Consider the following 55206-nt stretch of genomic DNA (forward strand, 5'->3'; position numbering starts at 1 on the left):
GCGGTGACCGTGACGGCGACGACCGCGAGGACGACGGGGAAGAGCCACACGGGCAGCCGCTCGTGGCGGGTGACCAACTGGAACCCGGCCGCGGTGAGCGCGATCGTCACCACCCAGCTCCAGATGCCGTTGGAGGGCGCGATGGCGGACGCGCCCAGCATCACCGCGTAGAAGGCGCCCACGGAGCGCTCCAGCGACCCCTCGCAGGCGATGGCCAGGCCCGCCGCCAGGCCGCACAGGGCGATCGAGTTCCCGGCTCCCGGGTCGTTGAACAGGTATCCGCCCGCCTGCCCGGCCACGGCGCCCGCCACGTACAGGATGAGCCAGCGGGCGGGCCCGAGCGAGCGCTCGGCGAGGTAACCGAGCACCGCAAGGAACGCCAGGTTGAACAGGGTGCCGAACACGCCGCTGTCCTGGACGACGAGGGAGGTCCCCAGTCGCCACCATTCCCCGGCACGGATGGCCGCGGGGTCGCGCATGAGTGCGGGCTCCAGGCCGGGAAGGAAGAACTGGAGGACACTCGGCACGGCGGTCACGACGAGGATCGAGGCGGTGACGACTGGTTTGACCATGGGCTCAGCCTCACACTGATCTGCGGATCGGGGCAGTGCAGAATGTAAGCCACTGAACCAGGACAAATGTCACAGGGTCAGGCGGTGGCGAGTTCGGGCTCCCTGACGGCCGGACCGACGGTGACCGCCGCGGGCTCCTCGCGCGGCAGGAAGCGGGCGGCCACCGCGATCGCCACGCCCAGCACCACCGCGATCCCGAGCGCGACACGCAGCGACGTGGCGTCCGTCAGGAAGCCGATCACCACCGGGCCGAGCAGCAGCCCCGCGTAGCCCATGGCCCCCGCCTGGGCGATCGCCGGGCCGGGGGTGTCGGTGGCGGTCCCGGCCAGCGAGAGCGTCATCGGCGAGATCGTCGCCACGCCGAGGCCGACGAAGAACATCGCCAGCACCGCCACCAGCGGCGCGGGCGCGACCAGGACGACCGTGAAGAAGCCCGCCGTGGCCACGCCGGAGGCCGTCATGATGCCGCGTACCCCGAACCGGGTCCGCAGCCTGTCGCCGGTGAGCCTGGCGACCAGCATGCCCACCTCGAAGACCGGGTAGCCGAGCGCGGCCAGCGCCTCCGGGGCGCCCAGGGTGTCGCGCATGAACAGCCCGTTCCAGTCGGCGACCGTGCCCTCCACCATGAACGCGAAGAACATCAGAGCGCCGAGCAGGTAGACGATCGGGGGCAGGCGGCGGCCGGCCTTGGTGGTTGTCGCCACGGCCGGGGCCTCGGGCAGGTACGTACGGCCCAGCAGGACCGTCACCGGCAGCGAGACCAGGCCGACCAGGGCCACGTTCGCGGTGAACGACAGCCCCAGGGCGATCGACAGGCTGCCCAGGGCGCCCGCCGAGATCGCGCCCACGCACCAGCCCGCGTGCATGCCGTTCAGCAGCGGGCGCCCGTAGGCCCGCTCGACCGTGGACCCCTGGGCGTTCATCGCGATGTCCACCATGCCGAACGCCATGCCGAAGAACGTGGCCGCGACCAGCAGCAGCGGGAGGTTCGGCGCGAAGGCCACGCCCACCAGGCCGAGCGCCGTCAGCGGGCCGCCGATCCGCAGGACGGTCTTGCTGCCCGCCCGGCTCATGACCCGGCGCATGGACTGCATGGTGATCAGCGCGCCCACACCCCACGCCAGCAGGATCAGGCCGACCGCCGACTCGGACAGGCCGAGCTTGTCGGTCAACGCCGGGATGCGCACGGTCATCGTGCCCACCAGGAGCCCGGCCAGGACGAAAGTAAGAACCGCCCCGAAACGGGCGATCCTCAAGTCGCGGATCATTAGTACATACCTCGCAAATCACTCATTAACTGGCATGCGGCGCGGCCCGGCGCTCGTGACGCGAGCGCGGGCGGCGAACGGTTTGGGCTTGGGGGGGTTGGGGGCTTTGAGGCGCGCGTCAGAGGTTGAGAAGCGCGTCAGGTTCAGCGGGACATTCAGGGTTTGAGGAGGGCGCGACAGCGGGCCTCCAGGGCGCGCAGGTCGCTCTCGGCGTGCAGGTCGGGATCGTGGCTGGCCACGTCCCACAGTCCTTCGCACGCCAGCCGGACGATCTGGGACGCCACCCGGTCGGGCTCGTCGTCCAGCCCTTCGCGGTGCCAGCGGGCCATGGCCTCGCGGATCGGCGCGAGCAGGAAGAGGTTGCCCGACGCCCCGGTGACCACGGCCCATCGTCGCAGCCGGTTGGAGCGCACGGCCTCAAGCGTCGCCGCGAGGTAGCGCTCGGTGTAGGTGGGGTCGCCCTGGGCGGCCATCAGCTCGTCGAAGTCGTCGATCAGCCGCTCCACCATGCCCTTGATCAGGGCTTCCTTGGAGGAGAAGTGATAGAGGAGGCCGCCCTTGCTCACGCCGGCCCGATCGGCCACCGCGGACAGGGTCAGCGCGGTCGAGCCCTGGTCGCAGAGGAGATCCTCTGCCGCGTCCAGTAGCTCGTCCCTTCTCATGCCTCTACTGTACCGTCCGGACGGTACAGTGGCAAAGGGGATACGATTTCCTGGTGAGCAGACCGTCGGCCTACCTTGATCACGCGGCGACCACGCCCATGCTTCCCGAGGCGATCGAGGCCATGACGGAGCAACTCGGCCTGGTCGGCAACGCGTCCTCGCTGCACGCGACCGGCCGCCGAGTGCGCAGAGTGGTCGAGGAGGCGCGCGAGACCATCGCCGACACGCTCGGCGCCAGGCCGAGCGAGGTGGTGTTCACCTCGGGCGGCACCGAGGCCGACAACCTCGCCGTCAAGGGCCTCTACTGGGCGCGCCGGCCGAGGAAGCGGGTGCTGGTCAGCTCGGTCGAGCACCACGCCACCCTCGATCCGGCCCAATGGCTGGCCGACAGCCAGGGCGCGCGCGTCGAGCTGCTGGAGGTCGACGAGCTCGGCCGGGTGCATCCCGACACGCTGCGCGCCGCCATCGCCCGCGACCCCGACGACGTCGCCATGATCAGCGTCATGTGGGCCAACAACGAGGTGGGCACGGTCCAGCCGGTGCACACGCTGGCCGCCATCGCCCACGACAGCGGCATCCCCTTCCACACCGACGCCGTGCAGGCGGTCGGGCAGCTGCCGGTGTCGTTCGCCGACTCCGGCGCCGACGCGCTGACGGTGACAGGCCACAAGGTCGGCGGCCCGATGGGCGTCGGCGCGCTGCTGCTGGCGCGCGGAATGACCCCGGTCTCGGTCATGCACGGCGGCGGCCAGGAGCGGGACGTACGCTCAGGCACGCTCGACGCGCCCGCCATCGCCGGCCTCGCCACCGCCATCCGGGTCGCGGTCGAGGAGCAGGAGTCGCTGAGCCGCCGCCTGACCGCGCTGCGGGACGAGCTGATCCAGCGCGTACGGCAGGCGGTCCCCGACGTGCTGCTCAACGGCGACCCGACGGACCGGCTGCCGGGAAACGCTCACTTCTCCTTCCCCGGCTGCGAGGGCGACGCCCTGCTCATGCTGCTCGACGCCAAGGGCGTGGAGTGCTCGACCGGCTCCGCCTGCTCGGCCGGGGTGGCCCAGCCCTCCCACGTACTCCTGGCGATGGGCGCCGACTCGGCGGCGGCCAGGGGCTCGCTCAGGTTCTCCCTCGGCCACACCTCGACCCACGATGACGTCGACCGGCTGATCGAGGTGCTCCCGGCAGCGGTCGAACGCGCCCGCCGCGCCGGCCTGAGCTAGCTGTACTGACCACGGACGTTCGCCTGTCCCCCGGAGGGATCCCTTCTCAGGAACCCCGACACGACGGACCGCCTTCGTACCCTCCCCGGAGGGGGTCCAAGGTCCCCAACCACGATGGACCGTCCTCGTTCCCTCCCCAGGGTCCCCAGCCACGACGGACTGTCACAAGGGCCGAGACGGTCGCGTGACGAACCAAATCAGTTGATAAAAGCCACCACCGCACTCCACGCCGGGTCGGTCGCCACATCGACCCGTGGCTCCCCTTCCTCCCACCCCACGATCAGCTCCTTGGCGTGGATCGCCGCGTCCCCGGTCGGGTCGGCGTAGATGTGGATCACCCGATGGCTCTCCGCACTCAGATGCGCCACCAGCACGGCGTCATCGTGGAGCTTGAGCAGCCGAGCCGCCAGCCGTTCTTCGAAGTCGCGCAGCGCCGTCAGCGACTCCCCGACGGGCAGCCCGTTCTCGTCGCGGTGCGCGTACGGGAGCGTGATCGCGATGTGCTGGTCGAAGAGCGGATAGTCGACCGGCCGCAGCGGATAGCGGGCGGTGGCGACCAGTGGCGCGCCGGCCGCCGTCTGGCCCTCCAGCAGCGCCCACTGCTCCTGTTCGTAGCCGGAGGCCAGGTCGGCGACCACGGCGGGCAGGTGCACGGCGGCGACCGAGTCGATCGGCTGGAACGTCGCCGGGGTGATCTCGCCCACCCAGCGGGCCACGTCGTCCTCACCGAGCAGCCAGTCGAGGGCCAGCAGCGTGGTCTCCAGCCGGGTGTCCTCGTCGAGCTGGCCGAAGATCGGGTGGTAGGCGGCCACGTCGACGCGCGGCGAGTTGGGCGGCACCCGCAGCCCCAGCATCAGCTTGTCGAAGGCGAACTCGAAGCCGCCCACGTCGATCGTCAGCTCCAGCGCCTGCGGGTTGACCTGGCGCGACGGATGGAACTCCCACAGCAGGTCGGCGGGCGGCGCCCCCTTGACCAGGCGGTGCGCCAGCGAGCGCAGCTCGGCGTCGCCGGCGGCGGTCACGACCAGCGCGTGCGCCGCGTCCCTGCCGGGAGCCACCTCCCAGACCAGGCCGGGATGCACCGCGGCGACGGCCGGGGCGATCTTCTCCCACAGCCCCTCGGCCTCACCGGAGGCCACCAGCGAGTCGAGCTGCGGCCTGGTCTCCTCCCACCACGCCCAGAACGGCGCGATGCCGTCACTCGGCTCGATGGGCTCTTCGTCGTCGTCCTTGCGCCCGAACAGTCGCATGGCCTGAATACTCCCAGACGCGGAGCCTGGTTGTGCAGATGGCCGAGCAGGCTTGGCGGGACAGTACGCTGGAATGGTCATGGGATTGCGTGTGCTTGCCGCCATGTCGGGCGGCGTCGACTCCGCCGTGGCCGCCGCCCGGATCGCCGAGGCCGGTCACGACGTCACTGGTGTGCATCTGGCCTTGTCGGCCAACCCCCAATCCCACCGCACGGGGGCCAGGGGCTGCTGTACGGTCGAGGACTCCCGCGACGCGCGGCGCGCCGCCGACGTGATCGGCATCCCGTTCTACATCTGGGACATGGCCGAGCGCTTCCAGCGCGACGTGGTCGAGGACTTCGTGGCCGAATACGCGGCGGGCCGCACGCCCAACCCGTGCCTGCGGTGCAACGAGAAGATCAAGTTCTCGGCGGTGCTCGACCGGGCGCTCGCGCTGGGCTTCGACGCGGTCGCCACCGGCCACCACGCCAGGCTGGTCGACGGCGTGCTGTCCAGGAGCGCCGACCAGGGCAAGGACCAGTCCTACGTGCTGGGCGTGCTCACCCGCGAGCAGCTCGGCCACGCGATCTTCCCGCTGGGCGACTCGACCAAGGCCGAGGTGCGCGAGGAGGCCGCCAGGCGCGGCCTAACGGTCGCCGACAAGCCCGACAGCCACGACATCTGCTTCATCGCCGACGGTGACACCCGCGGCTTCCTGGCCAAGCGGCTCGGCTCGGCCGAAGGGCCGATCGTCGACCAGGAGGGCGAGGTCGTCGGCAACCACCACGGTGCCCACGGCTTCACGATCGGCCAGCGCAAGGGCCTGCACATCGACCGGCCCGCCGCCGACGGCAGGCCGCGCTACGTGCTGTCGATCGAGCCCGTGTCCAACACGGTCACGGTGGGGCCGCGTTCGGCGCTGGAGGTCACCTCGATCACCTGCGGCCGGCCGGTCTGGAACGGGCCGGGAGAGCCGGGCGGGCCGAGCGGTTCGGGGCAGCCGGTCGCGTCGGCCTCGCCGGGTGAGCTGAGGGTGCAGCTGCGGGCCCACGGCGAGGTCTACGGGTGCCACTTCGAGGAGGTCGGCGACGGGCTGCGCATCACGCTCGACCGCCCCGCCACGGGGGTCGCGGCGGGGCAGGCGGCAGTGCTCTATTCGGGCGAGACCGTGATCGGCTCGGCCACCATCGCCTCGGCCGGCTGATCTAAAAGCAGCTCAGCTGATCTCAGGGCAGGTCGACCGACTCGCCGACCTTGAGCCGCCGCATGTCGGCGTGCTGCTTGTCGGACTCCAGCTTCAGGTAGTTGTCGATCAAGCTGAGGCCGATGTCGTTGAGCAGCCCGTCATGCGTGGAGAACGCCCTGGCCGGACGGATCGTCCGCAGGTAGTCGACCATCTCCAGGAGCTTCAGCCAAGGGGCGTTCGTCGGCACCAGGAGGGTGGGCACGTCGACGCCCGGCACGGTCAGCGCGTCACCGGGGTAGAAGACCTCGTCGTCGAGCATGAAGCCGACATTCTGCGCGATCGGCACGTCAGGGTGGTTCTTCGCATGCCACTCGCCGAACACCTTCACCTCGAACCCCGCCGCGGTGAAGTCGTCGCCATGCCGTACGACCTGAACCTTCCCCGGAACCTCCGTCAACTGGGCGGCGACCGCCTCGCAGGTCCAGATCTCCAGGTCGGAAGAGGCGGCCTTGAGCCGCTCGACGTCGACGTGGTCCATGTGCTCGTGGGTGATGAGCACCGCGTCGGCACCGTCGAGGACGGGGCCCTCGGTGAAGGCGCCAGGGTCGACGACGAGGACGTTGCCATCCTTCTCCAGCTGTACGCACGCGTGGCCGTATTTGGTCAGCTTCATGCTCCAGAGCCTACGCTTGGCCCATGTCGATGTTCGAAGCCACCGGGGTTGGGTCGCATCCGGGTGAGGATCATTTCGAGGCCCTCCGAGTGGTGTTCGGTGAGTTGCCCGGCCTGCCGTACCTGCCCGAGTTGCCGGGCCGAGGCGTGGGCGCCGACCTGGTGGGGCGGACGGCGGCGCTGCTCGTGGACCTGCCGGTCGAGGTGCAGCCAAGCGGTTGGCGGTTGTCCGATCGTCCCGGGCGCGACCACCAGCGGGCGGTCGACCATCTCAGACGCGATCTCGACGGCCTGGAGGAGGTCGGATACGACTACGCGGGGCCGCTCAAGCTGCAGGTCTGCGGGCCGTGGACGATGGCGGGCGCCATCGAGCTCAAGTACGGCGACAAGATGCTCTCCGACGCCGGAGCCGTACGCGACCTGATCGCCTCGCTCGCTCAGGGCGTCGCCGACCACGTCGCGGAGGTGCGGAGGCGCCTGCCCGGAGTCACCGAGATCGTCCTGCAACTCGACGAGCCCGGCCTGCCCGGTGTGCTCGCGGGCACCGTGCCGACCGCCTCGGGCTTCGGGCGGCTGGCCGCCGTGGAGGGTCCGCGGGTGGCGGAGTCGCTGCGCCTGTTCGGCGATCCGATCGTGCACTGCTGCGCGCCGTCGGTGCCGCTCCGCCTCCTCCGTACGGCCGGCGTCCGCGGCGTCTCGGTGGACGCCTCCCTGCTCAGCCGCAGGGACGACGACGCCGTGGGGGAGGCGCTGGAGGCGGGGCTGCTGCTGTTCCTCGGGGTGGTGCCGGGGACCGACACCCGGTTGCCCGACACCGGTGTCGTCGCCAGGCCGGCGGTGGATCTGTGGCGGCGGCTCGGGTTCCCGCCCGACAAGCTGGCCGGGCAGGTCGTGCTGACCCCGGCCTGCGGGCTCGCCGGAGCCTCCCCCCGCTACGCGCGGGCCGCCCTGGCCGCCTGCCGCAAGGGCGCCCAGGTGCTGCGCGACGATCCGGCAAGCGGGCTGCAAGCCGGGTGAGTAGCCTCACTTTCATGATTTTTCGCACCGTGGCGGTCGGCGTCACGCTCCTGATCGCGTCCGCGTCGATCGCCGCTCCGGCCGCGGCCGCCGCCAACCCGGAGATCTGGAACTGGGGCTCCATCTACTCCTCCGACAAGGCGGGCAAGGCCAAGGGCAAGGTCGTCCTCGACCGGCCCGGGTTCGTGGTGAGCGGCAAGCTCTACGACTTCCCCGGGCGGAGCGGGTGCTCGTGGCTGAAGTTCCGGTGGGTCAAGGATGACGGGGGCAGGGGCGCCAAGACGTTCCGCAATTGCTCGGGGACCAAGCCGCTGGCGTTCTCCTTCCCGACCGGTTACATGCTCTCGATCGAGGGCCGGGTCTGCCGCGGCACCGCCGTGAAGGTCACCGGCAAGTGCTCGGGCTGGGACGGCGTCTGGTCCCAGGGCGGCTGACCCCTCCACGCCGCTGATCCCAGCGCGACCTGCTCGGCCGGGCGTCGTGGAAGGTGCCTGTTGTCGGCGCTCGGCGATAGCGTTTGCCTTGGGTGTTGGACGGAAGGAGACCCAGGTGAGCGAGCCAAGCGTCGATGGCGTGCCCGTGGCCGCGCGTGAGCGCCACGCCGAGGTGAGCGAGCTGGTGGAGGAAGCCCGCTATCGCTATTACGTGCTCGACCGGCCCACGGTCAGCGACGCTCAGTTCGACGAGTGGTTCAACGAACTGCTCGCCCTGGAGGCGGCGCATCCGGGTCTCCAGACCCCCGACTCGCCGACGCAGAAGGTCGGCGCGCCGGTGGCCGGCGACTTCGCCAAGGTCGATCACCTGGCGCCGATGGAGAGCCTCGACAACGCCTTCGACCCGGCCGGGATGGCCGCGTGGCAGGCGCGGGCCGAGCGGCTGGCCGAGGGGGAGCCCGGCCCGTACCTCTGCGAGCTCAAGATCGACGGGCTGGCCATCGCGCTGGTCTACCGCGACGGGCGGCTGGAGCGCGGCGCGACCAGGGGCGACGGCAGGACGGGCGACGACGTGACGCCCAACGTACGCACCATCGAGGGCGTGCCCCACCGGCTCAAGGGAGCCGACGTCCCCAGCCTGATCGAGGTCCGGGGCGAGGTCTACATGCCGGTCGCGGAGTTCGGGCGGCTCAACGAGCAGCTGGTCGCGCAGGGGATCGACCCCTTCGCCAACCCGCGCAACGCCTCGGCCGGCTCGCTGCGCCAGAAGGATCCGCGGATCACCGCCCAGCGCCCGATGCGCATGATCGTGCACGGTGTCGGCGTCTGGGAGGGCGCGGCCGAGCCCAAGGCGCAGTCCGAGGTCTACGAGCGGCTGCGCGAGTTCGGTCTGCCGGTCAGCGACCTCTACCAGGTGGTCGACGGCCCCGCCGAGGTCGACGCCTTCATCGAGCACTACCGCGTACACCGCCACGACCCGCCCTACGAGATCGACGGCGTGGTGGTCAAGGTCGACGACTTCCGCACCCAGCGCGAGCTCGGCTCCACCTCGCGGGCGCCGCGCTGGGCGATCGCCTTCAAATACCCGCCAGAAGAGGTCAACACCAAGCTGCTCGACATCCAGGTGGGCGTCGGCCGCACCGGCCGCGTCACGCCGTTCGGTGTGATGGAGCCGATCAGCGTCGCCGGTTCCACGGTCGAGCGCGCCACGCTGCACAACGCCGCGGTGGTGGCCGCCAAGGGCGTGCTCATCGGCGACACCGTCGTGCTGCGCAAGGCGGGCGACGTCATCCCCGAGATCCTCAGCCCGGTCACCGACCTGCGTGACGGGTCCGAGCGCCCGTTCGTCATGCCGACCCACTGCCCCGAGTGCGGTACGGAGCTGGCCTACGAGCAGGAGGGCGACGCCGACCTGCGCTGCCCCAACGCCCGTGGCTGTCCCGCGCAGATCCGCGAGCGGTTGTTCTTCGCGGCCAGGCGCAGCGCGTTCGACATCGACGGGCTCGGCTACGTCGCGGCGACCGCGCTCAGCCAGCCGTTGGCACCGCAGGAGCCGGTCGTACGCACGGAGGCCGACCTGTTCGACCTGACGCTCGACCGGCTGATCCCGATCAGGTCCGTGGTTCGCGACAAGGACAGCGGCCTGCCCAAGATCGATCCGAAGACGGGCGAGCAGAAGGTCGTCTCGTTCTTCTCCAACATCAACGGCGAGCCCAGCCAGAACGCCCACAAGCTCATCGAGGAGCTGGCGCGGGCCAAGCAGGCGCCGCTGGCCAATGTCCTGGTCGCGCTGTCCATCCGCCATGTCGGGCCGCCCACGGCCCGCGACCTGGCCGTCGCCCTGCGCTCGATCGACGCTGTCATGGCGGCCTCGGAGGAGGAGCTGGCGGCCGTCAAGGGCATCGGGCCGCGGGTGGCCGCCACGATCCGCGCCTGGTTCGAGGTCGACTGGCATCGCGAGATCATCACCCGCTGGCGGGCCGCGGGCGTCCGCATGGAGGACGAGCCCGCTCCCGAGAAGGGGCCGCAGACGCTCGAGGGCCTGACCTTCGTGGTGACGGGCACGCTGCCGGGCTTCACCCGCGACTCCGCCGCCGAGGCGCTCAGCGACCGGGGCGGCAAGGTGGCGAGTTCGGTGTCGAAGAAGACCTCGTTCCTGGTGGCGGGTGACAACGCCGGGTCCAAGTACGACAAGGCGGTCAGCCTGGGCGTGCCGATCCTCGACGGCGAAGGCTTCGGGGTGCTCCTCGCCGATGGGCCGGAGGCGGCTTCACAAGTGGCCGTCACTCCCCAGCCGTAGTGGCTGTCATTTTCCAACCGTAGATCATATACGCGCTGTTGATGGCGGGTATACTAAGAGTGATTTCGGGGTATATGTCCGAAGGATAAGTGACGGAACGTACGCGGTTGGTTTCGCGAAGTGGGGTAAAGGTCGTACCCTCCCATAGTGACCTAATGGGGGTTCTGTTACTGATGGCTGACCCAACCGACACCCGCGACACAGGGCCACGCGCCGGGACGCCTCTGTGGGCGTTCCTCGTTGGCATCACCGTGATCGGCTCCACCGCGCTGGCCGTGGCCATGCTCAGACTCGACCCGGCCGGCCTGGCGGAGCTCGCCCGTACGCCCTTGTTCTGGGTGCTGACCGCGCTCGTCGTGCTGGGTGAGCTCAGGCCCGTCATGGTGTCCTCGGCGACCGCCGTCGGCGGCACGTACCCCTCCACCATGTTCACCTTCGCCGTGCTCCTGCACTTCGGCCTGCCCGTGGCGGTGCTGATGCAGGCGGTGGCCGTGGTCATGAACGGCGTCGTCACCCGCAAGGCGTGGCATCGGGTGATGTTCAACATCGCCCAGTCGACGCTCGCGCTGACCTCGGCCGCCGTGGTGCTCGGCCTGTTCGGCATCGTGCCGAGCCCGGCCGCGCCGTGGGTGCCCAGGGGCGCCGACCTGCTGGCGATCTTCCTGGCCGGCATCGCCTACTTCACCGTCAGGGCCGCGCTGGTGAGCGGCGCGGTGGCGCTGCACGAGCGCCGGTCGATCACCCGCGTGCTGAAGGCCAGCCTCGGCCCGCAGAGTCTCGTGTACGCCGCGCTGCTCGGCCTGGCGCCCCTGGTCGTCGTCGTGATGACCCATTCGCCTACCCTCGTACCGCTGTTCGTGGCGCCCCTGGCGGCGGTCTACTTCACCGCCACCCTGTCGATGCGCCGCGACCACCAGGCCATGCACGACGAGCTGACCGGCCTGCCCAACCGCAAGATGCTGATCGTGAGCACCGAGGAGGCGCTCGCCGAGGCCCGCCACGACGAGCGGGTCGGCCTGTTCCTGCTCGACCTCGACCGGTTCAAAGAGGTCAACGACACGATGGGCCACCCGGTCGGTGACCGGCTGCTGCAGATGGTCGCCCACCGGCTCACCCATTCCGTACGCCCCGGCGACGTCGTGGCCCGGCTGGGCGGTGACGAGTTCGCCGTACTCCTGCCCTCGATCAGGGACGCCCACGCGGCGCGCGAAGTGGCCGCCCGGCTGCGCGCGGCGCTCACCGAGCCGGTACGCCTGGAGGGCATGTCGTTCGACCTGGACGGCTCGGTCGGCATCGCGCTCTACCCCGACCACGCCCCTGACTTCGAGCTGCTGCTCCAGCGCGCCGACGTGGCCATGTACCTCGCCAAAGAGGGACGCACCGGCGTGGAGCTCTACCAGCCCGACAAGGACCGCAACTCGCCCGAACGGCTCAACCTCCTCGGCGACCTGCGGCGGGCCGTGGACAACCGCGAGCTCAGGTTGCACTACCAGCCCAAGGTCGGCATGGCCACCGGTGCCGTACACGGCATGGAGGCCCTGCTGCGCTGGCACCACCCGGTGCACGGCCAGATCCCGCCGTCGGAGTTCATTCCGCTGGCCGAGCAGTCCTACCTCATGCGCCAGCTCACCGAATACGTCATCGAGGCGGCCCTGGAGCAGGCCGCCCGCTGGTGGCACAGCGGCCTGCGGGTGCAGGTCTCGGTCAACATCTCCGCCCGCGACCTGCTCGACTCGGCCCTGCCCGAGCAACTGGAGGCAGGGCTGGCCAAGCTCCGGCTGCCGCCGTCGGCGATCCAGCTGGAGGTCACCGAGCGCATCCTGATGGGCGACCAGGCCTACACGCACGAGACGATCAAGGCGCTGGCCGTGCTCGGCGTGCCGCTGTCCCTCGACGACTTCGGCACCGGCTACTCCTCGCTGATCAGGCTGCAGCGGCTCGCGGTCTCGGAGGTCAAGATCGACGCGTCGTTCGTGCGGCGCATCGCCGAGTCCGACGACGACTACCGCATCGTGCGCTCCATCGTCGACCTGGTCCGCTCGCTCGGCCTGAGCTCGGTCGCCGAGGGCGTCGAATCCGACGACGTGGCCATCCGGCTCACCGAGATGGGCTGCGACATGGGTCAGGGCTGGCTGTTCCACAAGCCCATGCCGCCCGCCGAGGCCACGGTCTGGCTGCGCGAACACATCGAGACCCAGCCGGAGATCGAGTACGGCTACCGCTCCGGGGTCACCCAGACCGCGTGACGCGTGGAACCCCTGTGGCGAGGGTTAATGGGTTCGGTCCCGCTCCGCCAGGGCCCCTAGGATGACAGTGTCCCAACTCCATCCACGAAACGGGTTACACGACTCATGTCCGCCATAACCCGCGACGAGGTCGCACACCTGGCCCGGTTGTCCAGGCTGGCCCTCACCGACGACGAACTCGACCACTACGCCACGCAGCTCGATGCCATCATCGAGTCGGTCGCGAAGGTGGCAGAGGTCGCCGCCGAGGACGTTCCGCCTTCGTCGCACGCGCTTCCGCTGACCAATGTCTTCCGCGCCGACGAGGTGCGACAGTCCCTGACGCCCGAGCAAGCGCTGTCCGGCGCGCCGGCCGTCGAGGACGACCGCTTCCGGGTGCCGCGCATCCTTGGGGAGGAGGCATGAGCCTGATCCACAAGACCGCCGCCGAGCTGGGCGCTTTGATCGCCGGTGGTGAGGTCACGGCCGTCGAGGTGGCCGAGGCGCATCTCGACCGCATGGCCGAGGTCGAGCCCAAGGTCAACGCCTTCCTGCACGTCGATCGCGAGACCACCGTCGAGCAGGCCAGGGCCGTCGACGCCCGGCTGGTCGCCGGTGAGCGGCTCGGCCCGCTGGCCGGGGTGCCGATCGCGCACAAGGACATCTTCGCCACCGCCGACATGCCGACGACGGCCGCGTCCAAGATCCTCGAAGGCTGGCGCCCGCCGTACGACGCGACCGTCACGAGCCGCCTGCGCGCGGCCGGCCTGGTCATCCTCGGCAAGACGAACCTCGACGAGTTCGCCATGGGCTCCTCCACGGAGAACTCCGCCTACGGCCCCACGCGCAACCCGTGGGACCTGTCCAGGATCCCCGGCGGGTCGTCCGGTGGTTCCAGCGCCGCCGTCGCCGCGTACGAGGCGCCGCTGTCCACGGGCACCGACACCGGCGGCTCGATCCGGCAGCCCGCGTCCGTGACCGGCATCGTGGGCATGAAGCCCACCTACGGCGGTTCGTCGCGTTACGGCCTGATCGCGTTCGCCAGCTCGCTCGACACGCCGGGCCCGTTCGCCCGCAACGTGCTCGACGCGGCGCTGCTGCACGAGGCGTTCTCCGGGCACGACCCGATGGACTCCACCTCGATCGACGCGCCCGTGCCGTCCGTGGTCGAGGCCGCCCGGCAGGCCGACATCTCCGGCATGCGCATCGGCGTGGTGAAGGAGTTCGGCGGCGACGGCTACCAGCCCGGCGTGCTGGCCCGCTTCCACGAGGCCGTCGAGCTGCTCGAATCGCTCGGCGCCAAGGTCGTCGAGGTCTCCTGCCCGTCGTTCTCGACCGCGCTGCCCGCTTACTACCTGATCGCGCCGTCGGAGTGCTCCTCCAACCTGGCGCGCTTCGACGCCATGCGCTACGGCCTGCGCGTCGGCGACGACGGCACCCGCAGCGCCGAGGAGGTCATGGCGCTGACCAGGGCCGCCGGGTTCGGCCCCGAGGTCAAGCGGCGCATCATGCTCGGCACCTACGCGCTGTCGAGCGGCTACTACGACGCCTACTACGGCCAGGCGCAGAAGGTGCGCACGGTCATCTCGCGCGAGTTCGAGGCCGCCTACCACCAGGTGGACGTGCTGGTGTCGCCGACGACGCCGACGACGGCCTTCCCGATCGGCGAGCGCGCCGACGACCCGATGGCCATGTACCTCGCCGACCTGTGCACGATCCCGTCCAACCTGTCGGGCAACGCGGCCATCTCGGTCCCGTGCGGCCTGGCCGACGAGGACGCTCTGCCGGTCGGCCTGCAGATCATGGCCCCGGTGCTGGGCGACGACCGCTGCTACCGGGTCGGCGCTGCCGTTGAACAGGCACTGGAAAGCCGTTGGGGCGGCAGCCTGCTGTCCAAGGCTCCGGCGCTGTAGGGAAACGTTGTAGGAGAGGGGACGGCGGCGTGCTCACGCGCATCGAGATCGACGGGTTCAAGTCCTTCTTGGACTTCGAGCTCGCCGTGTCGCCGTTCCTGGCTCTGGTCGGTCCGAATTCGAGTGGTAAGTCCAACCTGCTGGATGCGTTGGGCTTCGCTCGCGCGGCACTTCTGGCACGCGGGCCAGGACTGAGTGCGTCGAATGACCCGCTGCTGGAAGCGCGCCGTGGCAAGCCGCAGGAGCTGTTTCACCGGCCGGTGGGGTCCGATTCCGTCTCCAGGTTCACGATTGGCGTGGAAGCGGATATGCGGGCGTCGGATGGGCGAGATAAGGCATATGCCAGTGTCACGGCGAGCAGGGAGCCCGCTGACTGGGCTTTGACGGCGGTGCCTGGGTGGTCGGACAAGATCTGGCCGCAGGAAGCAAGATCTTGGCACTTCCATCGGCCTGACTTGGCGGCTATCCGGAAGCCGGTTACGGCGCTCGACCGTCGGCCACTGGCGGAGGATTGCGCAAATCTGGCCGCTGTGCTGGGTCGGATGTCCCTCACCGGTGAGCTCGGCGACCTGATGGTCGACCTGGTAGCGCTTCTGCCTGATGTGACGGGCGTCCGCCCGGTGCTCGACGAGCGGCAGCAGGAGTGGTCCTTCGAGATCCTCGTGGACCGCGAGCCGATGCCTGTCGGGCACGCGTCAGACGGCACACTCAGGGTGCTCGCCCTGCTCGTGGCCCTCTACGACCGGACCTTTTCAGGTCCGCTGATGGTGGAGGAGATCGAGAATGGCCTCTATCCGAGCAGGCTCGGGGAGCTTTTGAGGAGGATCGCTCAGCGAGTCGGTGCCATTGGGAGCCCCTGGCAGCAAGTGATCCTTACCAGCCATTCGCCCGTGGTCGTCTCCACCTTGTACCGGACAGCCCCGGAATCGCTTGTCTTCCTGGAGGCGGCTTGGCGTGCCGGAGGCGGTAAGCCGCGATCTCGGGTGACCCTCGCCAAGCCTGTTCGTGCTGAGGGTGAGCCGGGTACCTTCACATCTCCTCGCCAAGTTCGCTCCTATCTGAGCGCGGTAGGGCAGGCAGCATGAGCTACCTGGGCTCGTCGCGGCAGGCGACATCGGCGAGCAAATGCGACCACTGAGGCGCTGGGGAGCCGTGGATTCCTCTGAGCGCCTGATTGATAGCGTGAAATGCGACGATCTGAACTAAGGACTTCATCATGACTGTCGGTACGCACATGCCGTACGACGAAGCCCTCGCGCGGTTCGAGCCGGTGCTCGGGCTGGAGACGCACGTCGAGCTCGGCACCGCGTCGAAGATGTTCTGCGGGTGCAAGACGACCTTCGGCGCCCCGCCCAACACCCAGGTCTGCCCGACCTGCCTGGCGTTTCCCGGCTCGCTGCCGACGGCCAACGCCGTCGCGATCGAGTCGACGATCCGCATCGGCCTGGCGCTGAACTGCTCGATCGCCGAGTGGTGCAGGTTCGCCCGGAAGAACTACTTCTATCCGGACATGCCGAAGAACTACCAGATCTCCCAGTACGACGAGCCGCTCTGCTTCGACGGCTACCTGGACGTCGAGGTCGACGGCCGGACCGTACGCGTCGAGATCGAGCGGGTGCACCTGGAGGAGGACACCGGCAAGTCCACCCACGTGGGCGGGGCGACCGGTCGCATCCAGGGCGCCGACTACTCGATCGTCGACTACAACCGCGCCGGCATCCCGCTGGTGGAGATCGTCACCAAGCCGATCGAGGGCACCGACAGCATGGCGCCCGAGGTGGCCAAGGCGTACGCGACCGAGCTGCGCGAGATCATGCGCTCCCTGGGCGTCTCCGACGTGCGCATGGAGGAGGGCTCGATGCGCTGCGACGTCAACGTCTCGCTCATGCCCCGTGGCTCGTCCGAGTGGGGCACCCGTACCGAGACCAAGAACGTCAACTCGCTGCGCAGCGTCGAGCGTTCCGTGCGGAGCGAGATCGAGCGGCAGGCGGCGATCCTCGCCGAGGGCGGCCGGATCCACCAGGAGACCAGGCACTTCCACGAGGACACCGGCGCCACCACACCCGGCAGGTCCAAGGAGGAGGCGCAGGACTACCGCTACTTCCCCGAGCCCGACCTGGTGCCGATCGCGCCCGACCCGGCCTGGGTGGCCACGCTCAAGGAGGCGCTGCCCGAGCTGCCGTCGGTCCGGCGCAAGCGGCTGCAGGCCGAGTGGGGGGTGTCCGACCTCGACATGCAGGCCATGCACAACGCCGACGCGTTCGACCTGGTCGAGGCCACGGTCGCGGCGGGCGCGCCGGCCGCCGACGCGCGCAAGTGGTGGATGGGCGAGCTGGCGCGGCGCGCCAACGAGTCCGCTGTGGCCCTGGCGGACCTGCCCATCACGCCCGCGCAGATCGCTCGCGTCACCGAGCTGGTGGCCTCCGGCGCGCTCAACGACAAGCTGGCGCGTGAGGTGCTCGAAGGCGTGCTGGCCGGAGAGGGCTCGCCCGACGAGGTGGTCGAGCGGCGCGGGTTGAAGATCGTCAACGACGAGGGCGAGCTGTCGGCGATTGTCGACCAGGTCCTCGCCGCCAACGCCGACGCGGCCGAGAAGGTCCGCTCCGGGAAGATCGCCGCAGCCGGTGCGCTGGTGGGCGGCGTGATGAAGGCCAGCCGTGGCAAGGCCGACGCCGCTCGGGCCCGTGCGCTGATCCTGGAGAAGCTGGGCGTCTCCGAGTAAGGCGATCGATCGACTCAGGCCCCGTCACCGAGTGAGGTGGCGGGGCCTCTGTGTTGCCTCTGAGGTGGTCGTCACCAGGGCGAGCAGGCGGTCGATGAGGCCTTCGTCGTCGGGGGACTGCTCACTGGCCCAGCCGATCGCGTTGGCCAGCCGGAGCAGGTCCGTGATGTCCAACCCCTCGGGTGCGGAGCCGGTGCGGCGGGCGTGGTCGAGCAGCGCGGCGCCGGTGGCGGTGATCTCCTCGTGGCAGGCCGCCAGGGCACCGTCTGCGGGCCAGGAGGCCAGCTGCGTCGCCACCAGTCCGCGCATGGCCGTCGCGTGTACGGCCACCGCCCGTAGCCACGCCCTCAACGCCCCGTCCGCCGAGGCCCTGGACTGCGCTGAGGCCCCGGACGGTGCCGACGCCCCGGACGATGTCGATGTCTCGGGAAGCGCGGACGCCTCGGCGAGCAGTGCCTGCCCCTGCGCGCAGAGCGCCGCCACGTCGTCTCTGATCACTGCCACCAGCAGGTCCTGCAGTGTCGGGAAGTGCCGGTAGAGGGTGCCCGGTCCTACCTCGGCCTGCTGCGCCACCTGGTTGAGCGAGGCGTCGGGGCCGTGCTCGGTGAAGACGGCCCTGGCCACTCGTACGATCCGCTCGCGGTTGCGCAGCGCGTCGGCCCGCATCATCAGTCGGCTCCCTGATTGCTAAGTGGAGAGGTTCTCCTTATTGTATCGAACCGGAGAAGCTCTCCGTTAATGAGGAGTTGAACACGTGAAGATCGGAATCGCCGTCGGCGACGTACGGGGCCCCGCGACGCTGGAGGAGCTGACCGAGCAGGTCAGGACCGCCGCCGAGCTCGGCTACAGCACCGCCTGGGCAAGCCAGGCGCTCGGCTGGGACGCGCTCACCGCGCTGACCGCCGTGGGCGGGCGGGTGCCGGGCATCCCGCTCGGTACGGCCGTCGTCCCGGTGCCGCAACGCCATCCGCTCGTGCTGGCCGGTCAGGCGCTCAGCGTTCAGGCCGCTACGGGCAACCGCCTCACGCTCGGGATCGGCGCGGGGATCGCGATGATGGTCGAGTCGATGTACGGTCTGCCCGCCGACAAGCCCGTACGGCGGATGCGCGAATACCTGTCGGTGCTGAGACCCCTCCTGCGGGGCGAAACCGTGGCGCACCATGGCGAACTGCTCACCGCCTCGGGTACGGCCGCCGTGCCCGGCGCGGAGCCGCCTCAGGTGCTGCTGGCAGCTATGGGTCCGGCCATGCTGTCCCTGGCGGGAGAGCTCGCCGATGGCGTGGTGACGTGGATGACCGGCCCGCGGACGCTGGCCGGGCACATCGTGCCGTCCGTCACCAAGGCGGCCGAGTCGGCCGGACGCCCCGCGCCCCGGGTGATCGCCGGGCTGGTGGTGTGCGTGACGGACGACGAGGCCGGGGTGCGCGGGCGCGTCGCGGAGCAGTTCGGGCTGGCGGGTCAGGTGCCGGAATATCGCGCCATGCTCGACCGCGAGGGCGTGGCCGGACCGCAGGACGTGGTCATCGTGGGCGACGAGGCGGCGGTGGCCGAGGGGATCGGCAGGCTGGCGGACGCGGGCGTCACGGAGTATCTGGCCGCTCCGTTCGGCACTCCCGAGGAGCAGCACCGCACCATCGAGGCGGTCGCTGCCCTCGCCACGGGGGCCTAGGACGACCGCCCGGCCGAGGCCAAGACGGCGCAGCCCCATGGGACCTGCTCGCCATGTCTCGTCACCGTGCGCCCTCGTTGTGCCCTGCCCAAAGCTACGATGCGGGAGCGAGACGACGGGCGGCGTAGTCGTCGAACTCCCGGGCGGTTGTCGAGGGGCCGCGTGCGGCCAGCTCCGCGCGGAACGTCCGGAGCAGCCTCATGCCACGGTCGGTGTCCGCCTGGTCTGCGAGCAGGTCGACCACGGTTCGTGCGGTCGCGCACCCTTCATCCATCCGCCCGCGTCGAAGTTGGGCTGTGGCCACCCGGCCGAGCCATGTCGCCCGGTCGCGCGGGTAACGATCCCCGCATGAGGTGGCGGCGGCGACCAGCTCGCGCTCGCTGCCCGCGTAGTCCCCCAGGTCGTACAGCGCGCGGCCGAGCTGGGCCGTGATACGCGCCTCGTCCAGCCAGTACGCCCACGGCGGAGCGTCCCCCGACACCGCGCGGTTGAGCAGGGCACCGGCGCGGGTCAGCGCGACCCGCGCGGTCGCCGGGTCGTCGACCTTCGCGTACGCCCGGCCGAGCCGGGCCCAGGTCATCGCCTGCACGACCTCCGGAATCCGGGCCGGCTCCGCTGCGGCGGTGTCCATGAGTTTGGTCGCGTCGGTGAGGCGTCCGGTTGCGTACGCCTGGATAGCCATGAATCCGACGATGTTCACGCCGAGTGCCCGGTCACCGATCGCAGACGCGGAGCGGAGCGCGGCGAGGTAGTACGCCTGGGCGGCGGCGTGCTGGCCCGAGTCGAACGCGGCCCACCCGGCTAGGCGGGCTATCTCCGCGGCCGTGCCGTACAGGCCACGGCCGACGTCCGCCGAGTAGGTGCCGTTCTTCAGCAGCCCGGTGACGAACTGGAAGTCGGCGTGCAGCGCGTCGAGCAGCACCGCCCCGCCGTGCTCGTCGTCCATCCGCCGGCGGGCGGCGATGAGCTGTTGAAGCTCGGTGACGAGGGCGGAGCCGACGTGGCGACCGCGTTGCTGAGCGGCGATCCACGGCTCGGGGTTGATCCGCCATTCGTAGACGGGGAGCAGCAGTTCGGCTCCGGTGAGGATGAGGAACTCTCGGCGATCCACGAGCGCCCCTTTCGCGACGTCGTCGAGTGCGTTGACCGTGCCTTGCTGATCCCATGTCTCTGTCGCGCACGCTGCGGCCCCGGTGGGAAGCCAGTGCGGCCAGCTCGCGCGTACGTCGTGGGCGACCTCGAACAGGTCGCGTAGCGCCCGCTGGGCGGCAGCGTCGGGAGTCACGCCCCGCTCCCATCGGGTAACGGTCTTGCGGGTGGTGCCCAGTCCTTTGCCGCGTAGCAGTGCGGCCAAGGTCTCCTGAGACCACCCGCGCTGCTGTCTGGCGTCGGCGAGCCGATGCCGTGCTGGTGGAGCGAGATCGGCCATGAGACCCCTCCTGACCCCTGTCTGCCCCCGGGTGCCTCCAGAGGGACACCCGGGCCTCTCCTGAAGACCCCTGCCGACGTCTTTGATCACCTCTGCGCCTCGGCTTCCATGGGGAGTGTGAAAACGCGAGGTGTTGCCGTACTACCTGGTCGAATCCGCTGTGCGCCCGGTCCGTTGAGCCCACGCCAGGATCTGGTCTTCCCACCAGTAGTCCATGTTGGCCACCTTGCCGGCGGCCGGCGGGAAGGGCTCCACCTGCTTGGCCCCGGCCGCGCGCTTGCGCCAGGCGTTGACGGTGTTGACGCTCACGCTGAGCAGGGTGGCGACGTCGCTCATAGCGAGCGGTCGAGGGCGCGCAGTGAGGTCGGACACGAACGTCAGTGTATGCGCGTTCGGCGTGCGCTGAAAGGAGGTGCACCTGACTTCGGGGCAGTGAGGAGTGTACGACCAGCTCAACCCAAGTCGGGCCTGCGCGGTGCTGGAATACCGAAGCAGGCCCTTGATCCCCGATCCGACCTGGTGGGCGGTGCTCGATGAAGAGCTATCCCATTCGCCGCTGCCCAACCTGGTGCGAGATGCTGGTGCACCGCGGTCCAGAGGCCATCGAGCAGCACCAGTGCCACATCGCCGACTTGATCCAGGACGGGAGCTACATGTCCGTGTTCCTGGAGCAGCCGAACGTGGAGTGGATGGACGAGCCGCCCGTGATCCGCATTGACGCATTCGGCATCTTCGATTGTGCGTTCGACACTGATCTCGTGCTCACGCCCGATCTGGCCGCCGAGATCGTCGAGCTGCTCGACGGCGTCGACGGCCAAGAGAACCTCCGCGAGGCTCTCGCCGAGGCGGTCGCGCTGTCCCGGCTTCGCCCGTCGACCGGCATGTACCTCGCGATGACGGGGCAGCACTGATGGTCGGCCTTCGTTCGCCTAGCTGATGCAGAACTCGTTGCCCTCCGGGTCGAACAGGGTGATCGCGTAGTAGTCGGGCAGGCCCTCCACCACGAGCACCTTCGCCAGCGTCGCCCCCAGCCCGACCAGCCGCTCGGCCTCGGCGTCGAGCTGGGCCCGGCGGACCTCCACCGGCCGGTCCCCGGAGGTGACAGACAGGTCGAGATGGAGGCGATTTTTGACCACCTTGCCCTCGGGCACCTTCTGGAACCACAGCCGCGGGCCCACCCCGGCCGGATCGATGACCGAGTCGTAGCCGCCGTCGCCGGTCAGCTCCTCCTCGGGCAGCCCCCGGGCGCGCCAGTAGTCCTGCCAGGTGGCGAAGCCCTGCGGGGGCTCTTCCAGCCGGTAGCGCAGCGCCTCGGCCCAGAAGCGGGCCAGCTTGTCGGGGTCGGCGCAGTCGAACGACACCTGTATCTTCACGGCCATGCCTGCCATGATGCCCGGCTGGCACGACATAAACGGGGCTCCACCGGTTCGGACAGGCCGGTGAAGCCCCCCGCCGCCTAGTCCTCCTCCCGGGACGCGGGCGTGGCCGGTTCGATGTGGCGCCGTTCCATCAGCTTCCTGAACAGCGGCGCGGTCAGCGCGGCCAGGGAGAGCAGCAGCAGGATCACCGCGATGGGGCTGCTCACCAGCACCGTCACGTCGCCCGCGCCGATGGCCAGGGCCCGGCGCAGCTGGATCTCCGCCATCGGTCCCAGGATCAGGCCGATGACCGCCGGGGCGACCGGCAGGCCGAAGCGCCGCATCGCGTACCCCAGCAGGCCGAGCAGGAAGAGCACGACCAGGTCCACCACCGAGCCGTTCAGCGCGTACACGCCGAGCGCGGCGAACAGCACGATCCCCGCATAAAGGTACGGCCGGGGGATGCGCAGCACACGAGCCCACAGCGGCGCCAGTGGCAGGTTCAGCACGAGGAGCATCGTGTTGCCGATGAACAGCGACGCGATCATGCCCCACACCAGGGCCGGGTTGTGGTCGAACAGCTGCGGTCCGGGCTGCAGGCCGTACTGCTGGAAGGCGGCCAGCAGGATCGCGGCCGTCGCGGACGTGGGCAGGCCCAGCGTCAGCAGCGGCACCAGGGTCCCGGCGGCCGAGGCGTTGTTGGCCGCCTCGGGGCCGGCGACGCCCTCGATGGCGCCCTTGCCGAACTCCTCCTTGGCCACGCCGCGCGCCAGTCGCTTCTCGGCCGCGTACGACAGGAAGGTCGGGATCTCCGCGCCGCCGCCGGGCAGCGCGCCGAACGGGAAGCCGAACGCGGTGCCGCGCAGCCAGGGCAGCCACGAGCGGCGCCAGTCGGTACGCCCCATCCAGGCTCGCCCGACCGGTACCACTTCGGGCAGCGAGTGGCGCAGCCGCGAGGCCACGTACAGGGCCTCGCCCAGCGCGAACAGTCCGACGGCCACGACCACCACGTCCACGCCGTCGAGCAGCTGGTCCAGGCCGAGCGTGAGCCGTGCCTGGCCGGTCTGCTGGTCGATGCCGATCAGCCCGATCACCAGGCCGAACCCGAGCGAGGCCAGCCCGCGCACGACCGAGCGCGACAGCACCGACGACACCGCGGTGAAGGCCAGGATCGCCAGCGCGAAGTAGTCCTCGGGCCCGAACGAGATGGCGAAGCTCACCACGGCGGGGGCCGCCACGACCAGCAGGGCGGTCGCGATCGTGCCCGCCACGAACGAGCCGATGGCCGCCGTGGCCAGCGCCTGTGCCGCCCGGCCGCGCCGGGCCATTTTGTTGCCCTCCAGCGCGGTGATCATCGAGGACGACTCGCCGGGGGTGTTGAGCAGGATGGAGGTGGTCGAGCCGCCGTACATGCCGCCGTAGTAGATCCCGGCGAACATGATGAACGCGCTGGTCGGCGGCACGGTGAAGGTGATGGGCAGGAGCAGCGCCACGGTCATGGCGGGGCCGATGCCGGGCAGTACGCCGACGAGGGTGCCGAGGGTGACGCCGATGAGCGCGTACATGAGGTTGATCGGCGTCAGCGCCCCGGCGAAGCCGTCGAGCAGCAGCTGGAACGATTCCACCTAGATCACCCCCCGCAGCAGCCCGCCCGGCAGCGACACGCCCAGGCCCTTGACGAACAGCAGGTACGTGGCGATCCCCAGGACCACCCCGACGCCCGCCGCGCGCAGCTTGTGCTCCGCGCCGAGCACCACCGAGAGGCCGAAGAACAGCAGGCTCGCGGCGATGATCCAGCCGAGCACGTTCAGTACCGCGGTGAATGCCAGGAAGATCCCGCTCACCAGCCCGACGCTGCGCCAGTCGGCGGGGGCGTCCACGTCGACGTCCTCGCTCTCCTCGGGGTCGCCGCTGCCGCCCCTGAGCACGTCGGCCACGTAGAACAGGCCGATGGCGATCATGGAGCAGCCCACCAGCATCGGGAAGAACCGCGGCCCGATGCCGAGCTGCGAGGCGGCGGCGGACACGTCGAGCGTCCCGAGCACGACGAACACGCCGAGTGCCAGCACGATGACGGCCAACCCCAGCTCGGGCCGCCATCGCCAGCGCTGCTTCTGGCCAGTGTTGTCAGCGGACATCAGGAGACGACACCCAGCTCGGAGATGATGGCCTTGACCTTGGTCTGCTCGGCGTTGAGGTAGTCGGCGAACTGCTGACCGGTCTGGAAGGAGTCGATCCAGCCGTTCTTGGCCACCGCGTCCTTCCACGCCGGCGAGTCGTGCATCTTGGTCACCTGGTCGGTCAGCGACTTCTTGGCCGCCTCGTCGAGCCCGCCGGGCGCCACGAAGCCGCGCCAGTTGGTCAGCTCCACGTCCAGGCCGGACTCCTTGAGCGTGGGCGCGTCGAGGTCGGGCAGCCGCTGGGCCGAGGTCACGGCCAGCGCGCGCAGCTTGCCGGACTTCACGTGCTCGGCGAACTCACCGACGCCCGAGATGCCCGCGCTCACCTTGTTGCCGAGCAGCTCGTTCAGGGCCTCGCCGCCGCCGGAGTGGGCGATGTAGTTGACCTGCTTCGGGTCCACGCCCGCGGCCTTGGCCATCAGCCCGGCCGCGATGTGGTCGGTGCCGCCGGCCGAGCCGCCGGAGATGGACACCTTCTTCGGGTCGGCCTTCCAGGCGGCGACCAGGTCGGCCACCGACTTGAACGGGGAGGCCGCCGGGACCACGATGATCTCGTACTCCTCGGTCAGCTTGGCGATCGGCGTCGTCTGGGCCAGCGTGACCTTGGACTTGTTCTGCTCGATGGCGCCCACCATGACCAGGCCCATGGTCATCAGCAGGTTGCCGTTGCCCTTCTCGCCCGCCAGCTGGGCCAGGCCGATCGTGCCGCCGGCGCCGGGCACGTTGAACACCTCGACCTTGCGCTTCGGGTCGACGGACTTGAGCGCCTGCTCGGCCGTACGGGAGGTCTGGTCCCAGCCGCCGCCCGGTGAGGCGGGAGCCATGATGCGCAGCGCGTTCGTGCCTCCGCCATCGGAACCGGAGCCGGCGCCGCAACCGGATACCGCGGCGACGGAGAGCGCCGCGACGGCGGCGAGTATGCGGAGACGCATGATCACTCCAAAGGGGGGATTTCACGTTACGGAATACTGGATGGTGAAGTCCGTTGCCGATGGAGTCGACCCTTTTCACGATAGCCGTCATATAGGTCGTATTGGTCGCAACCCCCCTCGCAACCCCCCCCGTGACCTCGGCATGTTTCCATGGTGCGGTGAGACGGGTACGTGACGCCTCCCTCGGAACCCAGCTGTTCGTGCTCCAGATGGTCATCGTGCTGCTAGCCGTCGGAGGCACTGGAGGCGTGTGGGCCGAGCACACGCGCGCGCAACTGGACTCGCTGCACCAGCAGCGAGCGCTGGCGATCGCCCAGTCCGTGGCGGGCCTGCCTCAGGTCCGGGCCGCGTTCAACGTCAAGGATCCGCAAAATGTGCTGCAGCCGCTCGCGCTGAGCGTGCAGCAGTCGACCGGCGCCGACTATGTGGTCATCGCCAACCGCGAGCAGACGCGCTACGCCCACCCCAACGCCGCGCTGATCGGCAAGCGGCTGTCCACCGACGGCACCACGGTGCTGAACACCGGCAAGAGCTGGGTCGGCACCGAGACCGGCACGATCGGCACCACGGTCAGAGGCAAGGCGCCGATCTTCGACGAGTACGGCGACGTCATCGGCCTGGTCTCCGTCGGCGTGCTCCAGACCACGGTCACCGGCCAGCTCGCGGGCGCGCTGCCGCCCCTGATATGGACCGCGCTCGCCGTGCTGCTCTCCGGGCTCGCGGCCGCGGCGCTGATCACCGCGCGGGTGCGCCGGCAGACGTTCGGCCTGGAGCCACGCGAGATCGCCGCGCTGCTGGAGCAGCGCGAGGGCGTGTTGCACGGGGTCAAGGAGGGCGTGCTGGCGCTCGACCTCGCGGGCCGGGTGACGCTGGTCAACGACTCCGCCCGCGAACTGCTCGGCGAGGTGGGCGAGGACCTCACCCAGATGCCGGTCTCCGAGCGGATGCGCGACGTGCTCGGCGGCGCCGACCCGGGGGAGGACCGGATCGTGCTGCACGGCGAGCGGGTGCTGGTACTCAACCGCACGCCTGTCTCCGTACGCGGCCAGCACCGCGGCTGGGTGGTCACCCTCAGGGATCGCACCGAGCTGGTCCGGCTGGCGCGCGAGCTGGACGACACCAGCAGTGCCACCGGGGCGCTCAGGGCGCAGGCGCACGAGTTCGCCAACCGCATGCACACCGTCGTCGGCCTGCTCGAACTGGGCGAGCACGAGGCCGCGATCGGTTTCATCACCAGCACCACCCGCGGCACGTACATCACCGACCTGCGCGAGCGCGTCCAATGCCCGACGCTGGCCGCGTTGCTGCTGGCCAAGTCGGCGGAGGCGGCCGAGCGTGGTGTCCTGCTGGTCCTGTCCGAGGACTCCGCCGTGGAGAAGGGCGCGCTCGGCGATCCACAGGACGCGGTCCTGGTGGTCGGCAACCTGGTGGCCAACGCGATCGACGCGCTCGACGGGGCCACGGGCACGATCGAGGTGTCGGTGCTGACCGACGCCGACGGGCTGCACGTCCGGGTCGGGGACTCCGGTCCCGGTATCGCTCCGGACCTGGTCGAAGAGGTGTTCAGGGAGGGGTTCACCACCAAGGCCGCCCATTCGGGGCCACGCGGGCTCGGCCTGGCGCTGACCCGGCAGGCGTGCCTTCGCAGGGGCGGCTGGGTGAAGGTGGGCAACGCGGACGGCGCGGTGTTCACGGCCCTGCTGCCGGCCCCGGTTCGCGAGCGAGTGCGATGAGCGAGATCCGGGTGCTGGTCGTGGACGACGACTTCATGGTGGCGCGCATCCACAGCGGCTACGTGGCGCGGGTGCCCGGCTTCCGGGTGGTGGCCGCCGCGCACACCGGGGCCGCCGCGCTCGCCATGGCCGCCGAGCTCCGGCCCGACCTCGTCCTGCTCGACATCTACCTACCCGACATGTCGGGACTTGAGGTGCTCAAGGCGCTGCAGGACGTGGACGTCCTCATGATCAGCGCCGCCCGCGACGTGTCCACGGTCAGGGAGGCGATGCGCGGCGGCGCGGTCAACTATTTGATCAAGCCGTTCACGGCCGCCGCGCTGACCGAACGGCTCCAGCAGTACGTCGACACCCGCAAGCAGCTCACCGCCATCGGCGCGGAGGCCCGCCAGGACGACGTCGACCGGCTCTTCGGCACGCAGCCCGTCGCGGCGCCGCTGCCCAAGGGCCTGTCGTCGGCGACGTGCGCGCTGGTCGCCGACACCCTCCGGACCTGTGGCCGCGACCTGTCGGCGGCCGAGGCCGCCTCGCTCGCGGGACTGTCCCGCGTCAGTGCCCGCCGCTACCTCGAATACCTGTGTGTCGCCGGGCATGCCGAACTGAGGCCCCGGTACGGTACCGCCGGACGCCCCGAACATCGCTACCGGTGGCTAGGTTGACACACTTCCGTAGTCATTTCTCGTGACATATCCCAATGCGCGTGCCTTACTGTTGCCTGAGAATGTGGCTGCGGAGCGGGAGGAGATTGAGGCGTGCGTAACGCCGGACCGATCGAATCGCCGACCGACCCTTTCGCTTCAGTGCCTCTGCCCATGTCAGGCGGTAGCAAGAAGCCACGGGTCGAGGGCTTGCCCCCGGGAGTTTCCCGTGACATCTTCGGGCCGCCCAATCAGCCGGAACCCCGGCCGGCGACTCCGAGCGTTGCGAACGGGTCCAACGGGCAGAACGGCCAGAATGGCCAGAACGGCAGCGGTGCTCTGCCGCCGGTGGCGCCTCCGCCCCAGCCGTGGCCGGTGAACGAGGGGCGCCAGCCTCCCGCCCCCGTGTTCGGTGTTTCCGGCTCCGAGCGGCTGCCCGCCTTCATCGACCCCGAGCCGCCCCGCCGCCGTCGCCTCCTGCCCGCGTTGGTGCTGCTCGTGGTGATCCTGGCCGTGCTGGCGTACCTGGTACCGGCCGTACTCATGTCGGGGTCCGTACTGCGGGGCACGCGCGTGGCCGGGGTGGACATCGGCGGGCTCACCGTGACGCAGGCGGCGGACAAGCTCCGCACCGAGCTCGCGGCCAAGCTGAACAAGCCCGTCGTCGTCGACATCGCCGGCCGCAAGGAGACCATCCAGGCCGACGAGGCCGGCCTTGAGCTCGACGTGGTGAGCACGATCGGGCAGGCGCCCAGCGGCTTCCCCGGCCCGGTCGAGGTGTGGAAGGGGCTCACCGGCACCACCGAGCTCCAGCCGAAGATGACCATCGACGCCTCCCAGCTGTCCAGGACCGTCGAGGGCCTGGCGGAGACCTACGACAAGAAGCCGCGCGACGGCCGGGTGGCCTTCAAGAACGGGCAGCCGGTGTCGTCGGAGCCGCGCGACGGCGTGGTGATCGACCGGCCCGACGCCGTCCGCGTGATCACCGACGCCTTCCTGCGCGGTCGCGACTCCGCCGTCCTCACCCTCAGGCCCGCCAAGCCCGACACCACGCCGACCGCCCTCAAGCAGGCCGAGGCCGCCGCCAAGCGGGCCGTCGCCGCGCCTCTCACGCTGAAGCTCGGCGCCAAGCAGGCCCAGCTGCTCCCGGCCGTGATCGCCGCCAACCTGACCTTCGTCTCCGACGACGAGGGCGGCCTGACCCCGCAGTTCAACGCCGCGGCGGCGCTCTCCTCGGTGGAGAGCAAGCTCGTCGACGCGGCGCAGGCGCCGCAGGACGCCACCTACCAGATCGTCAACGGCAAGCCGGTGCTGGTCCCCGCACGCCGTGGCAGGGGGATCGACGCCAAACAGCTGGCCCGCGACGTGGCCAAGGTGGTCAGCGGCAACGGCGCGCGGATCATCCCCGTGACCCTGTCGGTGGTCCCGCCGAAGGTGACCACCGAAGAGGTGACGGGGCTCGGCATCAAGACGAACGTCGCCGAGTTCACCACGACCTTCGACTGCTGCCTGCCCCGCGTGACGAACATCCAGCGGATGGCGGCCCAGGTCGACGGCTACCTGGTGAAGCCGGGGGAGACGTTCTCGCTCAACGAGGTCGTGGGCGAGCGCACCGTCGAGGGCGGCTACGTCCAGGCGGGGCAGATCGTCGGCGGCCGGATGGTGCCCATCGTCGGCGGCGGGGTCTCGCAGTTCGCCACCACGATGTACAACGCGGCCTTCTTCGGCGGGTTCGACGACGTCTCGCACACGGCGATGGACTACCACGCCGCCCGCTACCCGGCCGGTCGTGACGCCGCCCTGCTGTACCCGGACCTGGACCTCAAGTGGCGCAACGACTCCGACTTCGGCGTGCTGATCAAGACGGTGTCGACCGGGACCTCGGTCTCCGTGCAGCTGTGGAGCACCAAGCGGTACGACAAGATCGACGCTGTCGAGTCGGAGAAGCGGGACTTCACCCCGTTCCGTCGTGAGACCAGCACCGCCCCCGGGTGCATGGCCACGGTCGGGGAGCAGGGGTTCACGATCGACGTGACCCGCGTGTTCGTCAAGGACGGCAAGGAAGTCAAGCGGGACAAGAAGCTGTCCACGAAGTACCGGCCGCAGGCACAGACCACGTGCGTCGCTGGTAACTAGGTCCCTCGGTGGTTCGTGACACGACCGTCGTGGCTGGTGTCCTTTTGGGGGGAAACCCCCTTCGGGGGAGCGGATGAAGGCGGTTCGTCGTGGGAGCCTGGCGGCTAGGAGCGGCTTGGGTTCACGGACAGGATGCGGTCGTCGCCGTCCCTGGGGTCACCACGGCCGTCCTTGTTGCTGGTGGACAGCCACAGCATGCCGTCAGGAGCCGTGGCCAGGCCGCGGAGCCGGCCGTACGTGTCGGTGAAGTGGGCGACCGGCGCCCCGGCCGAGCCGTCCTGACCGAGGGGGATCTGCCACAGGCGCTCCCCGCGCAGCGCGGCCACCCAGAGGGAGCCCGCCGCGTAGGCCGCGCCGGACGGTGAGGCCTCCGACGTGGGCCAGGTGATGATCGGGTTGACGAACCTCGGGTCGTCGCCCTTGCCCTCCACCTCGGGCCAGCCGTAGTTGGCGCCCGGCTTGATGAGGTTGACCTCGTCGAAGGCGTTCTGGCCGAACTCCGAGGCGTACAACCGGCCCGCCGGGTCCCAGGCCAGGCCCTGGACGTTGCGGTGGCCGAGGCTGTAGACCAGCGTGCCGAACGGGTTGCCGGGCGCGGGGGCGCCGTCCACCGTCATGCGCAGGATCTTGCCGCCGAGGGAGTCGCGCCGCTGGGCGAGCTGCCGGTCGCCCGTCTCGCCCGTGGTGGCGTACAGGAAGCCGTCGGGCCCGAACGCCAGCCGGCCGCCGTTGTGGATGGCGCCCTTGGGGATGCCCCGCAAGATTACTTTCGGGTCGGACACCTTCGGGTCGGACACGGTGTCGCCGGTGAACCGGTAGCGGACGATCCGGTTGTCGTCGGCGGCGGTGAAGTAGACGAAGACCTGATCCCCCTTGACCGCCACGCCCATCAGCCCGCCCTCGCCATCGGGGGTGACCCCGGCGATGCGGCCCACCTCGGTGACCTTGCCGGCCCGCGTCACGCGCAGCAGTCTGGCCGTGTCGCGCTCGGTCACCAGCGCGTCGCCGCCGGGGACGAAGGCGATCCCCCACGGCACCGCCAGATCACGCGCCACCGTCTTCGGCTCACCGGGCGGCGGCGCGGCGGCGACGGCCGCGTCCGGCACCGCCCCTCCGGCGCTGGAGCAGGCGGTCAACATAGCGAGCAGCATCAGAGTCATGAGCTTTCCCATGTGTTCCATACTTCCTCCCTGGCCGTAAGGTTCTCGGCATGAAGATCTGGGTCCCGTCTGATGCCGTTGCCGGGGTTTTGACCGATCTGCCCGGGGTGGAATGCGATATTTATGACGGTACGGGGCCAGTTCCCGATGGCGTAGGTCAGGTGGAGGTGTGGATCCCGCCGCTGATCACCGTTCCGGACGTGCCGGGCCTGCTGGCCGCGATGACCTCGCTGCGTCTCGTACAGACCGTGAGCGCGGGCGTGGAACCGTACCGGCCCCACATGCCGGACGGCGCGGTGCTGTGCAACGCGCGCGGCGTGCACGACGCCGGGACCGCCGAGTGGGCGGTGGGCGCGATGATCGCGGTGCTGCGGGAGTTCCCGGGGTTCGTCGACGCGCAGCGTCAGGGGGAGTGGACCTACCACCATACGGACGTACTGGCCGATTCCACCGTGCTGATCGTGGGCTACGGCTCCATCGGCGCGGCGCTGGAGCGGCGGCTCGGCGGCTTCGAGGTCGAGGTCGTCCGGGTGGCCAGGAGCGCGCGTGACGGCGTGCACCCCCTGGACGAGCTGCCCGCGCTGCTGCCGGACGCCGACGTCGTGGTGTTGCTCGTGCCCGCCACGCCGGAGACCGCCGGGATGGTCGACGCCGGGTTCCTGGCCCGGATGAAGGACGGCGCGGTGCTGGTCAACGCGGCGCGCGGCGGCGTCGTCGACACCGACGCCCTCGTCGCGGAGCTGAAGACCGGCCGGCTGCGGGCGGCCCTGGACGTGACCGCCCCCGAACCCCTTCCGGCGGGCCATCCCCTGTGGAGCGCGCCCGGCTTGCTGATCACCCCGCACATCGCGGGCAGCACCCCCGCGTCCGGGCGGCGCATGCTGCGCCTGATGCGCTCGCAGCTCCTCCGCTACCTGTCCGGTGAGCAGCTGAACAACATCATCACCGACACGTATTGAGAGGATTCCGGAACGTGGCTGGCCCGTGACCTTCGGTGCGTACGGTTGCCTCTAACTGAGGATTCCTGACTCACTGTCAAGTGAATCTTCGGGGCAATTGGTCTGTGTGGTTATCAGATCGGTGACGACATCGCTGTTGTCACCACCCGCACACCCGCAAACGCACACACTGGCGATGTGATCGACCGGACTTCGGCGATCACTGGACAGTGTTCGAGACGGGATGGGCTAACGACTGTGATCCGCTGGCGTGATCCACGGGCACCGCTGACCGCCGCGGCGGCGTTCGGTGCGGCGGGGTTCGCGGCTGCGCTCCTTGCGGGCGGCCCGGCTCTGCTCACCGGCGCGATCTCCGGACTCCTCGCGGCGCTGCTCGCCGCAATCTCCCTGCTCGTCGCCTCGGTCAAACTGGACGAGCACCGCTCGACCGCGATGGGCGCCCGCTGGATGGGCAGTGGCGCCATCGTCTGGGCCGCCGGGGTCGGGGTGCGTCCGATCGCCGACACCTCCAGCGTCGCGGTGAGTTTCGCGGACCTGCTCGTGCTGCTCGGCGTGGTGCTCACCGCGGGCGGCGTCCTCATCGCGGCCCGGCGCAGGCTGCCCGCCGCCGTGGTGCTGCGCCACGTCACCGGCGCCTACCTGTGCGCCGCCTCACTCTTCGTGATCGCCTGGGTGGTGGCGCTGCGGCAGGTCTACGCCGAGGCCGCCGACCCGGCGATGTTCACCTTCGCCATGGTGCCACCGATGATCGCGCTGCTGGTGACCTGCGCCGTGATCCCCTCCGTGATCACCAGCAGGACCGCGGCCTGGCCCCTCGGGCTCGCCGGCACCGGCGTGCTCGCCACCATCTCGGTCGCCGGGGTGGCGACCGCGACCGCGCGCCTCACCGGCGGTGTGCCGCCGACGTGGAGCATCATGATCGCGCCCGTGGCGTTCCTGCTCCTGGCCGCCGTGCCCTGGGGGCCGCGCCCCGCCGAGCCGCAGACCCGCGCGAGCGGCAGCGGTATCGGCAACCTGATCGCGACGGTGCCGATGGCGCTGGTCGCGGTCGCGACCTGCACGCTGCTCGTGCACCTGGTGGGCGGCCAGCCGCAGACGCCGGTCACCGGCGTCGTCGTGCTCATCGCCTCGGTGGTCCTGCTGCTGGTCGTACGCCTGTTCGTGCTCGCCGCCGCCAACGTCCGGCTGCGCAGGAAGGTCTCGCTCGGCGACCGGCAGCTCCGGGAGCTGGCCGAGAGCACCGGCGACGTGGTGTTCATCTGCGACTACGACGGCCTCATGTACGAGATCGGCGCCGGGATGCAGGTGACCTACGGCTACCGCCCCGAGGATCTCGTCGGCGGGTCGATCTTCGACTACATCCACCCCGAAGACGTCCCCGGCATCCAGGCCGCGCTGAACGCGATGGGCCTCGACGACGAGGGCGCCACGTCCGGCGCCTGTCTGATCGCCTGCCGCGTGCGCGCGGCCGACGGCACCTGGCGGCCCACCGAGTCCGTCGCCACCCGCCACGTGGGCGGTGAGGACCAGCTGCTGGTGACCACCCGGGACGTGAGCGACGAGGAGGCCCTGCGCAACCAGGTCGCTCACCTGACCTTCCACGACGGCGTCACCGGGCTGCCCAACCGCTCCTACTTCGAGGAGCGCACGCGCGAGGTGCTGTCCGGCCGGATGTCCGGCCACGTGGCGGTGATCTTCCTCGACCTTGACGGGTTCACCTCGGTCAACGACTCCGTCGGCCATGCCAGCGGCGACTACCTGCTCGGGCAGGCCGCGCGCAGGCTGCGCGGGGCCGTACGCCCCGACGACACGCTCGCCCGGTGGGGCGGCGACGAGTTCGCGGTGCTGCTGGAGACCGGCGGTGAGGCGCAACTGGCGGTCGACCTGGCCGAGCGGTTGGTCAGGGCGGTCTCGCAGGAGCCGTTCCGGGTGGCCGACCGCGACGTGGCGCTGACCGCGAGCGTGGGGGTGGCCTTCGTCGAGGAGGACATGCCCTCCGGCGATCTCATCCGCAACGCCGACGTGGCCATGGCCAGGGCCAAGGAGCTGGGCGGGCGCCGGGTGGAGGTGTTCGCCGCGCAGATGCACGCCGACGTGGTACGCAGGCTGGAGCTGGCGGCCGACCTGCAGCGGGCGCTGATCGAGCACCAGTTCGCCATCGAATACCAGCCGGTCGTCGACCTGGCCACCTCCCGGGTGACCGCGGTGGAGGCGCTGGTGCGGTGGTGGCGCGGCTCGGAGTTCGTCCCGCCGGACCAGTTCCTCGGCCCGGCCGAGGACACCGGCCTGATCGTGCCGCTGGGCGAGTGGATCCTGCACGAGGCGTGCCGCGAGGTGGCCGCCTGGCGGGCCTCCTCCTGGGACATCGGGCTGTCGCTCAACCTGTCGGCCCGCCAGATCACCGCGCCGCGCTTCGTCGAGACGGTCGAGGAGGCGCTCGCCGAGAGTGGGCTGCCCGCCTCCGCCCTCACCCTTGAGGTGATCGAGGAGATGCTCGTCGAGGACGCCGAGGAGACGGTCAAGCGGCTGTCCGAGCTGCGCGCCCTGGGCGTACGCCTGGCCATCGACGACTTCGGCACCGGCTACGCCTCGCTGGCCTTCCTCAGGCAGCTCCCGGTCGACATGATCAAGATCGACCCGTCGTTCGTGTCCGGGCTGGGCCGCGACGAGACCCTGACCCTGCTCACCCGCACGATCGTCCGGCTCGGCCACGACCTGGGCCTCATCGTGGTGGCCGAGGGCATCGAACGCCCCGAGCAGCTCGAACTCCTGCGGGAAATGGGCTGCACCAGGGGCCAGGGTTTCCTGGTTGCACGCCCGATGGCGGCTCGCGGAGTGGACTCACTGATGAGGACCAGTCTCACGGTTTGAGACATCTGTCCCAAGAAGTTGACATCAGGGCCCGCACAGGGGCTAAGGTGTGGCCATGCTTCGCAGTGAGATTCTCGTAGTACTTCGCCGGCGCGCAGGCCGATAGCGAAGCACTACCGCCTGCGCGCCGCCCCACTACCACCCTCGGGTGGATGGGGCATTTTTTATGTCCTTAAGGTGTAGCCACGCAAGGAACGAGCCGATGACCGAACGGATGACAGGTGCACAGGCCCTGGTCAGGGCGCTGGAGCACGTGGGAGTCGACACTGTGTTCGGGATCCCCGGCGGCGCCATCCTGCCCGCCTACGATCCCCTGTACGACTCGACCAAGGTCCGGCACGTGCTCGTACGGCACGAGCAGGGCGCGGGCCACGCGGCCGAGGGATACGCGCAGGCCACGGGCCGGGTCGGGGTCTGCATGGCGACCAGCGGACCGGGTGCGACGAACCTGGTCACGCCCATCGCCGACGCCTACATGGACTCGGTGCCGATCGTGGCGATCACCGGCCAGGTGGCCAGCGGGGCGATCGGCACGGACGCCTTCCAGGAAGCCGACATCTCCGGCATCACCATGCCGATCACCAAGCACAACTTCCTGGTCACCGATCCGCAGGACATCCCCCGCACGATCGTGGAGGCCTTCCACATCGCCTCCACGGGCCGTCCCGGTCCGGTGCTGGTCGACATCTCCAAGGACGCGCTGCAGGCCGACGCCACGTTCAGCTGGCCGCCGACCATGCAGCTGCCCGGCTACCGCCCGGTGACCAGGCCGCACTCCAAGCAGATCCGCGAGGCCGCGAAGCTGATCGCCGAGGCCAAGCGCCCGGTGCTCTACGTGGGCGGCGGAGTGCACAAGGCAGGCGCCGCGCCCGAGCTGCTCCAGCTGGCCGAGCTCACCAACATCCCGGTCGTCACCACGTTGATGGCGCGCGGCACGTTCCCCGACAGCCATCCCCAGCACATGGGCATGCCGGGCATGCACGGCAGTGTCACGGCCGTCGGCGCACTGCAGAAGTCCGACCTGCTCATCGGCCTGGGCGTGCGCTTCGACGACCGGGTGACCGGCCAGCTCTCGACGTTCGCGCCGAACGCCAAGGTCGTGCACGCCGACATCGACCCGGCGGAGATCTCCAAGAACCGTCACGCCGACGTGCCGATCGTGGGCGACTGCAAGGAGGTCATCACCGACCTGCTCGCCGTCATCGAGGCCGCCGGGCAGGAGGGTGACTACGCCGACTGGTGGAAGCTGCTCAACGGCATGAAGGAGACCTACCCGCTCGGCTACGACGAGTTCGAGGACGGGTCGCTGGCCCCCCAGTACGTCATGCAGCGGCTCAGCGCCATCGCCGGGCCCGACACCTACTACGTGGCGGGCGTGGGGCAGCACCAGATGTGGGCCTCGCAGTTCATCGACTACGAGAACCCGGGCACGTTCATCAACTCCGGCGGCCTCGGCACGATGGGCTTCGCCGTCCCGGCCGCCATGGGCGCCAAGATGGGGCGGCCGGAGAGCACCGTGTGGGCCATCGACGGCGACGGCTGCTTCCAGATGACCAACCAGGAGCTCGCCACGTGCGCCGTCGAGGGCGTGCCGGTCAAGATCGCGATCATCAACAACGGTAACCTCGGCATGATCCGCCAATGGCAGACGCTCTTCTACGACCAGCGCTACTCCAACTCCGACCTCCAGACGACACGCCGGATCCCCGACTTCGTCAAACTGGCGGAGGCCTATGGTTGTGTCGGGCTGCGGTGCGAGCGGCCGGAAGACGTCGACGCGACCATCAAGAAGGCCATGGAGATCAACGACGTGCCCGTCGTGGTCGACTTCGTGGTCCACCAGGACGCGATGGTCTGGCCGATGGTCGCGGCGGGCACGAGCAACGACAGCATCAAGATCGCCCGTGACATGGCGCCGAAGTGGGAGAGCGAAGAATGACCAGGCATACGCTTTCTGTGCTTGTCGAGAACAAGCCGGGCGTGCTCGCGCGCGTGTCCGCGCTGTTCAGCAGGCGTGGCTTCAACATCGACTCGCTGGCCGTCGGGCAGACCGAGCACGACGACATCTCACGCATGACCATCGTCGTGAGCGTCGAGGAGCTGCCACTGGAGCAGGTCACCAAGCAGCTCAACAAGCTGGTGAACGTGCTCAAGATCGTCGAGCTCGACCCGGGCCAGTCCGTGCAGCGCGAGCTCATGCTGGTCAAGGTCAAGGCCGACGCCGACAGCCGCTCGCACGTGCTGGAGCTCGTCCAGCTCTTCCGCGCCCGCTGCATCGACGTGGCGGCCGACGCCGTGACCATCGAGGTCACCGGAACTCCGGACAAGCTCGAGGCCTTCGTCAAGGTACTCGAACCGTTCGGGATCAAGGAGCTCGTCCAATCGGGCATGGTGGCCATCGGCCGCGGCGCCCGTTCCATCACCGACCGGTCCCTCAGGGCACTGGACCGTACCGCCTGAAAGGTTTATGCAAGTGACCGAGATTTACTACGACGACCAGGCCGACCTCTCGATCATCCAGGGGCGTCACGTGGCCGTGCTGGGGTACGGCAGCCAGGGCCACGCCCACGCGCTCTCCCTGCGTGACTCGGGTGTCGACGTGCGCGTCGGCCTGCCGGAGGGCTCCAAGAGCCGGGAGAAGGCCGAGAACGACGGCCTGCGCGTCCTGACGCCTTCGGAGGCGGTCGAGGAGGCGAACCTCACGATGATCCTGGCGCCGGACCACATCCAGCGCCACCTGTACGCCGAGCACGTCGCGCCGAACCTGGTCGAGGGCGACGCGCTGTTCTTCGGCCACGGCCTGAACATCCGCTACGGCCTCATCGAGGCTCCCGAGGGCGTCGACGTCTGCATGGTCGCCCCCAAGGGTCCGGGTCACCTGGTGCGCCGCCAGTTCGAGGCCGGGCGCGGTGTGCCGGTGCTGGTGGCGGTGGAGAAGGACGCCTCGGGCAAGGCGCTCGACCTCGCCCTGTCGTATGCCAAGGGCATCGGTGGCACCCGGGCCGGGGCGCTGCGCACCACGTTCACCGAGGAGACCGAGACCGACCTGTTCGGTGAGCAGGCCGTGCTGTGCGGTGGCGTGTCGGAGCTGATCAAGGCCGGGTTCGAGACGCTGATCGAGGCGGGCTACCAGCCTGAGGTGGCCTACTTCGAGTGCCTGCACGAGATGAAGCTGATCGTCGACCTCATGTACGAGGGCGGCATCTCGAAGATGTACTGGTCGGTGTCGGACACGGCGGAGTACGGCGGCTACACCCGTGGCCCGCGTGTCATCACCGACGAGACCCGCGCCGAGATGCGCCGGATCCTGGGCGAGATCCAGGACGGCACGTTCGCCCGGCAGTTGGTGGAGGAGTTCGACGGCGGCCAGAAGGAGTTCACGCGGCACCGCGAGGAGCTGGCCGAGAACCCGATCGAGAAGACCGGCGCCAAGCTGCGCCCGATGATGAGCTGGCTCAAGGCATAACCAAAGGGCCTCGCTACGCTCGGGCTGTGCTTTCTTTGGGGCTACAGGCGAGGTCCTCGTTTCGGGGGCTTCGCCCAATGGCTCGGGCTGTGTTTTGTGGGGGGCTCGGCGCCCCCCACACCCCCACAAGGGCGTGGTCCTCGCTACGCTCGGGCGTTTGCCCGAGGCGAGGGCTGCGCCCTCGCGCTGTCGCGAGGTGCGGCTGTTTGGGCCTTCATCCTGGCCGAGCCGATGACGTCCCTCGCGTGTGTCGGGCGACACGTACCGAGTTCGGTACCCCCAAAGGGGTTCATCGCATCCACCCGGACGCGACGGCCAACGACCATTGGGCCATTGGGGCGTGGCTTCTCCTCGGCCGGCGAGGTCGCCCTCTTCCCATCCACCCGGACGCGACGGCCAACGACCATTGGGCCATTGGGGCGTGGCTTCTCCTCGGCCGGCGAGGTCGCCCTCTTCCCACTGGCTGTCGCCGCCTTGGCCGCCGTCACTCGTTCGCGCTGAGCGAGCACGGCCGGAAGCGGGAGGGCGGGCGTGGTCGACGCCAAGCAGGAAAGCGCGCTGGCCTTCGCGCATCAGTGAGGCGGACGAGTGTGTGGCTCGGCCTGTGCTTTGCCGGAAGTTCTTGAGAAGAGATACGGAAGCCTTCCCTGCGACGCTCTTCTGGTAACCGAGCGAGAGCAGGTGCTCCATGCGGAACAAGGTCATGAGCGTGGTGGTCTCAGCGGCCGCCCTGACGATGGCGGCGACACTCTGCACCAGCGTGTCCGCGAGCGCGGATGTCGCCACGACCAAGAAGGCCCACATCATCAGCACCCACAGGACCCTCAAGGAGTGCGAGAAGGCGGGCAAAAGGTACTCCGGAGACGGCGAATACTGGGACTGCCTGTGGGACAGCCCGTTCTGGGCGCTCTGGGCCACGATCTAACGCAACCGCCGGACCTTCCTTTGTGTCATGCGGGAACGGTCGTCTGCAAGGGCGATAGCTGCTGATATTGACTAGATCACTTGATATGTCTTGCCGCTCACCCGGCTCGTTCGCCACTGCGATGATCTCTGTGCATTGCCCCAGTGGTGAAAGGGAGTCAAGAATGCGTGTACGGACAGCGGTAGCGGGCGCGGGAATCGCCGTCCTGGCGGTCCTGGGGCTCGGCCTGCCGGCCCAGGCGGCCAGCTGGCAGCCCTACGGGGTCTACGGCAGCATGCGGGCCTGCGTCGACGCGGGTCAGCAGTACGTGCGCGAGAACTTCAACGCGTACAAGTGCACCGACGTGCCCACCGGTTACATGCTCTGGCTCAAGTAGTCCCGCTGCCGGTCCCCACTCGCCGGGGACCGGCAGCCGCCGGTCAACAAGGCAGGCGCAGGTCAATAGGGTAGGCACATGTCGCCGCTCCGGACCCGCATGGCCGCTCGCGACCTGACCGAGCCGCATCGTGTCTCGAGCCCGCTCGAGCTGCTCTTCGATCTCACCTTCGTCGCCGCGGTGTCCCAGATCGTGGGCCGGCTCGCCCACGCCACCGAGCAGGGGCACGGCCTCGAAGCGGTCGGGCCCTTCCTCATGGTCTTCTTCGCCATCTGGTGGGCGTGGATGAACTTCACCTGGTTCGCCTCCGCGTACGACACCGACGACGTTCCGTACCGCGTCATGACGCTCCTGCAGATGGCCGGCGTGCTGGTGCTCGCGGCCGGGGTGCCCGCGGCGTTCGAGGGCGACTTCACCGTCGTGACGATCGGCTACCTCGTCATGCGCGTTGGGCTCGTGAGCCTGTGGCTGCGCGCGGCGGTCGCGCACCCCGAGGGACGGGCGACGGCGCTGCGCTACGCGATCGGCATCTCGTTCGTTCAAGTGCTCTGGGTGTCCAAGCTCGCGCTACCGGGGGGCGGGCCGGTCTGGTTGTTCATCGTGTGCGCGGTCCTCGACCTCTCGGTGCCGCCGATCGCGGAGCGTACGGGCTCGACGAGCTGGCACCCGCACCACATCGCCGAGCGCTACGGGCTGTTCACCATCATTCTGCTCGGCGAGAGCGTGCTCGCGGCGACGAACGCGGTGCAGGGCGCGGTCGCCCACGGGCTGAGCGTCGATCTCGTCGTCATCGCGATGACCGGCCTGGTCATCCTTTTCGCGCTGTGGTGGATCTACTTCTCCGAGCCGGCCGGCGACGGGCTTGAGGAGCGACGGGAACAGTCCTTCGTCTGGGGATACGGGCACTACCTGATCTTCGCGGCGCTCGCCGCGCTCGGCGCTGGGCTTGAGGTCGCGGTGGCGTCGGCAGGGGAGGGGGAGCACCACATCGCGGCGGATGCGCGGGCGGTGGTGGCCTCGGTCGCCATCCCGGTCGTCGTCATGCTCGTCCTGCTGTGGACTCTGCATGCCCCCCTGGTGAGCAGGACCGTCGTGCGGCCGGAGGCGATCGGCGTGGCGGCGGTGCTCGTGGTCCTCACCGTGTTCGCCGCGCCCAGTGTGGGGGTGGCCGCCGGGCTCACCGTCATCGCCGCGGTGCTCGTGCTTCTGCTCGTGACGACACTCGCGCGCGAGGGACGCCGGTCGCTTCCCGCGCCGCCGACTTAGCGCGTGTCCGTGCCGTGCCCCAGCTTCAGCGCGTGTCCGTGCCCGCGCCTATGCCTCGCAGCAGGAGGGCGAGCCCGCCGTGGAACTCCTCGTCCGTGGTGACGTCGTGGGCATGCCCGGCGGTCTCGGACAGGTAGGGGAGCTCGGCCCGGTCTGCGATGACCTGGGTGCCCGCTCCGGCCAGCGGTCCGAGCTGTTCGATCTGGATCGCCCCCACCACGTACGCGAGCAGGGAGCGCAGCGCGACCACCCGCTCGCGCCCGTCCAGCCCGGCCTCGGCGAGGATGGCCGCCAACGGCTCTGACCAGCGCAGTATGGCCACCGACCGGTGCCGATGGGCGACGATCAGCAGCACGAGCCACGGGTGGGAGCCCACGACGACGCGCAGCCGCTCGACCATGATCTCGATCCGCTCGCGCCAGGGTCGACTCTTGTCGGGCGGCATCGTGTCGACGTTGTCGAGAACGCGGTCGATGACGAGTTGTTCGAGCTCGCCACGGTCGTCGACGTAGCGGTAGAGACCCATGGTGCTCATGCCGATCTCCTGCGCGACCGCGCGCATCGACAGCCCGGCCAGGCCGTCGCGGTCGATGACGGCGAGGGCGGCCGTGGCCAGCTGGTCGGGAGTGAGTGAACGGGGTCGCGGCATGACAGTTGACAGCGTACGGCATACGCCTATCATCGTAAGCGTATCCCGTACGCCTATAGGGGGTTCAGATGCGTGTCGTCGATGCCAGAGAGCTGAGCGCGGTGTCCGGTGAGGCGGTCGCCATCCCTGACCCGGAGCGGCTGGTCCATCTGCAGTTCCGTCGGTTCGCCGGGTGTCCGGTCTGCAACCTGCATCTGCGGTCCATCGTGCGCAGGCACGACGAGATCGAGGCGGCGGGCGTCCGCGAGGTCGTGGTCTTCCACTCACCCGCCGAAGAGCTGGCCGAGCACACGCCCGATCTGCCCTTCCCGGTGATCGCCGACCCGGGCAAGCTGCTGTACGTCGAGTTCGGCGTGGAGTCGGCGGCCCGCTCGCTGCTCGACCCGCGCGTGTGGGGGACGATCCTCCGCGTGGTCGCCGTGACCACGTGGCGGGTCCTGCGGGGTCGCGAACGCGCCCCGGCGGCCAAGCCGCATGGCGGCCGGTTGGGCCTGCCCGCCGACTTCCTGATCGGGCGGGACGGCCGGGTGCTCGCCGCCAAGTACGGCGAGCACGCCTACGACCAGTGGTCGGTCGACGAGATCCTCGACCTGGCGTCCCACGCGCCGAAACCCGTACAGAAGTAGCCTGGTAAATAGCCTGGTCAAGGCGCCACGGCCTGCTACAGCCGCACCACCGTGAGCACCCCGTCGCCGACCTCGTGCAGCTGTACGGCGAACCGCCCGTCCGCCGTCACCAGGTCACGAAAGGCCGCCACCTGCTCCTGATGGCTGAGCGCGTTGTCCACCGCGACGACACCCCGAGGGGTGAGCACCCGCTGCAACTGCGGCCAGTAACCCACGTACGCGGGCCGTTCCGCGTCGAGCACCACCAGGTCGACCGACCCGTCCGGGCTGGCCGCCAGCACCTCCCCGCCATCCGCGTGGATCACGGTCACGTGGTCGGCCACCTCGGCCGCCGCGATGTTGGCCCGCGCCTGGGCGACCCTTGAGGCGTCGATCTCCACTGTCTCCAGATGCCCCCCGGTGTCCCGTAGGGCGTCGCCGAACCAGATCGCCGAATAGCCGTTGGACGTACCGATCTCCAGCACCCGCCGGCTCCCCTGGACGCGGATCAGCAGCGCGACGAGGCCCGCCGCGCCCGGGGTCATGTTGCGCAGCCGCAGCAGCCGGTCGGCCAGGGGCGCGTCATGGTCGCGGCCCAGCTGGTAGAGGCTGTCGAGGTAGTCGGCCAAGGATGTGTTCACCGGATGTCCTTCCTTCTCCTTCCGAACCTAGAGTCAACCCATCCTGCGCCGTCATCCGCCCCGGCGGTTTCGGGTCCCCTGCTCACATCAGCTCGTCCGGCGCGGCGAGGCCCTTGTGGATCAGGAGCTTGGCGCTGAGGTCCCACAGCCGGCCGGCGATGACCGGATCTTGGGAGAGGCCGCTCGGCTTCCCCGGGCGGCTCTTGGCGAAGTAGCCGCCGCTGGTCGAGGCGACCTCGGGTGAGGTGGCGAGGTGGAGCGCGGTGGCCGCGGCCTTCTCAGGTGCGTCCTGGAACGGGCGCGTCGCCTTGAGGAAGAGGCCGAACGCCCCGGTGGCATGGCGCCCCAGATTGGTGCGGACGAACCCGGGGTCGGCGGCGTTCGCGGTCACCACGTTCTTCCCCGCGCGCCGGGCGAACTCCGTCACGAACAGGATGTTGAGCAGCTTCGTCGTCGAGTAACTCTGGACGTGGCCGGTTTCCAGGGCGTCCAGGTCCAGCCGCTTGACGTGGGCGTGGTTCGACGAGGTCAGTGCCACGATCCTGGCGGGCGCGGCGTCCATCAGCGATGGCAGCAGCAGGTGGGCGAGCAGGAATCCCGACAGATGGTTGGTGGCGAAGGTGACCTCGAATCCTTCGCTGGTGAGCTCGCGCCGGCTCCGTACCTCGGCGGCGTTGAGTATGAGCCCGTCGAGCCGGGCGGTGTGCTGCCGCACTTGCCCGGCCAGTGACCGTACCTGCGCCATCTCGGACAGGTCGGCGGTCACGACGTCGAGCCGGGCGTCCGGGGCGCGGGACCGTAAGCGGGCCGCGGCCGCGTGACCGCTCGCCACTGTTCGCGCGCCGATCAGGACGTGCGCGCCGTCGCCGGCGAGTCGCGTGGCGATCGCCTCACCGATGCCGCTGGTCGCGCCGGTGACGAGATAGGTGGGTCGCACAGGATTAGACATGGATCATGTCTATCATGATTCATGTCTAGTGTGGGCTACGCTCTCCTCATGGAAGACCTGCCGTTCGAGAGAGGGACGGGATACCTGCTCGCCCGGCTCGGGACGCTGGCCGGGCGCAGTTGGGTCGGCATGCTGCGCAGCCACAACCTGACGCCGCACCAGCACGGGGTCCTGCTCGCGCTTCGGGAGTACGGGGCGCTGGGGCAGCAGGCCCTGGCCCGGTTCATCGCGGTCGATCCCCGCAACGCCGTGCCCATTGTGGACGGCCTGGTCGCTCGCGGGCTGGTGGACCGGCAGGTCGACGCCGCGGATCGGCGGCGACGGGTCATCGGGCTCACCGAGGAAGGGCGGGCCGCCGCGGACGCCCTCGCCACGGCCGCCACCGCGATCGAACGCGAATTCCTCGACGGCCTGGAGCCGGAGGATCAGGCCGAACTCAACCGGCTCCTCCGGACGCTCCACGCCTCATTGACCGGCTGACGGAAGCCCCGACACGCCCTATTGACCGGCTGACGGCACCTCGATGAACGACGCCTCGAAGGAGTTGCGGGCGATCTGGTCCAGTTGCGCGTCCGTCATGCCCAGCTCGTCGCGCAGCGCCCGGTAGTTGTCCTCGACATACCCGCCGAAGTACGCCGGATCATCGGAGTTGACCGTCACCATCAGGCCCTCGTCCAGCATCGCGGGCAGGATGTGGTCCCGCAGCGACGGTACCGTGCGCAGCCGGACGTTCGACAGCGGGCACACCGTCAGCGGGATCCGCTCCTCCCGCAGGCGGGCGACCAGCGAGGGGTCCTCCATGGCGCGGATGCCGTGGTCCACCCGCTCCACCTTGAGCACGTCCAGGGCCTCCCACACGTAGTCGGGGCCGCCCTCCTCGCCAGCGTGCGCGACCCGGCGCAGGCCCTCCGCGGCCGCCATGTCGAACACCCGGCGGAACAGCGCCGGCGGATGACCGACCTCCGCCGAGTCCAGCCCGACGCCGATGAAGTGGTCCCGGTACGGCAACGCGGCCCGCAGCACCTGCTCGGCCTCCTCGGCACCCCGGTCACGCAGGAAGCACATGATCAGGGCCGCTGAGACGTCGCTGTCCTTGAGTGCGGCCGACAGCCCGCCGAACACCGCCTCCAGCGACACGCCCCTGATCAGATGCGCCTGCGGGTCGAAGAAGATCTCGGCATGCCGTACGCCCTGCGCCTGGGCCCGCCCAAGGTAGGCGGTGGCGAGGTCGTAGAAGTCCCGGTCGGTGCGGAGAACCGCCATGTTCTCGTAGTAGATGTCCAGGAACGACTGGAGATCGGCGAAGTCGTAGCGCGCCCTGATGGCCTCCGCGTCGAAGGTCGGCAGGTCGATCCCGTTGCGCCTGGCCAGCTCGACGACGAGCTCGGGTTCGAGGGTGCCTTCGATGTGCAGATGGAGTTCGGCTTTGGGACGCATGTGATCGAGTAAACCTGACAAGACACCGGCCACGGTATCGTGCGAACCTCCGAACTCTCGCCCGATGACCTGGCATAACATCACATTCATGAGGCTGGCGGATCTGGTGGCGCGCGAAGACCTGAGTCTCGTGCCGGTGACCGGACATGACGGGCTCGGCAGGGAGGTGGGGCGAGCCTATCCGACGGATCTGCCCGACCCGCGACGCTACCTGCGCCCCGGCGACCTCGTCCTGACCAGCGGGGTCTGGTACACCCAGCCGTCCGACTGCGAGACGTTCGCCGACGCGCTGTGGACGAGCGACGCCGCCGGGTTGATCGTCGGGCTGGTCGTGCTGGGCGAGCTGCCGGAAGCGCTGGTCAAGGCGTGCGAACGCCGCCGGTTGCCGCTGCTCCTGGCCGCGCCCGACCAGTCGTTCGGCGCGATCACCGAGGTGGTGATCGAGGAGGCGTTCGCGGCCGAGCGGCGCCGGGACGAGCGGGCTCGGGCGCAGACGCTGCTCGACCTCCTGGGCACGCAGCGGATCGCGCCCGGTGAGGTCTCGGCCCACCTGCGGCTGCTCGGCGCCGATCCGGGGCTGCCGACCACGGCCATGGTGGTGGCCAGGACCGGCGGGTCGGACGACGACGACGTGCCCGCGATCATGTACGCGCTGGCCAGGAGAGGGCGGCAGCTGGTCGTCGGCGGGCGCTCCGACGAGGGGATTGTGCTGGTCAACGGCAAGGTGTCGCGCCAGGCGCTGACCGACGAGTTGCGCGCGCTGGTGACCAACCGGCCGGGGATGCGGGTGGCGGTCGGGATCAGCGATGCGACCGCCAGCGTGTCGCAGCTCGGCGAGGCGCTGGAGTCCGCGCGGCGGGGCATGGAGTCGGCCCGCTACGGCGAGGGGCCGGTGTCGGTCATGTCGGTCGCCGACGTGGACAGCCACGAACTCCTGCTGGCCCAGCTGCCCGTGAGCGTGCGGCGCTCGTTCAGGGAGCACCTGCTCGGGCCGATCATCGAGTATGACGCGCGGCACGGCTCCGAGCTGCTGCGCACGCTCGACGTCTTCCTGGAGGCGTGCGGCTCCTGGCAGCGGACGGCCGACGAGCTGTATGTGCACGTCAACACGTTGCGCTACCGCATGCAGCGGATCGAGGAGCTGACCGGGCGGCGGATGTCGTCGATGCGCGACCGTACGGACCTCTACCTGGCCCTCAGGTCAGGGCAGCAGTCCGAGTCAGGGTAGCTCGCCCGCGACGAGACGTCCTCGTGAGACCACGGCGACGATGTTCTCCACGGCCAGGTCCGCGATCCGCTCCCACGGGCGCCCGCGCAGCACGATGAAGTCGGCCCCGAGGCCCGGCTCGATCCGGCCCACCGGCACGCCGATCGAGTCGGCGGCGTCCGAGGTGGCCGCGCGCAGTGCGTCCGTGGCGGACATGCCCAGGATCTCGGTCATGTGGACCACCTCGGCGAGCTGGTCGCCGAACTGGACGTGGTGCCCGTTGGCATCGGTGCCCAGGACGAAGCGGACACCCAGCCCCGCCGCCTGGGCGAGCAGCACGTTGCGCGTGGCCACGAGCTCGGCGGCCTTGGCCATCGACTCCGCGGTGACCGGGACCCGGCCTTCGGCGATGGCCTCGTTGATCAGCAGGGTCGGCGCGACGGGCGTGCGGCGGGCCGCGAGCACCTCGGCGAGATCCGCGCTCAGCAGCGTGCCGTGCTCGATCGAGTCGACGCGCTCCTCTACGGCGACGCGGATGCCCTCCTCGGAGTGGGCGTGGGAGGCCACCAGCATGCCGAGCGCGTGCGCCTCGTCGACGACGGCCCTGATCTCCTCGCGCGTGTAGTTGCGCCAGCCGTTCTTGTCGCCGATCGACAGCACGCCGCCGCTGGTGGTGAGCTTGATGCCGTCCATACCGGCGCGGGCCCAGGTGCGTACGAGCTTGCGGCACTCGTCGGGCCCGTCGGCGGTGGGCTTGCGCTGCGGGATCGCCGGCGGCACGAACAGGTCGTTGTGCCCGGCGGTCATGCCGACCACGCCGTGGACCTGGACGCGCGGGCCGGGCAGCACGCCCGCGTCGAAGGCCCGGCGCAGCGCGATCTGCGCCTCGTCCCCGGCCAGGTCGCGCAGGGTCGTCACGCCGTGGCGCATGGCCCGCTGGGCGTGGGCGACGCCGTGCAGCACCTGCTCGTCGCGGGTCGTGACGAGCGGCCAGGTGGCGAAGTCGGGCATCGGACCCGCACCGGCGTAGCCGATCAGGTGCACGTGCGTGTCGACCAGGCCGGGGAGCACGCACAGGTCGTCATACCGCTGCGCGGCCGACCTGACATCGCCGATCCGGTCCGGTTCCCAGCTCAGCTCGACCGGGCCGCGGAATTCGGTGCCGTCCCAAAGGGGGATTCCGTCCAGTTTCATCTCAGCCAAAACGCTACCGGCCCCTCGCCGCCGCTGGAGGGATCTACGGACCTCGCCTAGCGCTCTCGTAGGGACCTACAGGGGCCGAAGCGCCGGTGCTGGGCTTTTCCACATGCGGGCCCCGCACCCCATGCGAGCCCCATACGATGTCCGATTTTTCGTCACACGATGGTAATAATCAGTGTATAGCTTCCTGACCTGCAGGTTCACGGCTCTTCCAAGGAGAATTATGGCTACCCTCGACCGTCGCGCGTTCCTGCGGACGACGGGAATGGCCGGACTGGCGCTCGGCCTGGCCGCCTGTGGCGACAGCGGGACGTCCGGCGCGGGCGGAAGCGGCTTCGGCGCGGTCAAGATCCAGCTCTCCTGGAAGAAGAACGTCGAGTTCGCCGGCGAGTACTTCGCCGACAGCAAGGGCTACTACAAGGCCGCCGGGTTCTCCCAGGTGGAGCTGCTGTCGGGCGGCGGCTCCGGCACCTCGGTCGAGTCGGGCCTGACCACCGGCCGCTGCTGGATTGGCCTGTCGACGCCGACGATCACCGCGCCCGCCGTGCTCCAGGGCGCACCGCTCAAGATCGTGGGCGCGACCTTCCAGAAGAACCCCTTCGCCATCGTCTCCCTCGGCAAGAACCCGATCAAGGACCCCAAGGACCTGGCGGGTAAGAAGATCGGCGTCCAGGACTCCAACGAGCTGGTCTGGAACGCGCTGCTCAAGTCCAACGGCATCGACCCGTCGAGCGTGACGCGGGTGCCGTTCCAGTCCGACCCGTCGATGCTGACCTCCGGCCAGCTCGATGGCTATGTCGGCTTCGTCACCAGCGGCCCGGTGCGGCTGAAGATGCAGGGGGTGGACGCGGCGCACATGCTGTTCGCCGACCATGGCCTGCCGCTGGTCGCCGAGACGTTCACGGTGACGCAGGAGACGATCGACAAGGAGCGCGACAAGCTCAAGGCGTTCCTCACGGCGGAGATCAAGGGCTGGAAGGACGCCGTCGCGGACCCGGCCAAGGCCGCCGAGCTGGCCGCGAAGACGTACGGCAAGGATCAGAACCTCGACGTCGCCGAGCAGACCGAGGAGGCCAAGATGCAGAACGAGCTCGTCGTCACCCCCGACGCCAAGGCCAACGGCCTGTTCACGATGACCTCCGAGCTGATCGAGCAGAACATCGCCTCCCTCGCCAAGGCCGGGCTGACCGTCAAGGCCGAGAACCTCTTCGACCTGTCGATCCTGGACGAGATCTACAAGGCCGACGCGAGCCTCAAGCTCTCATGACCGGCATCGGCATCACGGGGCTGAGCAAGACGTTCGGCAGCGGGCTGACCGCTGTCGAGCACGTCGACCTGGAGACGCCGAAGGGCTCCTTCCTGTCCCTGCTCGGCCCCTCGGGCTGCGGCAAGTCGACCGTGCTGCGCATCCTGGCCGGGCTCGAGAAGCCCACCACCGGCGAGATCCGGGTGAACGGCGAGACCCCCGAGGAGCTCCGCAGGAGCCACCACCTCGGCATCGCCTTCCAGGACTCGGCGCTGCTGGCCTGGCGCAGCGTCGCGGCCAACATCCGGCTGCCGCTGGAGGTCGCGGGGATCAAGCCCGAGCCCGGCGTGATCGACGACCTGATCAAGCTGGTCGGTCTGCAGGGCTTCGAGAAGGCGCGGCCCGCCGAGTTGTCGGGCGGCATGCGGCAGCGCGTGTCGATCGCCCGCGCGCTGGTGGTCAAGCCCAGCGTGCTGCTGCTCGACGAGCCGTTCGGCGCCCTGGACGACATGACCCGCCAGCGGCTCAACCTGGAGCTCCTGCGCATCTGGACCGAGAAGCCCGCCACCACGCTGATGGTCACCCACGGCATCGGCGAGGCCATCTTCCTGTCGGACGTGGTGGCCGTCATGAGCCCGCGCCCGGGCCGGATCGTGGAGATGGTGGAGATCGACCTGCCGCGTCCCCGGGTGCCGGAGATGATGCGTACACCGGAGTTCCACGCCATCCACGACCACCTCAGCGACCTGCTGTTCGGGCACGGCTCGTGAAGCGGATCCACGGCCTGCTCGGCGTCGTCGCCCTGATCGCCCTGTGGTGGCTGCTCGCCGTGACGGTCTTCGCGGACGGCGGCGCGGTCCCGACGCCGTGGGCGGTCCTGGCCGGGATGGGCCACGACGGCTGGGCCTTCTACGGCCCGAACACGACGGCCACCGTCAGCGCCGCGCTCCAGGGCTTCCTCTGGGGCAACGGCCTGGCCATCGGAGTGGCGCTGATCGTCCTGCTCGTCCCGCGTCTGGAGGCGGTGGCGACCCAGCTCGCGGTGATCAGCTACTGCATCCCGCTGCTGGCCATCGGCCCGATCGTCCTGGTCGTCTTCGGCGGTGAGGCCGCCGTGGTGTTCCTGGCCGCCGTCTCCGTCTTCTTCACCACGCTCATCGGCGCGCTGCTCGGGCTGCGCTCCGCCGACCGGACCAGCCTCGACCTCATCGCCGTGTACGGTGGCGGCCGTCTGGCCAAGCTGCGGCACGTCCAGGTCATCGCGGCGCTGCCGAGCACGTTCGCCGGGCTGAAGATCTCTGCCCCCGGCGCGCTGCTCGGCGCGATCATCGGCGAATACCTCGGCAGCAACGACCAGGGCCTCGGCGTCTCCCTGATGATCTCCCAGCAGCAGTTCCAGGTCCCGCGCACGTGGGGGCTGGCCCTCGTGGCCGGCCTGGTCGCGGGCCTCGGCTACGCGATCGTCGCGCTGGTCGCCCGCGTGGTGACACCCTGGTCGTACGGCAGAGCGAGGTCCTCCTCATGATCGGCCGCATCGTGTTGCGCGTCGTCGGCCCGCTGCTGCCCTCCGTGGTCATCGTGGTGGCCCTCTGGTGGCTGTCCCTGGAGGCGTTCGGCATCAGCCCGCTGGTGGGCAAGCGTCCCCCGCAGGTCTGGGAGTACCTGTTCGGCTCGTCCCCGGCCCATCGCGACGCGGTCTTCGCCGCCCTGGGCATCACGATCAGGGACGCGGCCATCGGCTTCGTCAGCGGGATGGTCGCGGCGGTGGTCGTGGCGATGGCGTTCGTGCTGTTCAGGACCGTCGAGCAGACGTTCATGCCGGTCGCGATGCTGCTGCGCTCGGTGCCGCTCGTGGTGATGACGCCGCTGATCACGCTCGTCTTCGGCCGCGAGCTCGTCGGCGTCGCGGTCATCGGCGGCATCGTGGTGTTCTTCCCCGCTCTGGTCAACGTCGCCTTCGGGCTGCGCTCCGCCTCGCCGCAGGCCACCGACCTGATCATGGCGTACGGGGGCGGGCGGCTGACCGTGCTGCGCAAGGTGGCCGTGCCGACGGCGATGCCCTCGGTGTTCGCCTCCATGCGGATCTCCGTGCCCGCCTCGATCATCGGCGCCCTCATCGCCGAATGGCTGGCGACCGGGCAGGGGATCGGCGCCGGGATCCTGCGGGCCATCGGCGGGTTCCGGTATGACGAGGTGTGGGCGGACATCGTGGTGGTCACCGCCGTGTCGATCCTGGCGTACGCGGTCGTGGGCGTCGTCGAGTCCCTGGTCCTGGCCCGCTTCTCGGACAACCGCCCCTGACCCGCGCCCGCGAGTCAGGGACGGCGGACGGGGCAGCCAGTCGCCGGTACACATCGGCGGGACGAGCGAACCGGCGAACTCCGGCGAACCCGGCCGCCGCTCGTCCTCCCTTTCCCGCTCCTCGCCGCCGCCCACCCACGTGTACGCGTGCCAGTGCATGAGATCCCCACAGGTCGGTTGCCTCGCACAGAGTCATTCCCCGTAAAAGGGGTGCGGGCCCGGTCGCGGTCCGCTGTGCGGGGGGAGGCGCGACCGGGCCCGCCGGATGGGAGCGCCGTGGCGTTGCGGTGGGAACCGGCGCGGTGGCGCGCCTGGTGGAGGCCCGGCGCTCCCTGGCTGGGTGGGGTTCTGTGGTCTAGTGGGCGGCGAAGTCCTGGGTCCAGTAGGGGCCCTTCGCAGACTGGCCGACGCCGATATGGGTGAAGGAGCAGTTCATGATGTTGGCGCGGTGTCCGGGGCTGTCGAGCCAGGCTCGTACGACCGCGGCGGCCGTCGGCTGGCCCATGGCGATGTTCTCGCCCCAGGTGCTGACCGGCGCGAAGCCGGCCGTCGATATGCGGTCACCCGGAGTCCGGCCGTCCTTGGAGTCGTGGTCGAAGTAGTCGCGGGCGGCCATGTCGGCGGAGTGCCGCTCGGCCGCCGCGTGGAGCTTGGGATCGTGGGTGAGCGGGCGGCAGCCCTTCTTGGCCCGCGCCTGGTTGGTGAGGCTGACGACCTGGTCCTCGGCGGCCGAGGCGGTGCCGGTCTTCGCCGGCGTCCGCGTCTCGCAGGACAGGGCCACGGGCCGTGACCGGCTCGGCTTGCCCTGGTAGTCCATGGCCATGACGTAGTAGCGCCCGGGAGCCGCGCAGCCGGCGCGGACGCTGATCCGGCCGTTCAGCACGGGCTTGGCGCCGCTCTTCAGCGTCCGATCGGGACGACCGGCCACGTCCCGGACGATCCGGACCCTGAGCGTGGCTTTGGCGTCGCAGCCGATCCTGCTTGCCGAGCCGACGATCACGCCCTCGGACAGGGACGGCTTGGCGGCCACGACCCGGCACGGAGCCTTCGTGGTCGCCGCCTGGGCGGCGGGCGTGGGGATGCTCAACGCGGCCAGACTTCCGAGGCAGACGAGTGCCTGGAGTTGCCTGCGCATCCTGTCCCTCCGCTGCTGCTAGATACGGCGTCGATCCCGCATTCTGGTGTGCCCGCAACGGTCATGTCCCGAAAAACACCGCTATATCTGGAGTACCAGGTGACCCAATCGTAACGATTGCCCCATCGACCTCGGTAAACCTTCTCTGTCACCTACGCGTCTTGTGCGAAAAATAGGGACATGCAGGATTTAGCGATCAAGGCTGTCCTGGCGCGTGCAGCCCTCGTCGGGTTGGTGACGGGCATCCCCACGGCCATCACCAGGGCGTACACGCAGGGGGAAGAGCTCGACGGGACCGTTCTCCCGCCGGCCGTGTTCCTCCTGACGATAATCCTGGCCACGGTGGGTGCGCGGCTGGCCAGGTTGCCGCGCTGGGGCGTGGTCGGTCTTGTCGGGGGCACTGGGACCTGGTTGCTCATCGGTGCCCTCGCGGTGCAGGTGCCGGTGCCGGAGCCGGACTATTTAGGCCCGCTGCCGGGCCTTGTCGTCCCTGTCTACGTGGTCGGTGGTGTTGTCGGATTCGCCCTGTCGGCGTGGTCGTTCATGTCGCCTCGCTGGTGGGCGGTAGCTCTGGCCGTAGTCGTGCCCCTCGGATCCTGGGGCGCGGCGCAGTACAAGCCGCAGATCCTGGCCTGGCTTGAAATCCGCAGCTTCGAGAAGTCCGGCGTGCCGCTGATCGCTCCAGTGATCAAGGGTTACCGGCTGGTCCACGTGGATCTCAATGCAGCCGGGGAGCAGGAGCCGGAACCGTCCACCTGGCTGGAATACTGGCGGGCGGCCACGTCGAAGCGGGGATTCTCCGAGATCCAGGTCACGGTCTGGCCCGCCGCGGCTGGAACACCGCGGGATTCCTGCCTGGCGGTCACCGAGAACTTAGGAGCCCGGCTGCGATGCAAGTCGCTCCCGGGAGACCGATGGGTCCGGACCGGTGCCGAGTCCGGCTGGGTCACCGTCTTCGCCAGGTCGGGCGATGCGCTGATCATGCTCAACGCTTCGGGTATCGCCGAGGCTGACCTGGTGGCAGTGCTGTCCACCTTCCGTCCCATCTCGGCCGTCGAGCTTGCCAGGGTCGCGTGACCTGGGAGCCGGCGCGCGGGGCGTCGGCTCCCAGGCGGGGCAGGAAGCGTCAGCTTCCCGACGGAGCGGAAGGCATCAGCACGCGGCGGGCTTGAGCCAGGAGCATTCGAGGTCGCCGGTCGCGCTGTCATCCGCCGCGCGGAGCTGCGACACGGCGTCCACCGGCGCGGTCCGCGAGAACTGGGCGAGCCGGATGGCGATCTTGTCCTCGATGTCCTTCGGCGAGCCCGACAGGTACTGGTTGAGCATGATGGAGAACACCAGCGGCTCGCCCTCAGCGCTGTTCACGTAGCCCGACAGCGACGTGACGCCGGTCAGCGACCCGGTCTTGGCGTGCACGTTGTTGGCGGCGGCGGTGTTGCGCATCCGGCTGCGCAGCGTGCCACCGGTGAACCGGTCGGCGTTGCCCGCGATGGGCAGCGCGTCGTACCAGGTCTTGAACCACGGCTTGGCGCGTACGGCGCTCAGCAGCTGGACGATCGAGCCCGGGGCGAAGCCGTCGCGGCGCGAGAGGCCGGAGCCGTCCCGCATGTTGAGTACCTGCACGCCGTTGGCCTTGGCGAAGTCGGTGCTCACCTTGAGCCCGGCCGCCCAGCTGCCCTGGCCGGAGACCTTGCGGCCCATCGCCTTGGTCAGGATCTCGGCGTGGATGTTGTTGCTCAGCTTGAGGAAGGGCACCAGCAGCTCGCTCAGCGGCATCGACTGGTGCTCGGCCAGTGTGGTCGCGCCGGACGGGGCCGCGCCGGTGACGGTCGGGCCCGCCACGCGGACGCCGTGCTTGGCCAGCGACTTGCGGAACAGCGACGCCACATAGCGGGTGGGGTCGTCCACGGCCACCCACTCCTGGTACGGGTCGGCCACGGTGCCGGTGATGACCACGGTGTTCGTGGAGTGCTGGCGTTCGATGAGCACGTCGGTCGTGGTGCCCACGGTGGCCTTGTTGACGATCTTCAGGTAGTCGGTCTCGGGCGTCGTCGACACCTTGACCTCGTTGCCGGCGGCCGCCACGGAGACGATCACCGAACCGGCGTCGTAGTCCCGGTCAGGGGAGGCGGTCAGCGCGGAGATCTGCGCCGCGTAGTAGGCCGTCTCGTCGTCCCAGGTCCAGTCGTTGCCGAGCCGTACGGAGTCGAACCACGTGTCGTCGGCGACCAGCTTGCCCGCGACCAGCTTGACGCCCGAGGCGGCGACCTTGGCGGCCAGCGCGTCGTAGTCCTCGGCCAGCATCGTCGGGTCGCCGGTGCCGCGCAGGATCAGGTCGCCGGTCAGCAGGGAGCCGATCTTGCGCCCGCCGCTCAGCACGGTGGTGGGGAAGCGGTAGTCCAGGCCGAGCGTGTCGACGGCGGCGGCGGAGGTGAACAGCTTGGTGTTGGAGGCCGGGATCATCAGCTTGCCGGCGTCCGTGGCGTACAGCTCGTCGCCGTTGGCCGCGCTCTTGACGACCACGCCGGCTCGCCCGACCGTGAGCCGCGAGTCGGCGAGTATCTGGTTGATGTCCTGGGTCAGGTCCGCGACGCCCGCCGTGGGTTCGAGCGCGACGGCGGGGGAGGAGGGGCTGGACGCCCAGGCGAGGGCCGCGACGAGCGCGCCCGCGACGAGGGATGCTGAAGTACGCCGCATGGGGTCTCCAATGAGGACTGGGGGTCTCGCTTGGGATCATGCGGCAGCGCACGCAGCCTGTAATCCGCAAATATCCGTATTTCTCGGGACAGCCGTACGCACGCCGTCACGAAGGCGGGCCCGTACCCAGGAACGTACTCAGGAGAGCTGGCCGGCGCTCACCATGAAGCCGCAGTCGCCGAAAGAGACCTCGTCGCCCGACTTGATCTTGGCGGGTCCCACCAGCCGCCAGCCGTTCAGCCGCGTGCCGTTGAGCGAGCCCAGGTCGACCAGCATCCATCCACCGTCGTCCTCGCGCCGCAGCTCGGCGTGCACCCGCGAGACCGTCAGATCGGACAGCACCAGGTCGCAGGCCGATCCGCGACCGACCACGTAGCGCATGCGGTGGTCGTCGGGCAGGGCCAGCCTGGGCAGGCGCGGCCGGCGCCACGCCGCCTGGAGACGGGTGGTGAAGTCGGAGACGTTCGACACCGCGTCGGTCACCCGCTGGCGGAACGTCCGGCGGCGGGGCAGATCGGCGACCAGTTCGTCGAGCTCGTGGCGGCTGCGCGCCCGCAGGGCCTGATCCACCCGGCCGACGAAGGTGTCGTGGGAGATCCGGCCTTCGACGGCACGGTCGCGGAGC

52 protein-coding genes (2 of these 52 running past the window's edge) are annotated in these 55206 nt (G+C 69.9%); 31 read left to right on the forward strand and 21 right to left on the reverse strand.

What is annotated here, in order from left to right:
* From ACQP2T_RS10810 to ACQP2T_RS10820, 3 genes are all read right to left on the reverse strand, one after another.
* Window positions 1-572, reverse strand: the 5' portion of a protein-coding gene (locus tag ACQP2T_RS10810; protein ID WP_433516015.1) for a rhomboid family intramembrane serine protease. Its footprint begins 103 nt before the window's first position; only the first 572 of its 675 coding nucleotides appear in the window; the start codon lies at window positions 570-572; its stop codon lies beyond the left edge, outside the window.
* A 77-nt stretch (window positions 573-649) separates the two neighbouring features.
* Window positions 650-1828: an MFS transporter gene (locus ACQP2T_RS10815; protein ID WP_433516016.1), complete on the reverse strand. Its 1179-nt coding sequence runs from the start codon at window positions 1826-1828 to the stop codon at window positions 650-652.
* Window positions 1829-1995: 167 nt separating this feature from the next.
* Window positions 1996-2502, reverse strand: coding sequence for a TetR/AcrR family transcriptional regulator (locus ACQP2T_RS10820; RefSeq protein ID WP_358429048.1), 507 nt, complete (start codon window positions 2500-2502; stop codon window positions 1996-1998).
* Window positions 2503-2600: 98 nt separating this feature from the next.
* Between ACQP2T_RS10820 and ACQP2T_RS10825 the strand changes: the two genes are divergently transcribed.
* Window positions 2601-3719 carry a cysteine desulfurase family protein gene (locus ACQP2T_RS10825; RefSeq protein ID WP_433519753.1) on the forward strand — a complete coding sequence of 373 codons (1119 nt, stop codon included), beginning with the start codon at window positions 2601-2603 and terminating at the stop codon, window positions 3717-3719.
* Window positions 3720-3916: 197 nt separating this feature from the next.
* Here the strand turns inward: ACQP2T_RS10825 and ACQP2T_RS10830 are convergent, their stop codons facing one another.
* Complete coding sequence (locus ACQP2T_RS10830; protein ID WP_433516017.1) at window positions 3917-4969, reverse strand: DUF695 domain-containing protein; 1053 nt, start codon at window positions 4967-4969, stop codon at window positions 3917-3919.
* A gap of 79 nt (window positions 4970-5048) precedes the next feature.
* On the opposite strand from ACQP2T_RS10830, the gene mnmA reads away from it, so the two are divergent.
* Window positions 5049-6152 (forward strand): tRNA 2-thiouridine(34) synthase MnmA, encoded by a 1104-nt coding sequence (mnmA, locus tag ACQP2T_RS10835; protein ID WP_433516018.1) that lies wholly within the window; start codon window positions 5049-5051, stop codon window positions 6150-6152.
* A 22-nt stretch (window positions 6153-6174) separates the two neighbouring features.
* Here the strand turns inward: mnmA and ACQP2T_RS10840 are convergent, their stop codons facing one another.
* Window positions 6175-6807, reverse strand: a complete 633-nt coding sequence (locus ACQP2T_RS10840; RefSeq protein ID WP_433516019.1) for an MBL fold metallo-hydrolase — start codon at window positions 6805-6807, stop codon at window positions 6175-6177.
* Between the two features lie 23 nt (window positions 6808-6830).
* Here ACQP2T_RS10840 and ACQP2T_RS10845 point away from each other — a divergent pair, with 23 nt between their 5' ends.
* The 8 genes from ACQP2T_RS10845 (at window position 6831) to gatB (ending at window position 17416) form a co-directional block, all read left to right on the forward strand.
* Window positions 6831-7823: a methionine synthase gene (locus tag ACQP2T_RS10845; protein WP_433516020.1), complete on the forward strand. Its 993-nt coding sequence runs from the start codon at window positions 6831-6833 to the stop codon at window positions 7821-7823.
* Window positions 7824-7837: 14 nt separating this feature from the next.
* A complete protein-coding gene (locus ACQP2T_RS10850) occupies window positions 7838-8257 on the forward strand; it encodes a hypothetical protein (RefSeq protein WP_433516021.1) in 420 nt (139 codons plus the stop codon).
* Window positions 8258-8372: 115 nt separating this feature from the next.
* Window positions 8373-10556, forward strand: coding sequence for an NAD-dependent DNA ligase LigA (gene ligA, locus ACQP2T_RS10855; protein WP_433516022.1), 2184 nt, complete (start codon window positions 8373-8375; stop codon window positions 10554-10556).
* Between the two features lie 173 nt (window positions 10557-10729).
* Window positions 10730-12802: a putative bifunctional diguanylate cyclase/phosphodiesterase gene (locus tag ACQP2T_RS10860; RefSeq protein WP_433516023.1), complete on the forward strand. Its 2073-nt coding sequence runs from the start codon at window positions 10730-10732 to the stop codon at window positions 12800-12802.
* Between the two features lie 105 nt (window positions 12803-12907).
* Window positions 12908-13207 carry an Asp-tRNA(Asn)/Glu-tRNA(Gln) amidotransferase subunit GatC gene (gene gatC, locus ACQP2T_RS10865; protein ID WP_101787882.1) on the forward strand — a complete coding sequence of 100 codons (300 nt, stop codon included), beginning with the start codon at window positions 12908-12910 and terminating at the stop codon, window positions 13205-13207.
* Complete coding sequence (gene gatA / locus ACQP2T_RS10870; RefSeq protein ID WP_433516024.1) at window positions 13204-14694, forward strand: Asp-tRNA(Asn)/Glu-tRNA(Gln) amidotransferase subunit GatA; 1491 nt, start codon at window positions 13204-13206, stop codon at window positions 14692-14694. The genes gatC and gatA overlap by 4 nt, the downstream gene beginning before the upstream one ends.
* A gap of 29 nt (window positions 14695-14723) precedes the next feature.
* Window positions 14724-15779 (forward strand): AAA family ATPase, encoded by a 1056-nt coding sequence (locus tag ACQP2T_RS10875; protein ID WP_433516025.1) that lies wholly within the window; start codon window positions 14724-14726, stop codon window positions 15777-15779.
* Window positions 15780-15910: 131 nt separating this feature from the next.
* Window positions 15911-17416, forward strand: coding sequence for an Asp-tRNA(Asn)/Glu-tRNA(Gln) amidotransferase subunit GatB (gatB, locus tag ACQP2T_RS10880; protein ID WP_433516026.1), 1506 nt, complete (start codon window positions 15911-15913; stop codon window positions 17414-17416).
* A 24-nt stretch (window positions 17417-17440) separates the two neighbouring features.
* Here the strand turns inward: gatB and ACQP2T_RS10885 are convergent, their stop codons facing one another.
* On the reverse strand, window positions 17441-18085 hold the full coding sequence (locus ACQP2T_RS10885) for a TetR/AcrR family transcriptional regulator (RefSeq protein ID WP_433516027.1): 645 nt from the start codon (window positions 18083-18085) through the stop codon (window positions 17441-17443).
* 85 nt (window positions 18086-18170) lie between these two features.
* On the opposite strand from ACQP2T_RS10885, the gene ACQP2T_RS10890 reads away from it, so the two are divergent.
* Complete coding sequence (locus ACQP2T_RS10890; RefSeq protein WP_433516028.1) at window positions 18171-19085, forward strand: TIGR03564 family F420-dependent LLM class oxidoreductase; 915 nt, start codon at window positions 18171-18173, stop codon at window positions 19083-19085.
* Between the two features lie 94 nt (window positions 19086-19179).
* Here ACQP2T_RS10890 and ACQP2T_RS10895 read toward each other — a convergent pair whose 3' ends face one another.
* Together ACQP2T_RS10895 and ACQP2T_RS10900 are read right to left on the reverse strand one after the other, a co-directional pair.
* Window positions 19180-20514 (reverse strand): helix-turn-helix domain-containing protein, encoded by a 1335-nt coding sequence (locus ACQP2T_RS10895; RefSeq protein ID WP_433516029.1) that lies wholly within the window; start codon window positions 20512-20514, stop codon window positions 19180-19182.
* 141 nt (window positions 20515-20655) lie between these two features.
* Window positions 20656-20886: a hypothetical protein gene (locus ACQP2T_RS10900; protein WP_433516030.1), complete on the reverse strand. Its 231-nt coding sequence runs from the start codon at window positions 20884-20886 to the stop codon at window positions 20656-20658.
* 203 nt (window positions 20887-21089) lie between these two features.
* Between ACQP2T_RS10900 and ACQP2T_RS10905 the strand changes: the two genes are divergently transcribed.
* Window positions 21090-21425, forward strand: a complete 336-nt coding sequence (locus tag ACQP2T_RS10905; protein WP_433516031.1) for a hypothetical protein — start codon at window positions 21090-21092, stop codon at window positions 21423-21425.
* 18 nt (window positions 21426-21443) lie between these two features.
* On the opposite strand, the gene ACQP2T_RS10910 is transcribed toward ACQP2T_RS10905, so the two are convergent.
* The 4 genes from ACQP2T_RS10910 to ACQP2T_RS10925 all read right to left on the reverse strand — a co-directional run bounded on the left by ACQP2T_RS10910 (window position 21444) and on the right by ACQP2T_RS10925 (window position 24984).
* On the reverse strand, window positions 21444-21893 hold the full coding sequence (locus ACQP2T_RS10910; RefSeq protein WP_433516032.1) for a VOC family protein: 450 nt from the start codon (window positions 21891-21893) through the stop codon (window positions 21444-21446).
* Between the two features lie 77 nt (window positions 21894-21970).
* Window positions 21971-23497, reverse strand: a complete 1527-nt coding sequence (locus tag ACQP2T_RS10915; protein ID WP_433516033.1) for a tripartite tricarboxylate transporter permease — start codon at window positions 23495-23497, stop codon at window positions 21971-21973.
* Complete coding sequence (locus ACQP2T_RS10920) at window positions 23498-24010, reverse strand: tripartite tricarboxylate transporter TctB family protein (protein ID WP_357950184.1); 513 nt, start codon at window positions 24008-24010, stop codon at window positions 23498-23500.
* Window positions 24010-24984 carry a Bug family tripartite tricarboxylate transporter substrate binding protein gene (locus ACQP2T_RS10925; protein ID WP_433516034.1) on the reverse strand — a complete coding sequence of 325 codons (975 nt, stop codon included), beginning with the start codon at window positions 24982-24984 and terminating at the stop codon, window positions 24010-24012. Before ACQP2T_RS10925 ends, ACQP2T_RS10920 begins: the two co-directional genes overlap by 1 nt.
* Before the next feature lie 158 nt (window positions 24985-25142).
* Between ACQP2T_RS10925 and ACQP2T_RS10930 the strand changes: the two genes are divergently transcribed.
* The 3 genes from ACQP2T_RS10930 (at window position 25143) to ACQP2T_RS10940 (ending at window position 29491) form a co-directional block, all read left to right on the forward strand.
* On the forward strand, window positions 25143-26717 hold the full coding sequence (locus tag ACQP2T_RS10930) for an ATP-binding protein (RefSeq protein ID WP_433516035.1): 1575 nt from the start codon (window positions 25143-25145) through the stop codon (window positions 26715-26717).
* Window positions 26714-27376: a response regulator gene (locus ACQP2T_RS10935; RefSeq protein WP_358178501.1), complete on the forward strand. Its 663-nt coding sequence runs from the start codon at window positions 26714-26716 to the stop codon at window positions 27374-27376. Before ACQP2T_RS10930 ends, ACQP2T_RS10935 begins: the two co-directional genes overlap by 4 nt.
* Before the next feature lie 384 nt (window positions 27377-27760).
* Window positions 27761-29491 carry a VanW family protein gene (locus ACQP2T_RS10940; RefSeq protein WP_433516036.1) on the forward strand — a complete coding sequence of 577 codons (1731 nt, stop codon included), beginning with the start codon at window positions 27761-27763 and terminating at the stop codon, window positions 29489-29491.
* Between the two features lie 104 nt (window positions 29492-29595).
* Here the strand turns inward: ACQP2T_RS10940 and ACQP2T_RS10945 are convergent, their stop codons facing one another.
* A complete protein-coding gene (locus ACQP2T_RS10945; RefSeq protein ID WP_433516037.1) occupies window positions 29596-30672 on the reverse strand; it encodes a PQQ-dependent sugar dehydrogenase in 1077 nt (358 codons plus the stop codon).
* A 29-nt stretch (window positions 30673-30701) separates the two neighbouring features.
* Here ACQP2T_RS10945 and ACQP2T_RS10950 point away from each other — a divergent pair, with 29 nt between their 5' ends.
* The 8 genes from ACQP2T_RS10950 (at window position 30702) to ACQP2T_RS10985 (ending at window position 40514) form a co-directional block, all read left to right on the forward strand.
* Window positions 30702-31610, forward strand: a complete 909-nt coding sequence (locus ACQP2T_RS10950) for a 2-hydroxyacid dehydrogenase (protein ID WP_433516038.1) — start codon at window positions 30702-30704, stop codon at window positions 31608-31610.
* A 237-nt stretch (window positions 31611-31847) separates the two neighbouring features.
* Complete coding sequence (locus tag ACQP2T_RS10955) at window positions 31848-34481, forward strand: putative bifunctional diguanylate cyclase/phosphodiesterase (protein ID WP_433516039.1); 2634 nt, start codon at window positions 31848-31850, stop codon at window positions 34479-34481.
* Window positions 34482-34683: 202 nt separating this feature from the next.
* Window positions 34684-36420: an acetolactate synthase large subunit gene (locus ACQP2T_RS10960; RefSeq protein ID WP_433516040.1), complete on the forward strand. Its 1737-nt coding sequence runs from the start codon at window positions 34684-34686 to the stop codon at window positions 36418-36420.
* Window positions 36417-36941 carry an acetolactate synthase small subunit gene (gene ilvN, locus ACQP2T_RS10965; RefSeq protein ID WP_433516041.1) on the forward strand — a complete coding sequence of 175 codons (525 nt, stop codon included), beginning with the start codon at window positions 36417-36419 and terminating at the stop codon, window positions 36939-36941. The genes ACQP2T_RS10960 and ilvN overlap by 4 nt, the downstream gene beginning before the upstream one ends.
* A 22-nt stretch (window positions 36942-36963) precedes the next feature.
* A complete protein-coding gene (gene ilvC / locus ACQP2T_RS10970) occupies window positions 36964-37947 on the forward strand; it encodes a ketol-acid reductoisomerase (protein WP_357950756.1) in 984 nt (327 codons plus the stop codon).
* A gap of 688 nt (window positions 37948-38635) precedes the next feature.
* Window positions 38636-38872, forward strand: coding sequence for a hypothetical protein (locus ACQP2T_RS10975; protein ID WP_433516042.1), 237 nt, complete (start codon window positions 38636-38638; stop codon window positions 38870-38872).
* Window positions 38873-39035: 163 nt separating this feature from the next.
* The gene (locus tag ACQP2T_RS10980) at window positions 39036-39248 is read left to right on the forward strand and encodes a hypothetical protein (RefSeq protein WP_433516043.1); all 213 of its coding nucleotides are present in this window, start codon (window positions 39036-39038) and stop codon (window positions 39246-39248) included.
* Window positions 39249-39326: 78 nt separating this feature from the next.
* A complete protein-coding gene (locus ACQP2T_RS10985; RefSeq protein ID WP_433516044.1) occupies window positions 39327-40514 on the forward strand; it encodes a low temperature requirement protein A in 1188 nt (395 codons plus the stop codon).
* 25 nt (window positions 40515-40539) lie between these two features.
* Here the strand turns inward: ACQP2T_RS10985 and ACQP2T_RS10990 are convergent, their stop codons facing one another.
* Window positions 40540-41163, reverse strand: a complete 624-nt coding sequence (locus ACQP2T_RS10990; protein WP_433516045.1) for a TetR/AcrR family transcriptional regulator — start codon at window positions 41161-41163, stop codon at window positions 40540-40542.
* A 68-nt stretch (window positions 41164-41231) separates the two neighbouring features.
* Between ACQP2T_RS10990 and ACQP2T_RS10995 the strand changes: the two genes are divergently transcribed.
* Window positions 41232-41789: a peroxiredoxin-like family protein gene (locus ACQP2T_RS10995; RefSeq protein WP_433516046.1), complete on the forward strand. Its 558-nt coding sequence runs from the start codon at window positions 41232-41234 to the stop codon at window positions 41787-41789.
* Window positions 41790-41824: 35 nt separating this feature from the next.
* Here ACQP2T_RS10995 and ACQP2T_RS11000 read toward each other — a convergent pair whose 3' ends face one another.
* Window positions 41825-42409: an O-methyltransferase gene (locus tag ACQP2T_RS11000; protein ID WP_433516047.1), complete on the reverse strand. Its 585-nt coding sequence runs from the start codon at window positions 42407-42409 to the stop codon at window positions 41825-41827.
* 82 nt (window positions 42410-42491) lie between these two features.
* Window positions 42492-43358, reverse strand: coding sequence for an SDR family NAD(P)-dependent oxidoreductase (locus ACQP2T_RS11005; RefSeq protein ID WP_433516048.1), 867 nt, complete (start codon window positions 43356-43358; stop codon window positions 42492-42494).
* Between the two features lie 48 nt (window positions 43359-43406).
* On the opposite strand from ACQP2T_RS11005, the gene ACQP2T_RS11010 reads away from it, so the two are divergent.
* Window positions 43407-43838, forward strand: a complete 432-nt coding sequence (locus ACQP2T_RS11010) for a MarR family winged helix-turn-helix transcriptional regulator (protein WP_433516049.1) — start codon at window positions 43407-43409, stop codon at window positions 43836-43838.
* Between the two features lie 18 nt (window positions 43839-43856).
* Here ACQP2T_RS11010 and ACQP2T_RS11015 read toward each other — a convergent pair whose 3' ends face one another.
* Window positions 43857-44795, reverse strand: coding sequence for an adenosine deaminase (locus ACQP2T_RS11015; protein ID WP_433516050.1), 939 nt, complete (start codon window positions 44793-44795; stop codon window positions 43857-43859).
* An 88-nt stretch (window positions 44796-44883) separates the two neighbouring features.
* On the opposite strand from ACQP2T_RS11015, the gene ACQP2T_RS11020 reads away from it, so the two are divergent.
* On the forward strand, window positions 44884-46023 hold the full coding sequence (locus ACQP2T_RS11020) for a PucR family transcriptional regulator (protein WP_433516051.1): 1140 nt from the start codon (window positions 44884-44886) through the stop codon (window positions 46021-46023).
* On the opposite strand, the gene ACQP2T_RS11025 is transcribed toward ACQP2T_RS11020, so the two are convergent.
* Window positions 46015-47196 (reverse strand): metal-dependent hydrolase family protein, encoded by a 1182-nt coding sequence (locus ACQP2T_RS11025; protein ID WP_433516052.1) that lies wholly within the window; start codon window positions 47194-47196, stop codon window positions 46015-46017. The two genes, ACQP2T_RS11020 and ACQP2T_RS11025, sit on opposite strands and share 9 nt — an antisense overlap.
* A gap of 229 nt (window positions 47197-47425) precedes the next feature.
* Between ACQP2T_RS11025 and ACQP2T_RS11030 the strand changes: the two genes are divergently transcribed.
* Genes ACQP2T_RS11030 through ACQP2T_RS11045 form a run of 4 tightly spaced genes read left to right on the forward strand, consistent with a single transcriptional unit; the run spans window position 47426 to window position 50749 of the window.
* Entirely contained in the window at window positions 47426-48469 is a 1044-nt protein-coding gene (locus ACQP2T_RS11030) for an ABC transporter substrate-binding protein (protein ID WP_358539426.1), read from the forward strand.
* Window positions 48466-49218, forward strand: a complete 753-nt coding sequence (locus tag ACQP2T_RS11035) for an ABC transporter ATP-binding protein (RefSeq protein WP_433516053.1) — start codon at window positions 48466-48468, stop codon at window positions 49216-49218. The genes ACQP2T_RS11030 and ACQP2T_RS11035 overlap by 4 nt, the downstream gene beginning before the upstream one ends.
* Window positions 49215-49973, forward strand: a complete 759-nt coding sequence (locus tag ACQP2T_RS11040; RefSeq protein ID WP_433516054.1) for an ABC transporter permease — start codon at window positions 49215-49217, stop codon at window positions 49971-49973. Before ACQP2T_RS11035 ends, ACQP2T_RS11040 begins: the two co-directional genes overlap by 4 nt.
* Window positions 49970-50749, forward strand: a complete 780-nt coding sequence (locus ACQP2T_RS11045; protein WP_433516055.1) for an ABC transporter permease — start codon at window positions 49970-49972, stop codon at window positions 50747-50749. The genes ACQP2T_RS11040 and ACQP2T_RS11045 overlap by 4 nt, the downstream gene beginning before the upstream one ends.
* A 355-nt stretch (window positions 50750-51104) precedes the next feature.
* Here the strand turns inward: ACQP2T_RS11045 and ACQP2T_RS11050 are convergent, their stop codons facing one another.
* Window positions 51105-51884, reverse strand: coding sequence for a CAP domain-containing protein (locus ACQP2T_RS11050; RefSeq protein ID WP_433516056.1), 780 nt, complete (start codon window positions 51882-51884; stop codon window positions 51105-51107).
* Between the two features lie 180 nt (window positions 51885-52064).
* On the opposite strand from ACQP2T_RS11050, the gene ACQP2T_RS11055 reads away from it, so the two are divergent.
* On the forward strand, window positions 52065-52961 hold the full coding sequence (locus ACQP2T_RS11055) for a hypothetical protein (protein WP_433516057.1): 897 nt from the start codon (window positions 52065-52067) through the stop codon (window positions 52959-52961).
* A 75-nt stretch (window positions 52962-53036) separates the two neighbouring features.
* Here ACQP2T_RS11055 and dacB read toward each other — a convergent pair whose 3' ends face one another.
* Window positions 53037-54581 (reverse strand): D-alanyl-D-alanine carboxypeptidase/D-alanyl-D-alanine endopeptidase, encoded by a 1545-nt coding sequence (gene dacB, locus ACQP2T_RS11060; RefSeq protein ID WP_433516058.1) that lies wholly within the window; start codon window positions 54579-54581, stop codon window positions 53037-53039.
* 138 nt (window positions 54582-54719) lie between these two features.
* Window positions 54720-55206: the 3' portion of an FHA domain-containing protein gene (locus ACQP2T_RS11065; RefSeq protein WP_433516059.1), read on the reverse strand. The gene runs 62 nt beyond the window's last position; only the last 487 of its 549 coding nucleotides appear in the window; the start codon falls outside the window, past its right edge — the gene reads right to left on this strand; its stop codon occupies window positions 54720-54722.

The sequence above is a fragment of the Nonomuraea sp. CA-143628 genome, from assembly GCF_050942315.1.
Classification (GTDB): domain Bacteria; phylum Actinomycetota; class Actinomycetes; order Streptosporangiales; family Streptosporangiaceae; genus Nonomuraea.

Excerpts from the sequence above, each read along its gene's own strand:
- ACQP2T_RS10985 (WP_433516044.1), top strand. The coding sequence starts at position 39,327 with ATGTCGCCGCTCCGGACCCGCATGGCCGCTCGCGACCTGACCGAGCCG.
- ACQP2T_RS11025 (WP_433516052.1), bottom strand. The coding sequence starts at position 47,196 with ATGAAACTGGACGGAATCCCCCTTTGGGACGGCACCGAATTCCGCGGC.
- ACQP2T_RS10945 (WP_433516037.1), bottom strand. The coding sequence starts at position 30,672 with ATGGAACACATGGGAAAGCTCATGACTCTGATGCTGCTCGCTATGTTG.
- ACQP2T_RS10975 (WP_433516042.1), top strand. The coding sequence starts at position 38,636 with ATGCGGAACAAGGTCATGAGCGTGGTGGTCTCAGCGGCCGCCCTGACG.
- ACQP2T_RS10950 (WP_433516038.1), top strand. The coding sequence starts at position 30,702 with ATGAAGATCTGGGTCCCGTCTGATGCCGTTGCCGGGGTTTTGACCGAT.
- ACQP2T_RS11030 (WP_358539426.1), top strand. The coding sequence starts at position 47,426 with ATGGCTACCCTCGACCGTCGCGCGTTCCTGCGGACGACGGGAATGGCC.
- ACQP2T_RS11050 (WP_433516056.1), bottom strand. The coding sequence starts at position 51,884 with ATGCGCAGGCAACTCCAGGCACTCGTCTGCCTCGGAAGTCTGGCCGCG.
- ACQP2T_RS11005 (WP_433516048.1), bottom strand. The coding sequence starts at position 43,358 with ATGTCTAATCCTGTGCGACCCACCTATCTCGTCACCGGCGCGACCAGC.
- ACQP2T_RS10995 (WP_433516046.1), top strand. The coding sequence starts at position 41,232 with ATGCGTGTCGTCGATGCCAGAGAGCTGAGCGCGGTGTCCGGTGAGGCG.
- ACQP2T_RS10820 (WP_358429048.1), bottom strand. The coding sequence starts at position 2,502 with ATGAGAAGGGACGAGCTACTGGACGCGGCAGAGGATCTCCTCTGCGAC.
- ACQP2T_RS10935 (WP_358178501.1), top strand. The coding sequence starts at position 26,714 with ATGAGCGAGATCCGGGTGCTGGTCGTGGACGACGACTTCATGGTGGCG.
- ACQP2T_RS10895 (WP_433516029.1), bottom strand. The coding sequence starts at position 20,514 with ATGGCCGATCTCGCTCCACCAGCACGGCATCGGCTCGCCGACGCCAGA.
- ACQP2T_RS11055 (WP_433516057.1), top strand. The coding sequence starts at position 52,065 with ATGCAGGATTTAGCGATCAAGGCTGTCCTGGCGCGTGCAGCCCTCGTC.
- ACQP2T_RS10920 (WP_357950184.1), bottom strand. The coding sequence starts at position 24,010 with ATGTCCGCTGACAACACTGGCCAGAAGCAGCGCTGGCGATGGCGGCCC.
- ACQP2T_RS10990 (WP_433516045.1), bottom strand. The coding sequence starts at position 41,163 with ATGCCGCGACCCCGTTCACTCACTCCCGACCAGCTGGCCACGGCCGCC.
- gatC (WP_101787882.1), top strand. The coding sequence starts at position 12,908 with ATGTCCGCCATAACCCGCGACGAGGTCGCACACCTGGCCCGGTTGTCC.
- mnmA (WP_433516018.1), top strand. The coding sequence starts at position 5,049 with ATGGGATTGCGTGTGCTTGCCGCCATGTCGGGCGGCGTCGACTCCGCC.
- ACQP2T_RS10825 (WP_433519753.1), top strand. The coding sequence starts at position 2,601 with ATGCTTCCCGAGGCGATCGAGGCCATGACGGAGCAACTCGGCCTGGTC.
- ACQP2T_RS10910 (WP_433516032.1), bottom strand. The coding sequence starts at position 21,893 with ATGGCCGTGAAGATACAGGTGTCGTTCGACTGCGCCGACCCCGACAAG.
- ACQP2T_RS10980 (WP_433516043.1), top strand. The coding sequence starts at position 39,036 with ATGCGTGTACGGACAGCGGTAGCGGGCGCGGGAATCGCCGTCCTGGCG.
- ACQP2T_RS10850 (WP_433516021.1), top strand. The coding sequence starts at position 7,838 with ATGATTTTTCGCACCGTGGCGGTCGGCGTCACGCTCCTGATCGCGTCC.
- ACQP2T_RS10960 (WP_433516040.1), top strand. The coding sequence starts at position 34,684 with ATGACCGAACGGATGACAGGTGCACAGGCCCTGGTCAGGGCGCTGGAG.
- ACQP2T_RS11045 (WP_433516055.1), top strand. The coding sequence starts at position 49,970 with ATGATCGGCCGCATCGTGTTGCGCGTCGTCGGCCCGCTGCTGCCCTCC.
- ACQP2T_RS11020 (WP_433516051.1), top strand. The coding sequence starts at position 44,884 with ATGAGGCTGGCGGATCTGGTGGCGCGCGAAGACCTGAGTCTCGTGCCG.
- ACQP2T_RS10860 (WP_433516023.1), top strand. The coding sequence starts at position 10,730 with ATGGCTGACCCAACCGACACCCGCGACACAGGGCCACGCGCCGGGACG.
- ACQP2T_RS11015 (WP_433516050.1), bottom strand. The coding sequence starts at position 44,795 with ATGCGTCCCAAAGCCGAACTCCATCTGCACATCGAAGGCACCCTCGAA.
- ACQP2T_RS10845 (WP_433516020.1), top strand. The coding sequence starts at position 6,831 with ATGTCGATGTTCGAAGCCACCGGGGTTGGGTCGCATCCGGGTGAGGAT.
- gatB (WP_433516026.1), top strand. The coding sequence starts at position 15,911 with ATGACTGTCGGTACGCACATGCCGTACGACGAAGCCCTCGCGCGGTTC.
- ACQP2T_RS10885 (WP_433516027.1), bottom strand. The coding sequence starts at position 18,085 with ATGATGCGGGCCGACGCGCTGCGCAACCGCGAGCGGATCGTACGAGTG.
- gatA (WP_433516024.1), top strand. The coding sequence starts at position 13,204 with ATGAGCCTGATCCACAAGACCGCCGCCGAGCTGGGCGCTTTGATCGCC.
- ilvN (WP_433516041.1), top strand. The coding sequence starts at position 36,417 with ATGACCAGGCATACGCTTTCTGTGCTTGTCGAGAACAAGCCGGGCGTG.
- dacB (WP_433516058.1), bottom strand. The coding sequence starts at position 54,581 with ATGCGGCGTACTTCAGCATCCCTCGTCGCGGGCGCGCTCGTCGCGGCC.
- ACQP2T_RS11035 (WP_433516053.1), top strand. The coding sequence starts at position 48,466 with ATGACCGGCATCGGCATCACGGGGCTGAGCAAGACGTTCGGCAGCGGG.
- ACQP2T_RS10925 (WP_433516034.1), bottom strand. The coding sequence starts at position 24,984 with ATGCGTCTCCGCATACTCGCCGCCGTCGCGGCGCTCTCCGTCGCCGCG.
- ACQP2T_RS10830 (WP_433516017.1), bottom strand. The coding sequence starts at position 4,969 with ATGCGACTGTTCGGGCGCAAGGACGACGACGAAGAGCCCATCGAGCCG.
- ACQP2T_RS11010 (WP_433516049.1), top strand. The coding sequence starts at position 43,407 with ATGGAAGACCTGCCGTTCGAGAGAGGGACGGGATACCTGCTCGCCCGG.
- ACQP2T_RS10905 (WP_433516031.1), top strand. The coding sequence starts at position 21,090 with ATGCTGGTGCACCGCGGTCCAGAGGCCATCGAGCAGCACCAGTGCCAC.
- ACQP2T_RS10840 (WP_433516019.1), bottom strand. The coding sequence starts at position 6,807 with ATGAAGCTGACCAAATACGGCCACGCGTGCGTACAGCTGGAGAAGGAT.